The organism is Magnetovibrio blakemorei (genome assembly GCF_001746755.1).
Taxonomy (GTDB): Bacteria; Pseudomonadota; Alphaproteobacteria; order Rhodospirillales; family Magnetovibrionaceae; genus Magnetovibrio; species Magnetovibrio blakemorei.
The window spans coordinates 1-47,654 of record NZ_MCGG01000054.1 but is presented as its reverse complement, the minus strand read 5'-3'; the positions used below and the strand labels follow the sequence as shown (position 1 = coordinate 47,654).

The following is a 47,654-nucleotide window of genomic DNA, read 5'->3' as shown; positions in this document are numbered from 1 at the left end:
GTTTTCTTCCGTTTTCTCCGCAGTTTTGCCATGTTCCAGTGTAAGTGCTAGCCCCTTTGCCCCCAATGTGAGGCCTTCGTCCATGAGGTGTTTGTTGATGGTGACGAACTCTTCTGGTGTGAGGCGCGACAGGTTGAGGCCGAATTTCTTGACGAAGCATGGCCTCTTGCCGGACCAACGCCCGGTGCGCTAAGTTCTTTTTATGGTTGCGACGATCAAATCCATTTTCGCTGTCCTGATGGTTCTGGTTTTTACCGGGGTTCCGTTGACGGACGCACGTGCGGCGGAGTGGCCGACGGGCGATCCGCAGCAAGACGCCGCCATGGCCGCAGGTGAAGCGGCTTATGAAGCGGGCGACTACGTTCGCGCCAAGGCGATTTTTCTGTCCTTGTCCGAAAAGGGTCATGCCAAGGCCGAAAACATGATTGGTCTGATGTATTCCAAGGTTAAGGGTTTCGAGAAGGATCGTGTTCAAGCTTGCGATTGGTACGAGCGCGCGGCGGAGCGCGGGTATGTTTCGGCTCAGTTGAATTTGAGCATTTGTTATTTTCAAGGGAGTGGTCGCCCCCAAAATAATAAATTTGCTCTCAAATGGTCATTGAAAGCGGCAGAACAAGATAACAAAAATGCTCAGGCGAGCCTTGCTGCATATTTTTTGCACAGAGATAGAAAAAAATATTTGTACTGGGCACAAAAAGCCGCCGCCAATGGCAGTGTCAAAGCGAAGGCTTTGATGTGGGCCAATGGCGAGGGCATTCTCGTGCCAGACCTTACCGCAATTGATTTGGTCTGTTTTGTGGTCATGGTTGGCTGGCTTGATAAGCCTGATGATTATTGTGATTAGTTAGTTTTCTTCGGTTTTCTCCTTTACTGCACCTTCACCCACCGTCATCACCAACCCCTGCGCCCCTAGGGTGAGCCCTTCGTCCATGAGGTGTTTGTTGATGGCGACGAACTCTGCTGGTGTGAGGCGCGACAGGTTGAGGCCGAACTTTTTGACAAGGGTTGAGTTGAGGCGATCCAGGACGGGCTTTAAGGCCTTTCGGGTGCCTTTGCCGCCAAAGGCGGACGTCAGGCCAACGGCGTAAGCGCCGATCCTTTGGCCCGTAGGTGATACGCCGGATTTTGCGAGATCGTGGGCGATTTCGCCCATGTTTTTGAGGGAGTCGGCTGCCACAAAGGGGGCCTTTGCAAGTTTTCCCACGCCGGGCACCATTTCCGCTGCCGTGCCCGCCGCATTTGCGACATTGCTCACGCTTGAGCGCACAGCCGTTGCATTTCGGGTGAATTTTGTGCTGTTGGGCGTGAGGTTCTGAATGCGTTCCAAGCGCTTTTGTTCCGTATCCCAATCGATAACGCCGCTCATGATGTCTGCGCCATTGATGATGTTGTTGGCGACCTCCAGCGCGGGCTGTATGGCCGTTTGCAGTTCATAATGGTTTGCCGTGGTCTCGTTGGCCGTTTCGATGGCAGAGCGGTTCATGCCGATTTGATCAACGGGCTGTCCATCGGAGCGGCGCGAAACAAATGGATTTTGTCGGGTCATGTAAAATTGTGTCCGGCTGTTTTTCAGTTCTTCGGGAAGTTGGTCGTAGAGCGTGGGGTTTTTATCCATGATTTCCGTAAGGTCGTCGTAGAGCTTTTTGCGTTCGATCGCCGTGCCGTTGTGATGGATGTCCAATTCCTTGGCAAATCGCGGGTCCGTGGTTTTTTGGGTTTTGTCGATCAGCAAATTGACCCCTTTGCGCAAGACGTCTGTCACGTTGCGCTCTCCCACAGTCTTGCGGGCTTGAATGCGTCGTCCGACGGGCGTGTTGCCGTAAGCATCGTTTGCAGAGCCTGCGGAGGGCATGGAGGAGGCTTCGGCTTTTGTACCGTTCTGAGAGGCGGGCGTAATGGGAGCGATTGCGGGGGTGGCAGGTGCGGGGCTTGGTGCCGTTGCATTGTGAGCCAAGTTCTTGGTCAACGCTTGGATTGTTTCTCCACCCGGATTAATGACGCCATCGATTTTCAGGCCGTTGCTTTTTTGAAAACGTTTGATTCCTTGATCCAGACGCTGGCCCATATAGCCGGTGGGACCATCTGTCTTGCTTAAGTCGAGGGCTTGGTGTGCGCCCAGTAAGGTTTCCACCTTGGCGATGTCCTTCGGGGCATTTTTTCCCTTCAGTCCGACGCTTTGGGAAATTTCGGGACCATCGTCCAAGGCATTGCTCAAGTTCAACGTGGACTTTGAATCGCCGAGCAGCGAGCCGCCGAGATTTTGCATAAAATTTGAAAACATCGCGCAGAATTCCATTTTGGGGTGAGAGGGCGTTGGTTTTTGCACATGAGCACAAAACAGGAACAAAGTCAAGGAAAAGGGGAATAAATACCTTTATTGGGCAAATTGCGAGCGGTCGTATACTGCTCCCGTGCTGTTTATGCGCGGCGATTATGCTAGTCTTAAAGCCCCGGACAGATTGGGGTTCTGCTGAGGACGGCTATGGGCAAGATGCTGAATTTGTTGAACGATGGCGATCAGCGCACCATTGGACGGGTGGCCGATGCGGTGCGTTTGGCCCTCGGCAAGCCTCAGCACATCAATGAATTGGTGGATTTGATGTCGCATGCCAATCCGGCCGTGCGCATGCGGGCGGCGGACGCGTTGGAAAAGGCCACCGTGCAACACGCCCCGTTGTTGGCCCCGCATAAGGACTATTTGATCGACTTGATCGAAGTCGCCCAGCAAAACGAGGTTCGCTGGCACTTGGCGGAGATGGTGACGCGCCTTGATTTGCAAGGGGATGAAATATTTGCCTTGGCGGCAATTTTCACGCGCTGGTTCCAGCGTGCCGACAGCCGCATCGTGCGCACGGCGGCCCTGCAAGGCATGTTTGATTTGGCCCATAAGGACACAAGCCTGATCGATGAGACCTTGAAGATGATGGAACTTGCACTGGCTGGCTCAATTCCCGCCCTCAAAGCGCGGGCGCGCAAACTGAAGGGGCCTTTGGAGCGCCTGAAAGCGGCCTCCGGCGATGCCGAACTGCACTAAACACTGCATTAAACCTTGATTGGTGCGGCCACTCAGATACAAATAGCGCCTCCAGTGCCCCTTTTAGATTCAGACGGAACGCAAAAACACCATGAGCAGCAAAACCGACAGCGCCAAAACCAGCGTTTACAAACCGCGCCCCATTTCGGGCTTTTTGGAATGGCTGCCCGAGGTGCGTTTGGTGGAATTGCGGTGGATGGACGACATTCGCGCTGCATTTGAATCTTACGGCTTTTGTTCCATCGAAACCCCGTCGGTGGAAGAGATTGAGGTGTTGGCCGCCAAAGGGGGCGATGCGGACAAAGAAATTTACGGCCTGCGCCGCCTGGCTGCTGAGCCGGGGGAAGAAGAGGGCGGACGCTTGGCGCTGCACTACGACTTGACCGTGCCGATGGCGCGCTACGTTGCCCAACACTTCGGCGACTTGGTGTTCCCGTTCAAGCGCTACCAGATGCAGCGCTGCTGGCGCGGCGAACGGCCCCAAGAAGGCCGTTTGCGGGAATTTTATCAGTGCGACATCGACGTCATCGACATGGATGAAGTTTCGCTGCACTTTGACGCCGAAATTCCCGAAATGACTCTGGATGTGTTGAGCCGCTTGGGCGTCGGTCCGGTGTGTCTGCACATCAACAACCGCAAAATCTTGCAAGGGTTCTATCAGGGACTGGGCATCGAAGACATCGTGGGCGCGATCCGCATCGCCGACAAGCTCGACAAAATCGGCCACGACGGCGTGATCGAGGGTTTGACGGGAGAGCTGGGTCTGGCGCAATCGGTGGCGAAAAAATGCGTCGAGCTGGCATCCATCCAAACCCTGGACGCGTCCTTCGCCGACGAGGTCCGGGCGTTCGGCATTGAAAATGAACAACTGGAAGCGGGCTTGGAAGAGCTCACCTTCGTTATGCTGGAATTGGCTCACTTGCCAGAGGGTTCGGTCATGGCCGACATGTCCATTGCGCGCGGCTTCGACTATTACACCGGCACGGTTTACGAAGGCAAATTGGTCGATTATCCCGATTTCCCGACGGTGTGCGCGGGCGGGCGTTACGACAATTTGGTGGGATCGTATTCGCGTCAAAAACTGCCAGGTGTGGGCATTTCCATCGGCTTTTCGCGGATTTTTTCCAAGTTGGTTAAAGAGGGTCGCATCGAAATTGGCGCCAAGTGCCCCACCGATGTGATGGTGGCGTGCCTGCCGGGATCGTCGCGCACCGATTTGGCGGTGACGTCGCGCAAGCTCCGTGAACGCGGCTTTAAGGTCGAGATGTATCACGAAGCCAAATCGCTTAAGGCACAAATGAAATACGCATCGCGCAAAGGCATCCCGTATGTGTGGTTCCCGGCCAATGCCGAACAGCCCAATCATGAAATCAAAGACATGATCACGGGTGAGCAGGCCGTCGCAGATATCGAGACCTGGAAACCCTAAAGACGCCGTTCCACTCTTGTGCCAAAGGGGTGTTGCGGGTACAAAGCCTCAACCATTTTCACCGAAAAGGACCGACGCACATGCGCGCCGAGATCGAAACCGTTACTCAAGACCTCAAGCAGTCGCTGGAACTGCTGAGGAGGCATCTTTGACTACGACCAAGCTGTTCTGCGTCTTGAAGAACTGAACGCCCTGGCCGAAGAGCCTGAGCTGTGGAACGACGCCGCCAAGGCCCAAGCTTTGATGAAAGAGCGCACCAAGCTGGACGGGTTGATCAAAGAAATCGACGCTTTGGTATCCGATCTGGTCGACAATCTTGAACTGATTGAAATGGGTGAGGCCGAAGACGATGCGGGCATCGTCACGGAGGCCGAAAACGCCCTTATCGCCGCCCGCGACCGGGCCGCCAAGGCTGAATTGCAGACCTTGTTGTCCGGCGAAGCCGACGCCAACAATTGTTATTTGGAAGTCCACGCGGGCGCGGGCGGTACCGAAGCCCAAGACTGGGCGGAAATGATTACGCGCATGTATGTGCGCTGGGCCGAACAACACGGCTACAAAACCGAATGGCTGGAAGAAAGTGCCGGTGAAGAAGCGGGCATCAAATCGGCCACCATCAAAATTTCCGGCGACAACGCCTATGGGTGGATGAAAACCGAATGCGGCGTGCACCGTTTGGTGCGCATTTCGCCCTACGATTCCAGTGCCCGGCGCCACACCAGCTTTTCCTCCGTCTGGGTCTATCCCGAAATCGACGACGACATTGAAATCGCCTATGACGATAAGGATTTGCGGGTCGATACCTATCGCGCCAGCGGTGCGGGCGGACAGCACATCAACAAGACCGATTCCGCCGTGCGCATCACCCACATTCCGTCCGGCATTGTGGTGCAGTGTCAAAGCGACCGCTCCCAGCACAAGAACCGCGCTGCCGCTTACAAAATGTTGAATGCGCGCTTGTATGAGGCGGAACTGCGGCGTCGGGAAGAAGCGTCTCAGGCGGAACACGACGCCAAAACCGACATCGGCTGGGGCCACCAAATCCGTTCTTACGTGTTGCAGCCCTACCAGATGGTCAAGGATTTGCGCACCGGTGTGGAAACCTCCAGCACCGGAGCCGTGCTCGACGGCGATTTGGATCAGTTCATGGAAGCCGCCCTGGCGCACCGGGTTAAGGGCGGTAGCGCGGACATTCAAGACATCGACTAGGGTCTAACCCCAAGTCAGCGAATGAAGATTTCTTTGTACAGCACCGTGATGGCGATTTCCGGCTTAATGATGCGGTTGATGATGATGAGGATGTCTTCACGCAGGCGCTGTGTGCCTTCTTCGCCGCTCAGTTCATCGGGGGTGGTGGCGCGCAGTTGAGCCTGAATGGAGTCCATGATTTTGACTTCGTTTGCCACAAAGGCCAATTTTGCGCTTTCGCCTTGCAGCTCGACCTGCATGCCTAGGCGGATAAACGGACGCGCCCGCCTTTCGGTGGGCTTTATGTCCACGGTGATGCGGGGAAGTTCGTAATACACGGGCGGTCCGGGCAGCATGACGGTGGTCTCGTGAGCTTTTTCCACGTGCAAAATGCCGGAAAAATAAACCCCTGCGCCGCCACCGATCAAAACCAAAGCCCCTAAACCGATGATGATATATTTCATCTTTCCCGCCAGCTTGCCTTTGGGAGCTTCTGGAGCCACTTCATCCTCTGCAGGGGGCTCAGCAGGGAGGGGGGCGGGTTTGCCTTTAGCCGTGTCGCTCATCGGTTTTGGTCCTTGTGGCCATCATAAAAAGGGCAGGCCCGTTGAAATCAATCGTATGAGTACTAGCGGTGCACGCAGATAGTTTCAAGCCTTCGCTGCGCAGTCGGGTTCATAATAGTCAGCCCGCATCCCCGCCTGGGTGCGCGCCGGGACGTTGAAGGGCGGCTTGATTTGGCCTTTGTAGCGCTCCCTCACCAAGGATTTGAAGGTCGGCGTTGGGGGCAAATGGCGTTGCTCGCAGACATATTCAAACCACCGAACGCCGGCGGCGACGTGGCTGATTTCTTCTTCTCCGATCAATTCAAAGATGTCGGCGGTGGCGTCGTCGCCATTGGCTCGCAATCGTTCAACTGTTGCAGGCGTGGTGTCTAGACCACGCGCCTCCAGCAGCATGGGTGCGAGCGCCATGCGTGCCAAAACATCATCATTGGTGTTCAGTGCGGCTTCCCACAGACCGTCATGGGCGGGGATGTCGCCGTAACTGGCCCCCAACTCGACCAAGCGATTTTGCAGCATCTCGAAATGACGCGCTTCGTCTTCGGCGACCCGAACCCAGTCGTCATAAAAGGCTTTGGGTAAATTCAAGGGGGCAAAGCGCGCCACCGCATCCCACGCCAAGTCGATGGCGTTGAGCTCAATGTGGGCGATGGCATGGATCAAATTGGTGCGCCGCTTGCCGCCCCCGGCGGATCGTTTGGGCATGTCTGAGGGCGGGCACAGGACCGGCTTGACCGGGCGGGCCGGACGATCAGGCGGCGAGGATGTGCCAATCTCAGCGATGTTACCTGCGCGCCACTCATGCGCATACGCATACGTCAGACGCACTTTTTCTGCGGGATCGGCGGTGTTCAAAACGCGGCATGCGGCGTCTGAGAGCGTCACGGGAGTTGTCACAGGGCTTGGACAGCTTCGAGCACTTCGGCGGCATGGCCCTTGACCCGCACCTTGCGCCAAATGTTTGCAATTTTGCCCTTGGCGTCGACGAGAAACGTGGCCCGCTCAATACCCATATATTCGCGGCCATAATTCTTTTTCAACACCCACACGCCATACGCCTCACACAAGACACCGTCTTCGTCCGACAGCAACGGGAATGGAAAACCCTGTTTGGCTTTGAAGGTGTCGTGGCGTTTCACGCTGTCTTTGGACGCACCCAAGACCACCGCGCCGGCCTTGACGAAATCGGCGTGCAAGGCGGCGAAATCGTTGCCTTCGGTGGTGCAGCCGGGGGTGGAGTCCTTGGGGTAAAAATACAGCACTATGGCCTTGCCTTTTAAGTCGGCAAGCTTGAGGCGACCGTCGCCGTCGGTGGGCAGGTCAAATGCGGGCGCTTTATCGCCAATGGAAATGCTCATATCAGTCCTCAAACAAAGTCATCAAATGCGGAGCTTTTTCTTCTCCGGATCGAAGTCGTCCAATTTTTCATAGAATGAATCGGCATAACCGACAAGGCGTGGATCGGGCGTGGTGTTCACGTCGTCGTCCTTGCCGGGGTAAGGCATGGAGGCCAAGAAGTGGCGCATGCAGTTGACGCGCGCGCGCTTTTTGTCATCAGAGCGTACCACGGTCCACGGCGCGTCGGCGGTGTGGGTGTAAAAAAACATGCTTTCTTTGGCTTCGGAATACTCATCCCAGCGGTCCAGAGATTCCACGTCCACCGGGCTCAGCTTCCAATGCTTGAGCGGATCGTTTTGGCGCGATTGAAAGCGAAACAGTTGCTCATCGCGGCTGACCGAAAACCAGAACTTGAACAAGCGAATACCACTGCGCACCAGCATACGTTCAAATTCGGGAACTTGACGCATAAATTCCATGTATTCGGCGGGGGAGCAAAACCCCATCACCCGTTCAACCCCGGCACGGTTGTACCAAGAGCGATCGAAAAACACGATTTCCCCTTTGGTCGGCAACTGTTCCACATAGCGCTGGAAGTACCATTGTCCGCGTTCTTCTTCGGTGGGTTTTTCCAGGGCAACGACGCGCGCACCACGGGGATTTAAGTGTTCCGTAAAGCGTTTGATGGTGCCGCCCTTGCCGGCCGCATCGCGACCTTCAAATATGCACAAAACGCGCTGTCCGGTATCTTTCACCCAGTTTTGAACCTTCAACAATTCGATTTGAAGTTCTTGCTTGCGGGCTTCGTACTGGCCTCTGTTCATACGGGTTTTGTAGGGATAGTTTTCGGGCAGCGGCGATTTCTTTTTCACATCGCGGTCATGTTGCAGCAATGCGTGGCTTTTGTGGATGGACGGACGCGGCAGTTGAACTTTGGTTTTGGCCGTGACAGGGACGGTGGCGTTGGGCTCAAGCGGATCTTGCTTAGCTTCAATCGCTGTGGTCATCGTGGTTGCCTTGGCTTTTGCTTTTGTGGTGGCAGCCGTCATGTGTTCGTCCTCCGTCAGAATGGATCGTGTTGCTTTTGCCGCATTGCGGCTGGGAGTCTACGCCTTCCTTAAATACAACACAATAAAAAGTGTTAAATTGAGTGTGGTTTGAGAGCGTTTATTTTCCATTGCTTTGATTGGCATCGCTCAGATCTGAAGTCACATGGGGGCGCGCGGAGGCGGCCGGGATTTCAACGAGGGCCTCAAAAATCGCCAGGACTTCGTCTGCGGTGGCTTTGATTTGTGTTTGAGCACCTTCAAAGGTATCCGACCCCACCAGGCGACAGATGTGCTGTTGCAGGGAAGGGGCCATGACGTAGTCCGCACGTGCGCGTTGCGCAGCCGTCACCGTTAGGCGCAACAGCCCTTGAATGGATTGCCATAAATCCAGTGTTTGGATCAGGCGGGTTGCGATGGATGGTTCTAAAATGCGGGCCTCTTTTAGGTTGCTCAGGGCCGTGCGGGTGTTGGGAGACAAAATTTCCGGGTGGGCATGGCCGTTTTTGAGCTGCAAATATTGCGATATGAATTCGATATCCACCAAGCCGCCGCGGAAGTTTTTGATTTCCCAGATCATATCGGTGTGGCGTTGTGCATCCATGCGCGTGCGCATGTCCGCGACGTCAACCACCAGCTTGTCGACATTGCGTTCAGAGGTGAGCGTTGCAAAGATGACGGCTTGAACTTTGGTCTGGAGATCTTGGGGACCCGTGAGCGCGCGGGCGCGGGTCAGGGCCATATGCTCCCATGTCCAGGCCTCGGTTTTAAAATATTTTTCGAATGCGATGAGGGATGTCGCAATAGGCCCGGCGTTGCCGCTGGGACGCAGGCGCATATCGACTTCGTATAATGCGCCTTCTGCCGTTTGTGCGGATAAGGCATTGATCAAGCGTTGGCTGAGACGGGCAAAATATTGGCTGACGGCCAGCGGTTTGGGACCGTTGGAGGCCGTCGCCTCGGCATCAAAATCGTAAACCAAGGTGATGTCCATGTCGGACGTTGGCGTTTTTTCCCCGCCGCCCAGTTTTCCGAACGCCACAACGCACAATGCACCGCCGGGAACGACACCGTGCTGGGTGGCAAATTCAGCTTCGACACGCGGCTGTAGCGTCGTCAACAGGGTTTCGGCAATGTCGGTGAGGGCGCGTTGGCTTTCGCGTTCTTTAATCGTGCCTTTCAGAACTTGTACCCCAACTTGGAATTTGCGGTCCTTGGCCCAGCGCCGGGCCAAATCCAAAACCTCTTCCATGCAGGTGCCGTCTTGCAAGACGTGCTCAAGCTCAAGGCGCATCTCTTCGGCATTGGGAGGCTTATCGAAGAAGCCTGGCGTCAGTACACCGTCCAAGATATTGGCCTTGTGCGCCAAGTGTTCCGCCAGCCTTGGCGCCGTGCCCAAAATATCGGCGATCAGTTCCAGCATTTGCGGGTTGGCTTGAAACATCGAAAACAGCTGTACGCCTGCGGGCAACTTGGATAAAAATTCATCAAAGCGCAGCAAGGCGCTGTCGGGATCGGCGGTGGCGGCCATGGTTTTCAAAATGAGCGGCATCAGTTCCGTCAAGATGGCGCGGGATCGGGCCGAGCGGGTTGAACGATGGCGCGCGTGATGCCAGCCGCGCACGGTCACATCGACGGTTTCGGGATTTTTGTAACCCATATTGGCCAGCGTCTTCAGGGTTTCGGGATCAGGTTCGCCTCCGGTGAAGACCAAATTCCCCCCTTCAGATCCGCTGTCGGAAAGCGGCTCACCCTCGGCAAAGAGCTCGGCATAAAGTTTTTCCACCTGCTTTAAGGTGCCCAAAAGCTCTGTGGCGAAGGCTTGAACGCCGTCGTAGCCCAAGAACGTGGCGATGGCGTTGAGACCCTCATCATCTTCGGGCAGGGTGTGGGTCTGGGCATCGTCAACCATTTGCAAACGGTGCTCGACCCGGCGCAGGTAGCGGTAAGCTTGGTCTAAAACCTGGGCGTTGGCGGCGGTCTCAAGACCAGCGTCAACCAAGGCGTTAAGGGCTTGTAGGGTCGGAATTTTACGCAAATTGCGATCGCGTCCGCCCCAAATCAATTGCTGGGTTTGTGCATAAAACTCAATTTCACGAATGCCGCCGCGCCCCAGCTTGACGTTGTGGCCGTGCAGTTTGATGTCGGAGCCACCCTTGTGAGCGTTGATTTGGCGCTTGATGGATTGAATGTCTTGGATCGTGGCGAAATCTAAATTTTTGCGCCAAACAAAGGGTTTTAAGTGGGCCAAGAACGCGGCACCCGCGTCTTTGTCGCCGGCAATGGGCCGCGCCTTGATCATGGCGGCGCGTTCCCAGTTTTGGCCGATGCTTTCATAATACTGTTCTGCGGCGTGCGTGGACAGCGCCAAGGGTGTGGAACCCGGATCGGGGCGTAGTCGCAAATCGGTACGAAACACATAACCGTCGGCGGTACGCTCATCGAGCAAGCTCACCAACCCCCGCGCCAGGCGGACAAAACTGTGTTGCAGGTCCATCGGCGCGTCGGTTTCAATCACGTCGGGGTCAAACAGCAAGATTAAATCGATGTCGGATGAATAATTCAGCTCGCGTCCGCCCAACTTACCCATGCCCAGCACCACCAGGCCAGAACCGCGCTCGGGGTCGTTTAAGTCCTTCAACTTGATTTTGCCGCGTTCGTGCAACGTGCGCAAAAGCACCGCACATGCGCGGGACGTCGCGGCATCGGCAAAATCGGACAGCGTTCCGGTGACGTCGAATACGTCCCATAAACCGGTGATATCGGCCAAAGCGACGGTCAACGCCATGCGCCGCTTTTGCACCCGAAGGTGTTTTTTCAGCGCGGTTTCATCCATATCCAGCCCGTCATTGCGGGTGGCGTCCATAATGGCATCTTTGATCTGATCAGGCCCCCGTTCCAACAGCTCTTTGGTGAACTGTGGATCATTTATCCAGCATGAGCTAAGAAATGGGGCGTTTCCGAAAATGGAGGCGCCGAGCGGAGCGCCAATTGGGTCCATTTTCAAGGTTTCGGCAAATTGAACCAGTTCCGCTTGAAGTTCAGGCGAAGCGTTGCTTTGCTTGTGGGCAGCTTCTATAAATCGCTCCCAGTCCGTCGTCACTTGCAGAGGGTGAGCAGGTGCGGGAAGGTTTTTGGCATCGAACTGAAAAAGCTGCATGTTGTTTTGAATTCTTTAAGTCTGTTGGCATCATGATGGGTCAACAGCATGCCTTGATGAAGGGGGGAAAGTCCACTGGTCAAACGCACAATCAGAGGCTTTGTTCAAGTGATCGGCGGACTCGGTTTGGGTCTGCTGGTGGCTATGCTTTTGGTTGCGTGGCGTCTGACCACCGGCCCGGTGTCGATTGGCTTTCTCACCCCTTATATTAAAAACGCCTTGGCAGAGGTCTATAAAGGTGGCGTGAACGTGTCGATAGACGACACCATTCTCACCTGGGCCGGATGGGAACGCACGCTCGACATTCGCATTGTTAACCTGCACACCACGTTGCCCAGCGGGGAAGATTTGGCGCGGGTTCCGGAAGTTTCCATTTCGCTCAGCGCCAAAGCCTTGGTGCGTGGTGTGGTCGCTCCTCGCTCCATCGAATTTTTTGGCCCCAGCTTTCGTTTGGTGCGCGATCAGGACGGTCATTTGGCGCTGGGGCTTATGGGCGCGCAACTGGGTTCTGATGGAAAAGCACAACAGGCCTCCAACGATTTTGTGGCATCGATGATTTTGCTGATGCTGCAAGACCCCGATCCAAGCCAGGCCATGAGCTATCTCAAGCGCATGTCCATTGTCTCGGGTGATCTCAGTTATGAAGATCAAGCGCTTGGCACGACCTTACAGGCGTCAAATGCCAACGCCCACTTTACCCGGGTTCAAGGCGGTCTTGAGGCCGAATTGGACTTGAATTTGCAGGCGGGCGACAAGGTTGCTGCCGTGTCGATTTTGGGCGGCTATTCGGTCGCGGGCAAGCGCATCGACTTGGGCGTGAGTTTTGAAAAAGTGAACCCGGCCGATTTCGCCAGCTTGTCACCCCGAATGGAAGCCTTAGGCGCGCTCGATATTGATTTGTCTGGAACGACCACCTTAAGTATGGATCAAGGTGGTCGGATTGAAGGCATCGGGTTTGATTTGAGCGGGGCAAAGGGCAGCATTGCGTTGCCGGTTTCCTTGGCGGCGCAACTCGACATTTTGGCGTGGGCCCAGCGGGTCGCGGTGGATGAACTTCATATTCAGGGGCGCTACGAGGGCTCCGATGAGGTGCTCGATATCAACAATCTGGATATGACACTACGGGCCGGAGAAAATCTCTACCTACCCGCCCCCATCAATCACGAATTGCCGCTGAAAATGCTCAAAACGGCGCTGAGCTATGCGGGAGATACGGGAAAGCTCGACGTTAAGGACATGCAAATTGGGTTGCGCAGCCCTTCAATCCCCGATTCTGAAGGGCCCGTTGCCAATCTCACCTTGGCCATAGAGGGCCTCTTGAAGGGTCCGGTTACGGAGCCTGAAAGTGAGGGGGAAAGAGCCGCCGAAGCCCCCCCCTTCGCAGGGCTGTCGTTGGATTTGACCGGATCGGTCCGCAATGTGGCGTTTAACGATCTGGACAGCTATTGGCCCAAAGATTTGGGCATCGATGCGCGCATGTGGGTTATTCCCAATTTGCGTGACGGCGTGGCGGAGCATGCATCGGTCCATGTCGCGCTGCGTTCTGATGTCGGTGTTGGGGGCGGATTGGCGCTGACGGCGCTTGAGGGTGAAATTCAGGCCAGCGGTTTGACCGTTGATTATCTGGCCCCCATGCCGCCGGGGAAGAATGCCCATGGCAGCGCCACGTTCACTGCGGAACGCTTCGACATCAAGATTGATGGTGCAGACGCTTTTAAGGGTTTGAAGGTGCTGGACGGTCAAGTTTCGCTGTTGAAACTGCAAGAAGATTTACCCGAAGCAGATATCCAGCTGAAAGTGAGCGGTCCGGTCCCCGCCGCATTGGCGCTGATCGATCATGAGCCGCTGGGCTTTGCCTCGATCATCGGTCTGAACCCCAAAGGCACCGATGGCACGGTGACGACGAACATCTCTTTAAAATTGCCGTTGAAGGCCGATTTGCTGGCCGAGGAGGTCATCGCCAAAGCCGACGCTCATCTGAGCAAGGCGCGCATTAAAGATTCGCTGTTTCATAAAGATTTGGAAAAGGGCGATCTGCAACTGACGGTGACCAACGATGCACTGGATCTCAAGGGAACGGCGGTCTTGGGCGATGTGCCGGTGCAGATTGGCTGGAGCCACGATTTTCGTGGGGCTGCGTTATTTCGCGATCACTACGAAATTTCCGGGACCATCAAAGAAGTTTTGAACCTCGGTGCATTGGGGATCGAAGTTCCCGATATCTTGGCGCGCTATATGCGTGGTGGGGCGCAAGCCAACGTCAATTACACGGAACTCAGCGATGGACGGCAATCGCTGTCCGCACGGGTTGATTTGGCAAATATCCATTTGGCAGCGCCTGAATTGGGATGGGATAAACCCCAAGGGGTGCCCGGGATTGCGGTTATGGAATTGCGCCTGAAAGGCGATGTTCCGGTGGCCATTCCCAAATTCAGCGTATCGGCGCCCAATATGAACATTGCTGGGTCGGTCCAGTTTTCTAAATCGGGTCAATTGGCGCGCGTTGATATCGACACCATGCGCTCTGGCCACACCGATGTTTCGGGTTCACTGACTCCGCTTAAGCCCCTTGATGCCAACCCCCCACTCGCCAACACACCTTGGGAACTGGTGCTGCGGGGGGAAAGCCTTGATGTGGGTTTGCTGTGGGATGAAATGCTCGGCATTCGGGATGTGTCAGGACAAGAAAACCTTCAAGACGACAATTTGATGCTGGACGTCGCGGTGGACATTCGCAACGTGCTGATCCGCAAAGATCGCATCATGACCGATTTGATCGGGTCCGTTTACAGAGAGAACGGGCAGTGGCGCAAACTCGATGTGGTCGGTGTGGTTGGCGAGGGTGAGCGTCAGGGCAGTATCGAGCTGATGCTGGACACCGACACGGATGGCTTGCGCTATTTATCCATTGCCTCAGATAAGGCCGGTTCTGCGCTTAAGACGCTCGATCTTTATGACAACATTTTGGGTGGTACGTTCGATCTGAAAGCGGCTTATACCGAAGTGGGCAAAGATGCACCGCTGGAAGGTGTGGTGAAGGTTAAAAACTACGCCATGATCGAAGCCCCGGCATTCGCAAAGCTGATCGGCATTATGTCGTTAACCGGCGTGTTGGATGCATTACAAGGCGACGGCTTGAACTTTGATATCTTTGAAGCGCCCTTTAAGCTGGAAAAGGGGGTGTTGCATCTGACCGATGCCCGGGCTTCTGGTCCGACCATTGGGATTACCGCCAGCGGTACCGTGAACATGGATCAAAAGCTTTTGGACATCAAAGGCACGGTGGTGCCAGCGTATATGATCAATGCGCTGTTGGGTAAAATTCCGCTTATTGGGGAACTGTTTACCGGGCCGGAAAAAGGCGGTGGGCTGTTCGCCGCCACCTACACCATGAAGGGCGTGGAAGACAACGTGGAAATTACCGTGAATCCGCTCAGCGCTTTGGCACCCGGCGTCTTGCGCGGAATCTTTACAGATTCCGGCAAGGAAACAGAAACGCCTCAAGGCCCTAAAACGCCAACAATTCCGCCGACACCCAAGTCAGCCCCCAGTGATGCCGTGACGCCAGCACCTATAAAGTAGGTGCTGGCCCTCGGTTTATGCCGCGAAACGTTTTTTCGCCGCTTTCGCCGCTTGTGCTTCTTTAGCGTCATAAGCCTGACCCGACCACAGCATTGTGTAAGCGATTTCTTCGTTTCCGTTTTCGCAGAGCTCCAAAACTTCGGCGAACAAGGGTTGGAATGTATCGCTTTTGTGAGATTGCTCGTGCTCTTCAAAGGAGCGCCAGAAGGTCACGATGAGCGCTTCGCGCCCCTTAAGGGATGATTGAACGGCCTTGCCGGCCGAGCTGCCTTCGTTTGAGACCATGCCCGCATTTAACGTGACAAACCCACCAATGAAACCCGTCTCGGAATGATAGGTTTTGACGTTTTCACAAAGGACGGCCACGCGTTCTTGCAGGTCGTCGACATCATATTCAGGTCTTAACACAACTCGGTTGACCGTTACGACGCCGTCTACGGGAAAGTTAGGGATGAAGCTGGACATTTTTGCACCTTTCTTTCATTAGCAATTTCTAATGTTAAGATAGATGTGGAAATGCTGACTAAATTTGTCAAGTAATAGACTTGTGAAATCGAGGTTTTAATTTGCTCAAAACAGGCTGTTATGGGGCAATGGCGGGGGTGTACCATTAAATACCCAACTGAATATAATGGTTATATCTCCAGCATGCCGTTGAAATTGATTCGGGCCCACTTCGTTTTGGAACGTTCTGCGTGTGCAGCGGCTCCGTTTGCGTTTGCGCGCTGTTTTTTGTGTCAGCTCTTTAAACGGCGCGTAGCAGTACGTGGCGCTTTTTACCCGATGACAGCTTCACAACACCATCCGCATTCAGATCAGCGGTCGTTACCGTTTGGTTTTCGGTGGCAAAAGCCTTGTCATTGATGCGCCCACCGCCGCCTTTGATGAGGCGCCGGGCTTCGCCGTTGGATGTGCACAGACCCGCCGTGACCAAGGCCGTAAAGGCGGGTATGCCGGCTTCCAGTTCGGCTCTGGGTACGTCGATGGAGGGCAAGTCGTCGCCCAACTGACCCTCTTCAAAGGTTTTTTGTGCGGTGGCGTGGGCGGCTTTGGCGGCTTCGATGCCGTGGCACATGCGCGTGGCTTCGTCGGCCAGCACCTTTTTGGCGTCGTTGATGTCTTGGCCTTCAAGACTTTCCAGGCGGGCGATCTCTTCCAAAGGAAGTTCCGTGAACAGACGCAAGAAGCGCCCGACGTCGCCGTCTTCGGTGTTGCGCCAATATTGCCAATAGTCATAGGGCGACAGCTGTTCGGCGTTGAGCCACACGGCTCCTGCAGCGGTTTTGCCCATTTTTGCCCCCGATGAGGTGGTGAGCAGGGGGGTGGTCAGGCCAAAGACTTCTTTGGCGTCAACCCGGCGGGTGAGCTCAACACCGTTGACGATGTTGCCCCATTGATCGGACCCGCCCATCTGCAAGCAGCATCCCTGGCGGCGATTGAGTTCCAAGAAATCATAAGCCTGGAGAATCATATAGTTGAATTCCAAGAACGTGAGCGGCTGTTCGCGTTCCAAACGCAATTTGACCGAATCAAACCCCAGCATCCGGTTGATGGTGAAGTGGGGGCCAAAATCGCGCAGAAATTCAACGTAATTGAGCGTCGTCAGCCAATCGGCGTTGTTGACCATCACCGCGTCGGTGGGACCATCGCCAAAGGTGAGAAATTTGGAAAAAATCTGTTTGATGCCATCCATATTGGCCTGGATATCCGCCGCCGTCAGCATTTTACGGCTTTCGTCCTTACCCGAAGGATCACCCACCAAGGTGGTGCCTCCGCCCATCAAAACGATCGGCTTGTGACCGGTTTTTTGCAACGTGCGCAGCATCATGATGGGCAAAAGAGACCCCACATGAAGGCTTGGCGCGGTGCAATCGAAGCCGATATAGGCGGTGACGATGGAGGTGCTGGATTTTTGATCCAGGGTTTCCAGATCTGTACATTGGTGCAGATAACCGCGCTCAGTAACGGTCTTCAGAAAATCAGATTTTAGATCGGTCATGGCCAAAACGAGTCCTATCGGCGCTTGAATGCTGTATGCTGGATGTCCACTTGGATGTTGGGATTGGACTTAGCACACTGGTCGCAGGCACACAACGTGCAGCGAAACATGGGGAGAGGCCTTCAGGCCTATAGGGACATGAACCAAGGCAAAATATATACCGCTGTTGGCTTGATGAGTGGCACCTCTTTGGATGGCATCGATGCCGCGTTGATCAAGACCAATGGTGAAGATTTCGTAGAATTCGGCCCGTCTTTGACCATTCCGTATGAAGACGCATTTAAAAACAAATTGCGCCGCATTCTCGGCCCGGCCGGACGTGCCGCGCCGGGTGCGGACGATGTTGAGCGGTTCCTCACCATTTTGCACGCGGATGCCGTCAAAATCTTGCTCAGCCGTGCCAATCTTGACGCACAAGACATTGATGTGGTTGGGTTTCATGGTCATACCGTGCATCACGATCCGAAAAACCGCATCACCGTGCAATTGGGACAGGGCAGTTTGCTGGCCGATTGGTTAGGCATTCCGGTGGTCAGCGATTTTCGCTCGCGCGACGTCAATTCCGGTGGGGAAGGTGCACCTTTGGTGCCGATTTTCCACGCCGCATTGCTCAAAAGTGCGCCCGAAATTCAATTGCCTGCAGCCGTGCTCAACATCGGCGGCGTTAGCAACATCACTTGGGTGGGTTCCGGGGGGGGAGCCGGTGAAGACGCTTTGCTCGCCTTTGACACTGGACCGGGCAATGCGCCGTTGAACGACTGGGTGCGCGCTCACACAGACGTTGATATGGATAAAGACGGCGCGTTGGCGGCAAAAGGGCGCGTCCATGAGGATGTCGTGGAAAAAGCATTAAGCCATGCTTATTTTGACCGCAAACCGCCCAAGTCTTTGGATCGTCAAGAGTTTTGCCGCGATTGTGTCGAGGGCTTGAGCCTTGAAGACGGTGCGGCGACGATTACGTCGTTTATCGCCAAGTCGGCCGCCCGGGCTGCAGCGCATTTTCCGGCCCCGGTGCACACCTGGATCGTAACCGGGGGCGGGCGGCTTAACCCGGTTATGATGCAGATGTTGCGGGACACCACCGGCGCGGATGTGCGCTCGGCCGACGGTGTGGGCTGGGATGGGGATGCCATGGAAGCCCAGGCGTTTGCCTATCTTGCGGTGCGCTCTGAGCGGTGGTTGCCCATCACCTTCCCGGCGACCACCGGCGTTGGCGAACCGATGAGCGGCGGCACGCTTAGTCGACCAACCTAACGTGTCCGTGTCACAAACAACAAAAAAAGACGGCCCGCTGAGGCCGTCTTTTTTGTGCAAATTTTGCAAGTGATAGGCTGGTTTAAGGCGCTTTCACCAAAGACTTATCAAGGTAATCGTCAATGATTTTCTTGAGTTGCGGCATGTGATCGACAAAAAAGTGATCGCAGCCTTTGACGATTTCATAATCGATCTTGATGTTCTTTTGGCTTTTCAGTTTTGCGGCCAGCTTATCGACGCTGTCGATGGGGACCACTTCATCGTGATCGCCGTGAACCAAAATGCCGGACGCCGGACACGGGGCCAAGAACGTAAAGTCGTGCTGGCTGGCGGGCGCGGCGATGGAAATGAAGCCATTGATTTCGGGGCGGCGCATCATCAGCTGCATGGAAATCCATGCGCCAAATGAAAACCCGCCAATCCAGCAGCCAGAGGCGTTGGGATTGTGCGCTTGCATCCAATCCAAAGCCGATGCTGCATCGCTCATTTCGCCTTGGCCGTTGTCAAAGGTGCTCTGTGAGCGCCCAACACCGCGAAAATTGAACCGCAAAGTGGAAAAGCCACGTTTCACGAACGCCTGGTACATGGCGTACACGACCTTATTGTTCATGGTCCCCCCGAATTGTGGGTGGGGGTGCAAAACAAGCGCGATGGGCGCGCCGGGCTTTTTGGAGTGATGGTAACGCCCTTCGAGGCGTCCCTCGGGACCGTTGAAGATAACTTCAGGCATGGATTTTGATTAACCGTCTAAATTTCAACAGGTTGCATGAAACATTCTCAATTGCACCGCACAAAAAATATTTTTTGTTCAGGGTGCCGGAATACTTGACCACTGTAGTCGGGTATCTTATATTATAGAAGTGTAATGCAGCATGGATGGTGAAGTGTTTTGTTATGGCGTTACGCAGTTATTAAAGTCGCAGACGGCGGCGCATAGGATGAACCCGTTGCCACTGCCTGCGAACCATTTAGCACAAACATATTGGATGAGCCATGTTTTTCAAGAGGCTTAAGGAAGATATCGATTCGTTTATTGCCCGAGATCCCGCAGCGCGGTCGCGCTTGGAGGTTATTTTACTGTATCCGGGCTTTCATGCGATCCAGGTTTATCGGGTGTCGAACTGGCTGTGGAAGCACGATTTTCACTTTGTGGCGCGCTTGTTGTCGCAAGCGGCCCGGTTTTTCACCGGCATTGAAATTCATCCCGGTGCGATCATTGGGCGGCGCTTCTTTATCGATCACGGCGACGGCGTGGTGATTGGTGAGACCAGCGAAATCGGCGATGACGTGACGCTGTATCAGATTGTGACGTTGGGTGGTATTTCCCCCAGTGTGGACAGTCACAAACAGGTTAATCAAAAACGCCACCCTACTTTGGAAGATGGCGTGATTGTCGGATCCGGGGCGCAGATTTTGGGACCCATTACGGTGGGCAAGGATGCCCGCATCGGGGCCAATGCCGTGGTGACGCGCGATGTGCCGCCCGGCGTGACGGCGGTGGGTATTCCGGCCCGTGTGGTGATGCCGCGCGACAAAGAGCATGCAAAGGATTTCGTGGCCTATGGCACGCCGTCCGATGGGTGCCCCGATCCGGTTCTGCACACCATCGATAACCTGCGGGCACAGGTGGCGAGTTTGATGGAGCGCATCGATGTGTTGGAACGCGGACAGGTGCTTCCTGACCGTCAGACGCAAGATGGTCCAGAGCTGTTGACGAAAAAGAAGAAGTAATAATTTCCCGGTGGGGCGTTTATAGCCCGACCAATTTGAAGGAGACACTGACGTGAAACTCAGCACCAAAGGACGTTATGCCGTTATGGCCATGGCTGATCTGGGCAAGACCGCTTCGGGCAAGCCGGTGGCGTTGGCCGATGTGGCCGATCGTCAGGAAATTTCCCTGTCGTATCTTGAACAGCTGTTTGGCAAATTGCGCCGTGCAGGTTTGGTCAAAAGTGTGCGCGGTCCGGGCGGCGGTTACTTGTTGTCGCGCAAGACCAGTGAAATTCGCATTTCCGATGTAATCACGGCGGTGGATGAGCCGATTTCGGCGACCCGCTGTAGCGCATCGGGCGGCTGTCATACGGATAAAGCACGCTGTTTGACCCATGATTTGTGGCAAGCGCTGAGCTACCAAATTCATCTCTATCTCAGCTCTGTGACCTTGGCTGATGTTTGCGCGCGCCGGGTTTTGGGTCCGCAGCCGGAATTGTTTCATGACATGGTGGCGCAAATTCCATCCGATATCATCGCGGCGGAATGAGCACAGGCACACCACCGGCTGACTTCACAAACACTGACTTGAAAAGGCATCTGACGCCATGAACCAAACGGTTTACATGGATCATAACGCGACCTCGCCCACCCGCCCCGAAGCGGTGGAGGCAGCGGCACGTGCGATGCAGGTCGGCGGCAATCCGTCGTCGGTGCACGGTCAGGGCCGCAAGGCCCGGCGTATCGTTGAAGAGGCCCGCGAACAGGTGCGCCGCGCTGTGAATGCCCCCGCCAGCGCCCAGATCGTGTTTACCTCTTGTGGCACCGAAGCCAATAGCCTCGCGTTAAGGGGCTCGGGACGTCCAAACGTTATGGTTGGGGCCACCGAACATGCATCGGTTTTGCGTGCTGCCGACGCCATCGAGCGCATTCCGGTTGATGTGAACGGGCTGATTGATCCGTTCCAATTTGATGAAATGCTGGCCGGTGGCGGGGATGACAAGGTCATTTCCGTGATGTTGGCCAACAATGAAACCGGCGTGTTGCAGCAAGTCGAAGGCATTGCCCGGATCGCGCACCGCTACCATGCCCTTGTGCATACCGACGCGGTTCAGGCGTTGGGCAAAATCGATGTTGATTTTGCCGCGCTGGGCGTTGATCTGATGAGCTTGTCGGCGCACAAAATCGGCGGCCCGCAGGGCGCTGGTGCGCTGATCGCCACCAAGGATGTTAAATTGACAGCGGTGAACCCCGGCGGCGGGCAGGAAAACGGCGTGCGTGGCGGTACCGAAAATTTATCCGGCATTGCCGGGTTTGGCGTGGCGGCTGAACTGGCCAAAGCGGAACTTCCCGATATGGCGCGGATCAAAGCGCTGCGGGATCGTTTGGAAGCCGGAGTCCTGGAGCTTTCAAATGAGGCCAATGTGATTGCCTTGTTGACGGACCGCTTGCCCAACACCAGTTTCATCACCATGTCTGGTGTGGATGCCGAAACCCAAGTGATGGCTTTTGATCTGGATGGCCTCTGTGTCAGCGCCGGGTCGGCCTGTGGGTCGGGGAAAACCAAATCCAGTGGCGTGCTGGGCGCCATGGGCATCCCAACCGAAGTCGCCAAAACGGCGGTTCGGGTGAGCTTGGGCCATGCCACCACAGATGACGATATCGAACGCTTTTTGTCCGCTTGGGCGGCGCTCTATCAGCGCAAGAGCAGGGCGCGCTCTGCCGCTTAAAGTAAATGTTGAACCAATGAACAAAGAACAAGGTTGAAAAAAATGACGGCCAAGACTTGGACCCAAAACAACCCTCTCTACCTGGATTATCAGGCGACCACGCCAACCGATCCGCGTGTGGTTGAGGCGATGAACCCCTATTGGACCGAAAAGTTCGGCAACCCGCATTCGCGCAACCACCATTATGGTTGGGAAGCGGAAGATGCGGTCGAGATTGCCCGCGGCCATGTGGCGGACTTGATTGGGGCCTCGACGAAGGAAATCATTTTCACCTCAGGTGCTACGGAATCCAACAACTTGGCCATCAAAGGCGTGGCGAAGTTTTATGGCGACAAGCGCAACCACATCATCACCTGCGTGACCGAACACAAGTGCGTGTTGGAATCCTGTCGGGCGTTGCAGCAAGACGGCTTTGACGTCACCTATTTGCACGTCCAAGAAAACGGCTTGATCGATCTGGACGTTTTGAAGGCCGCGATGACGGATAAAACCGTGTTGGTTTCCATCATGGCGGTGAACAATGAAATCGGCGTGATCCAGCCCTTGAAGGAAATCGGCCAACTGTGCCGCGCCAACAAAACCTTCTTCCACACTGACGCCGCGCAAGCCGTCGGGAAAATCCCCTTGGATGTGGATGACATGAACATCGATCTGCTGTCGATTTCCGGGCACAAAGTTTATGGCCCCATGGGCATCGGCGCGCTGTATGTGCGGCGCAAGCCCCGTGTGCGGTTGGTGCCGTTGATCCACGGCGGCGGTCAAGAACGCGCCATGCGTTCGGGCACCTTGCCGACCCCCTTGGTGGTGGGTTTGGGCAAAGCGTGCGAATTGGCGAGCAAAGAAATGGCGGCGGAAGCTGAACGTCTGCACGGTTTCCAAAACCGCTTGTTTGAGGGTTTGAAAGAACGCATACCGGAAATTTTCTTGAACGGCGATCTTGTGCACCGCATTCCCGGCAATTTGAATATATCGTTTGCTTACGTCGAAGGTGAAGGCCTGATGATGGGCATTAAGGACTTGGCGGTCTCCAGCGGTTCCGCGTGCACGTCTGCGTCGTTGGAACCCAGCTATGTGCTGCGCGCGCTGGGTGTCGAAGAAGAACTGGCTCACACGTCCTTGCGTTTGGGCCTGGGCCGCTTCACCACCGAAGAAGACATCGACTATGCGATTGAACGCATTGCCAAAGAAGTGAACCGTCTGCGCGAACTGAGCCCGCTTTGGGACATGGCGCAAGCCGGTATCGATATTAAGTCCATCAAATGGGCTGAACACTGAGATCATACATTGCCCCCAACGTGAACAGTCCCCATCTAAGAAGGGACCTAAAGGAGATAAAACATGGCCTATAGTAAAGAACTGATCGACCATTATGAGAACCCGCGTAACGTCGGTTCAATGGAAGACGGCGCAAGTGACATCGGCACCGGATTGGTGGGCGCGCCCGCGTGCGGCGACGTGATGAAACTGCAAATCAAGGTGAGCGCGGACGGCATCATCGAAGACGCAAAGTTCAAGACCTTTGGGTGCGGTTCCGCCATTGCTTCGAGCTCGCTGGTGACCGAATGGGTCAAAGGCAAGACCATTGACGAAGCCGCGACCATCAAAAACACCGACATTGCCGAAGAACTGGCTCTGCCGCCGGTGAAGATTCATTGCTCGGTCCTGGCTGAGGATGCTATCAAAGCGGCTATCCAAGATTACAAAAGCAAAGCCGCTACGGCCAACAAGGGTCAAGACGCCGCTGAATAAGCTTTTTGACGTGAACAGAGAGAACGCCCGATGAATTTGCCCGCACCGATCAACATGACCCCTGCGGCCATTGACCAAGTCAAGGCCCTGCTCGCAAGCCGTGGTAAGCCGTCTGCCGGCATCCGCATCGGCGTGCGCACAAAAGGCTGCTCGGGTTTGTCTTACACGCTTGAATTTGCAGACGAAGTTGGCGAGTTTGATGAGGAATTGGAGGTCGATGGGGTGAAGGTTCTGATTGACCCCAAGGCCACCATGTTCATCATCGGCACCGAAATGGACTATGTGACGGACAAGCTTGAAAGTGGCTTTGTCTTCACCAACCCCAATGAGAAGGGCCGCTGTGGGTGCGGTGAGTCTTTTCACGTTTAAGGGGCTGCGTCATTTTATCCCGTGGCCGCCCTTCGGGGCGGTTGCGTTTTGTGGCCCTATAATAAGTTTAGAAATATGACCGACGGTAAATGCTCGACGTGAACACACAATCGCCCGAAACCCATCTCAAGCCGTGCTGGTCCTGCAAAGGCCCATCCCCTGCAACGGCATTGTTTTGCCACACCTGCAAAGCAGTGCAGGCTCCGGCATCCGTGGACCATTTCGCGCGTTTGGGAATGGAGCCGACATTTGATGTGGATGTTGCGGCCTTAGATCGTTTGTATTTTGACCTCCAACGGCAACTTCACCCTGACCGCTTTGCCACCAAGGCGCCGAAGGAAAAAGCGCTTAGCCAACGCCAAGCCACGGCCTTGAACGACGCCTATGAAGTGCTCAAAAACCCGCTGATGCGTGCGGACTATCTGGTCCATTTGCTTGGAATTGACGTATTGCCCGAAGGCTGCAACTTGGTCCATGACCAATCCATCTTGATGGAGGCCATGGAAATGCGGGAAAAGTTGATGATGGCCGATACCCAAGATGCGCTGAACGCCATCCAACGCGAAACCAAAACGGAGATTGACGATGTTTTGTCGGCCCTGTCTTTGGCGTTTGCGGGCCACGACATTCAAGGCGCGTGTCGATTGACCACACGTCTTAAGTATCTCGACAAAATGATGGGTGAGGTGCGCCACAGTCGCGCTCGCCTGATGTCTTAAACAAAAAGACTTGTCCCCAATTCAGGAATATTTTTTTATGGCGCAACTTCTGCAAATTCACGAACCCGGTGAATCACCGGTCCCCCATCAGGACGACGCTGAGATGGCCGTGGGCATCGATTTGGGCACCACCAATTCGGTGGTGGCCGTCAGCTCCGAAGGTCAAGTCGAAGTTCTCAAAGATGACGACGGTCAAGCGTTGGTGCCGTCCATTGTGGCCTATGCACCGGACGGTTCGGCCATCGTCGGCGAATTGGCCAAGCGCTTGCTGCTCAGCCGTCCCGACAGTGTGGTGAGTTCCATCAAGCGCTTGATGGGTCGCGGTGCGGAAGACGTCAAATCCTTGGGCGGTCAAATGCCGTTTGATATTGAGCCTCATCATGAAGGCGAAAGCCAGTTGGTGCGCTTGAACATCGGCGGCCATGCGCTGACGCCGATTGAAATTTCCGCCGATATTTTGCGCGCCCTTAAAGACCGCGCCGAAGCCCACTTGGGGGCCAAGGTGGAAAAAGCCGTGATCACCGTGCCGGCGTATTTCGACGATGCCCAGCGCACCGCCACCAAGGACGCTGCGCGTCTGGCAGGTCTCAACGTCTTGCGCTTGGTCAATGAACCTACGGCGGCGGCGCTGGCTTACGGTTTGGACAAAAGCGCGGAAGGTTTGTACGCGGTGTTTGACCTGGGTGGCGGAACCTTCGATGTGTCGCTGTTGCGCATGGAAAAGGGCGTCTTTCAGGTGCTGGCCACGGGCGGCGATGCGGCACTGGGCGGGGACGATTTTGACCACGCCATCGCCAATCACTTTCTTGAGCAGCGCAAGGCAGGGTTAGGCGAAACGAATCTGAGTGCAGGCGAAGTGAAAGTCGCCTTGATGACCGCACGCATGGCGAAGGAATGCCTGACCACGGAAGACAGTGGTGAATGGATGTTGACGGCGGGGGACAAGCAGACCAAGCATGCCTTGGACCGGGCAACGTTTAATGACCTTATTCGCGCCGACGTCAAACGCACGGTTAAAATCTGTCACGAAGTTTTAACCGAAGCGGGCTTTGATCCCATGGACATCAAGGGCGTTGTTTTGGTGGGCGGGTCTACCCGCGTGCCGTTGGTGCGCGAAACCGTGTCTCAATATTTCGGCTCTGAACCGCTGGCCGACATCGACCCCGACCAGGTGGTGGCCGTAGGGGCCGCGTTGCAGGCCGAGGCCTTGACAGTGGGCTCGGACACCTTGTTACTGGATGTCACGCCGTTGTCTTTGGGGCTGGAAACCATGGGCGGTTTGGTGGAAAAGGTCATTCCCCGCAACACCCCCATTCCGGTGGCGAAGGCGCAAGAATTCACCACGTTTAAAGACGGTCAAACCGCCATGGCCATTCATGTGGTCCAGGGCGAACGCGAAATGGTCGATCAAAACAGGTCCCTGGCGCGCTTTAACTTAACCGGCATTCCGCCCATGGCGGCGGGGGCGGCGCATATTCGCGTGACCTTCCAGGTGGACGCGGACGGACTGTTGACCGTTTCGGCGGGCGAAGACACCTCGGGCATCGAAGCCAAGGTCGAAGTCAAACCATCCTATGGTCTCAGCGAAGAAGAAATGTCGACCATGCTCTATGACAGCATGGCCAATGCCAAAGGCGACATGGAACTGCGCTTGCTGACCGAAGCGCGCGTAGAAGCCGAACGCGCCATGTTGGCGGTGCGCGCAGCCCTTCAGGCCGATTGCAAGCTGCTGACGGTGGGGGAACGCGAAACCATTGGCGAACAAATGGACAAACTCATCGACGCCATCAAAGGCACGGATCGCGACGCGATTAACGCGGCGGCCGAAGATTTGGATAAAGCCACCCGCGTGTTTGCCGAAAAACGCATGGACAAAGGCATCCGCGATGCCTTGACCGGGGTTGCCATCGACAAGTTGCAATCGAGTGTCAGCGACGGAGAAAACGCTTAGCCCTTGTCCCGCATGCCAAGGCGATGTAAACCAGAGACCAAAGAAGACACTGCTTTCGAGGAGAAGACAAAATATGCCGAAAATGACTTTCATTGATGCGGACGGCAACCGCAAAGAAGTGGATGCGCCGGTTGGCCTCTCCGTCTTGGAAATCGCCCACAAAAACGACCTGGACCTGGAAGGCGCTTGCGAAGGCTCGCTGGCGTGCTCAACCTGTCATGTGGTTGTTGACGATAAGTGGTTCAGCAAGCTTGACGATGCGACCGAAGAAGAAGAAGACATGCTCGACTTGGCATTTGGCCTCACCCACACCTCGCGTTTGGGCTGTCAGATCAAAATGACCGAAGAGCTCGACGGCTTGGAAGTGACCTTGCCGACGGGCACCCGCAACATGCTCTTAGACTGATTGAAGGTTTTTTTATGCGGTGGACCGACGTTCACGATATCGCCATAGAATTGGAAGACGCCCACCCGGACGCCGATATCTTGCACGTGCGTTTTACGGACTTGTGGAAATGGGTGCAAGCCCTGCCGGGCTTTGACGACGATCCCCAAAAATCGAGTGAAAAAATCCTCGAAGCCATTCAAATGGCATGGCTGGACGAGCGTGATTAAGGCTTTGGCGTCCTCTTTGCCGTAACGCGATATACCTGAGTTTTCATTTTCGCCGAACGCTCTAAAAGGCCTGCATATGTCCAACATTTCTCTGATCAATTTGGCCGTTCTGGGGTGGTTTTTGGTGGTGTGGAACGGCTATACGTTTTACGCCGATCACTTCAAACGCAACAGCCGATCCCTGCTCACCGTTATGCGCAAGCATCGCCAAGGTTGGATGCAGCAGATGTTGCACCGAGATGTGCGCATCGTCGACACCACCATCATGAGCGCTTTGATGCGCAGCGTGGGGCTGTTTTCATCCACCACGTTGCTGATTTTGGCGGGCTTGTTGGCCATCTTGGGCTCCTTGGACAAGGTGCAGGCCTTGGTTCGCGATATTCCCTATGTTGTCATCGCCACCCACGCGGAGTGGGAGCTGAAAATTCTCGTGCTCATCGTGATTTTCGTTTACGCATTTTTCAAATTCGCCTGGTCTTTGCGCCAGTTTAATTATTCCATCACCCTGATTGGTGCCGCTCCGCCGCCGAGCCAGGCCGAGAGTTCAGACGCCCAAGCCTTTGCCGTTGGGGCCGCGGAAGTTATCGCCCTGGCGGTGTCGAACTTTAACCGGGGTATGCGCGCATATTATTTTGCTTTGGCGGCGCTGAGCTGGTTTTTGCATCCCCTGTTGTTTTCGGTTTCAACCCTGTGGGTGGTGGCGGTGGTGTATCGGCGTGAATTTCGCTCCCACACGCTGGGTTTTCTTGACGGTATTCCGGGCACGGGAACACAGACATGAAACTCGACCTGCCGACCAGCGCCTTTGCCAAGCCGCCCGCTGAGACCCGCGTGGTGGTCGCCATGTCCGGCGGGGTGGATTCTTCCGTAACGGCGGCGTTGCTGAAAGAAGCCGGCTACGACGTGGTCGGCATCACCTTGCAGCTTTACGATCATGGCGTCGCCATCGACAAGCCCGGCACGTGCTGCGCGGGTCGCGACATTCACGATGCGCGGCGGGTGGCCGATCACATTGGCATCCCCCATTACGTGCTCGATTTTGAACAGCGTTTCCGCGAACAGGTGATGGAGGCTTTTGCCGACACCTATCTGGCGGGTGAAACGCCCATTCCCTGCGTGCTGTGCAATGACACCATCAAGTTCAAGGACTTGCTGGAGCGGGCCAAAGATTTGGGCGCGGACGCTTTGGTGACGGGTCACTATGTGCGTCGCATTGATGGGCCGGATGGGGCCGAGTTGCTGCGCGGCCAAGACGCGTCTCGCGATCAAAGCTATTTTCTCTTTTCCACACCGAAAGCGGCGCTGGAAAAGCTGTGGTTTCCGTTGGGCACTTGTACCAAAGACGAAGCCCGCGCCGAGGCCGTGCGCCTCGGCCTCGACATCGCGGCAAAGCCCGACAGCCAAGACATCTGCTTTGTGCCTCAAGGCAAGTATCTGGATGTGGTGGAAAAGCTCCGCCCCGGTGCGGCGGATCCGGGCGACATTGTCGATATGGACGGCAAGGTTTTAGGGCGACATGACGGCGTCATCAAATTCACCGTGGGCCAACGCCGCGGCCTGGGCCTTTCTGTGCCTGAATCTGTTTACGTCATCAAGCTCGATGCCACCACCAAACAGGTGGTTGTGGGGGCAAAATCAGACTTGCTCGCCCAAGCGCTCACGATTCGGGACATCAACTGGCTGGGCACGGGTGAAACCATCCCTAAGGATGGTTTCACGTGCACGGCCAAGCTGCGGTCCACCAGTCCTCTGGTCGCCATCCACGTAACGCCGCTGGACGACAACCGCGCCCAAGTCCACTTGCAAGAGCCCTTCGCGGGCATCGCTCCCGGACAGGCTTGCGTGTTTTATGATGGTGAACGGTTGCTGGGCGGTGGTTGGATCGAAAAGCCGTAAGCGTTATACGCGGTCGCGTCGTTCTCGTTTTACGAACAACACCCGCAGCACGATGACTCTTTGTCTGTATTGACCTCTTGGGATTGCTCCGAAGCCGCGGCGGTGGCTGCTTCTGATGTGCTGTTTGCCGTTACAGGTGCTGTTTCACGGGCTTGTTCGTTTTGATCCGTGTTTTTTATTTCGCCGCTCATTTTGTAAATACTCCTTTGAAAAACAACAATTTTCCGTTTTTGTAAACTTCGGATCGAGGACGTTTACATATAAATTTTGCCGTGTATTTGACCGCAGGCAATTGGGGTGGCCTGTCAGGGCCGGTTAAATGGTTAAAAGTGTATTTTTGACTCACGGGTGCAATATGGAAAGAGTACATATAGTTGAAGTTATCTCTTTGGTGTATCGGGTGAAAAATGACGACTTACGAGGAAGTTTCTCGAATCATTCTGACTCAAGCCGAGAAGCAAATATTGCATCTCAAAAATCAGATTGAAGAGGATGCTAAGACGTTCTCGAAAATGGCGGAAAATGAGCTCGCGCTCGAAAAACAGATCATTTCGCTGAATTCACAAATCGAACAACTCGATGAATTGCTTGAAGATTCAAATGAGAAGCTGTCCAGTACGGAAGACAAAATCAGCAAGGTTCGTGACGCCATCACGGATCTGAAACTGGTGTCTGTTGCGGCTTTAAAACAGGTGGGCACCAATTCAAGCAAGGCTCAATTTGCCGTGACGTTGTGTGAACTTGCCATCAAAACAAAACTGACCAATGAAGTTCAGTTTCTGGAAGAAGCCAAACTTCAAATCGAAGAGTTGCGAAAGCGGCTAAAGCCTTAATCCGCGTAGCGGTCCATACATCTCAGAATCAAAAAAGGGGCCAGCCTGATAACCAGCCCCTTCCTTTGATATGCCCTGCTCTACTCGTCGCGCTTCTGATTAACAACACGCGCCAGGGTTTTCTCCCAATCAGCACGGTGCTCGATCCGCTCATATCCGCCACCGTCAGACTTGCGGAGTTCCAAGCGCGTCTTTTGGCTGAGTGTGGGCCAGTTCTCATACATAACATACAGCGCGTTGCCATATTCCAGGTTCTCGAAGGCAACAAGATCGTCTTCAAACATAGCGCCAAAGTAGCGATTAAAACCGCTTGTGCCACGGATGATTTGACGCGGCTTAAGTTTCTCCAAAGCCCCGTAACGATCACTAATCGTCTTCACCAAAATGGGATTCTTCACCTTGCCCAGAATCTTTGTTAAATTGTCTTCACGGGTATCAGGAGGCAAAATCTCCCACTCGACGACAATGGCAGACTTAAAGTCCTCCAACGACGCCGCGCTTCCGAAGATGTCGGACACACCCGTGTTTTCCTGGATAAGGTTGAGGTTGAACAGAAGATCGCCCTCAAGGTTTGGATCAGACAGATCAAAAGTTTCTTCAACTGTAAAGGCCACCACGGTTGCACCATCAAGCTCTTCGATGGTCTCAATCTTAATGGTGTTATCGCGTGGTGCAATGTGATCACGCTGGTATACATCTCGGACAATGTCCACAGTATGTGTGCCATAAGTTGCGGCATCGCCAAAGTTCGGCGTATCAAAGCTGAATGTCTTTGTGGTCATAGGAAGGTCTTTGCGAACGATCTCCTTGCCATTCACATTGACCTTTGATGTATGCCCCACATTTTCCTGTGGCATAATCCGTTCTGGATATTTCAGTTTGTCGTCTTCGACAGTAAAACTGAGGTGATCATAGATACCCTTGTTGACATCTTCGTGCTTCACTTTCTTTACTGCTGCGACAATAACGGCGTCAGCGCCAAGGGTTTCCACTTTCCGTTTAATGGTTGGTGGAATCTTACGAAAGCCTTTCTTCCAAGGCATTTTAATCGGCATCATTTGTATATGATCCAGTTCATCTAGAATTAATTTCGACTCCACCGACGCAATCGCCATCGGAAGAGTTTTTTGGAAATCAAGCTAGACGCTGGAAAAACTTCAGAGTAAGAATCGTATTGTCTAGATACGGGATGCTTTCCAGCGTCCTAACTTGATTGGCTCGGCCCTTTGGGTCGGGCCTTTCTTGCTTTAAGTGCTTTGGGTGCAGTGCCTCCTAATCTTGTTGAGATTCAAAATGATAATAATGCCTGAAGTTATAACGCTCAATGAATCTTCTACACTAAAGGCACAATAAATTGTGCATTAGACTCGGTCACACCCCAAATGTTGTGTCGCCTCAATGAGTTAAATGGCTTATTTCACGTTGAAGGTAAATTCAACACCCGCATTTAATGCATTTCGCCTAAATTGGTAATAAATATAATAATAACATACACATAAGCACGTGAACAAACCAGAAACACTATGCACGTATAACTATTTCGGAGGTGAAATAACCCGGTGAGACTCGCTTATTTCCAGTCAGTAGGTCACAGTAGATAATTTAAATGCGGAATTATTTGGCAAGCAGCTCCCCAAAAAAACTGCGTCATCAATATTACTTCTTCTCATAACTTTAAATTTTATGCATTTTGCCCTCACCGCACACACCGCACCAAGTTGTTGATCCGCACTTCGTCTTCTTGACCGCCGAGGCTGGACCAGTTTTTGGCGTTGCCGCTTTTGGGGTCGCTGCGTTGGGCGCCGGCGCCGTGGGTGTCGATGCCGGACTTGGAGACGCATTTGCCAAAGCACACATAAGACGCCATGGTGATGTTATCGCCGTGGGTGGTGCTGGACCAGAACCAGCCTTTTTTGTCGCTTTGGTGTAAAAAGCGTTGGTCCAAAGCGGGATCATTTTTCGAATAATCGACGATGCTTTGCAGTTCCTTCACGTTGGGCAAGCGCCAATCGCTACGGCCCGCCAGGGTTAAGCTTTCACAGTATTTCAGAGCAGCAGGCCAGTCACGGCTTTGGCCGTCGTCAGATTTTTGCCACGTCAGGCCTAATGCGGTGTCGGTGACCGTGGCGTCGCCGTTGTCGACAAAGACGTTGTCGCCCCACTCGGGCCCGCTTACGCATCGATAAAAAAGCGTGTTACGCCCCTCGGTCGGGGCTTGTTTGAGGTGGCCGTCGAGGAAGTTGTAGAAAAACGCGGCTTCGACGCCGGGGCGACCGTAATGCACGCCGGTGTAAATCGTCGATGACCATGTTTGGCCCATCATGCCCGTAAAGTGGGAAGAGGCAAAGCGGTCGCCTTGCAAAATTTCGGCACCTGGTTCTTTCAGGTCAAAGACATCGTCAATGAAAAAGCGTCTGGATTGAGAACCGCGGAAATCTGACAGGGAAAACAATTCCTTGATGTTGGGCAGACGCCAATCGGTGCGTCCGCCCAGGGTCAGGTTGGCGCACGCGTTTGCGGCATCCCCAAAGCCCAGCCGTTTGGCGTTGTGGGCCTTTTGCCACAGCAAGCCCGTCACGCTGTCTTGAACGGTGCCGTCGCCGTTGTCCGTGTAACTGGTTTCCGGCCCCACATAGTTGGCGTCTTGGCCGTACAGCGCGTCGCCTTCGCGGGGGCAGGTGATCTGAGAACGAGTATCGAAGCAACTGCCTTGCTGGGTATCGGGAACTTTGCTGGTGACGGTCTTGGCACCTGGGTTGCGCGCAACGATGTCCGCGCCGCGTCGACCGCCTTGCGTGCCACCACCTTGTGGGCGTCCGCCCATCTGGGGTCCGCCTTGAGGCCGGCCACCCTGCGATATGCCCCCTTGCGATATGCCACCTTGCGACATACCCCCTTGTGACATACCGGGAGGTCCCCCTTGCGGCATGCACAGCAATTGCGTTTGCATGGGTGGCGAACCGCAGGTACCCGTCATGGGACCGCGCGGGGTGGTGAAGGAACATGCATCATTTTGAGACTTGCCGAGGCATGCTTGGCTGGCTTCGGGGGGAGGCTGCATTCGGCCTTGCATCCCTCCACCTTGTATCCCACCGGGCATCTGCGCCCAAGTGGGTTGCGTAAAAGTGAGGGCAAGAACCGTGTAAACGGGCAGGCGCAGGTTGATCACGTTTATACTCCCTCTTTGAATAAGAGCATTATGGCATCCATGTCCTCGTGATCAAGAGTGAATGAACAGGTCCTCGTCGACTTCGTTTATCCAGTTGTCAACGTCCACTGTGTCTGTGTGTTCCAAAGATTGTTCGGCCTCTGATGCTTCTTGTTGGCGTTTCCACATGGCGGCGTAAAGGCCCGCTTGGGCCATTAAAATGGCGTGGGTTCCGCGTTCTTTGATGCGGCCATTGTCGAGCACCAAGATTTCATCGGAATCGACGACGGTGGACAAGCGATGCGCGATGACCAAGCTGGTGCGCCCGGTCGCAACGTCTTTGAGAGATGCCTGGATTTCTTTTTCCGTGTGGGTATCGAGCGCCGAGGTCGCTTCATCGAACAACAACACGGCGGGGGCTTTTAAGATGGTGCGCGCAATGGCGACGCGTTGTTTTTCGCCACCCGATAACTTCAGCCCGCGTTCCCCCACGACGGTGTCATAGCCATCGGGCAGACCTAAGACAAAGTCATGGATCTTGGCCAGCCGGGCCGCCTGTTCGATTTCAGACGGACTGGCGCCAGGGCGGCCATAGGCGATGTTGTAATAGATTGAATCGTTAAACAGCACCGTGTCTTGGGGCACGATGCCAATGGCTGCGCGCAAACTGTTTTGCGACACGCTTTGAATGTTTTGCCCATCAATGGAAATGGAGCCGCCACTGATGTCGTAAAAGCGAAACAGCAAGCGTGACAGAGTGGATTTGCCCGCCCCCGATGCGCCGACGATGGCGACTGATTTTCCCGGTGGTACAGTGAAGCTGACGTTTTGCAGCACCGGACGACGCGGATCATACGCAAACGTCACGTCTTCAAAACGCACTTCGCCGCCGCCGACGTTGAGATCCGGGGCGCTCGGTACATCTTCGATTTCGGCATTGGCGCTGAGCAGACTGAACATGTCTTCCATGTCGGTGAGCGCGTATTTGATTTCGCGGTACGCGGAGCCGAGAAAATTCAGCGGCAGATACAGCTGTAACAGATAGGTGTTCACCAACACAAAATCACCCACCGTTAAGGTGCCTTCACGCACCCCAAACGATGCCATCAACATGACGATGGTAACTCCAATGGCAATGATGGCCCCTTGTCCGGTGTTGAGCATGGCCAGCGACGTTTTGGATTTGATGGCGGCCTTTTCATAGCCCGCCAAGGCGACGTCAAAGCGCCGGGCTTCCAACTCTTCGTTGCCGAAATATTTGACGGTCTCATAGTTCAACAAGCTGTCGATGGCTTTGGTGTGGGCATTGGAATCGTTGTCATTCATTTGTCGACGAAAGCGGGTGCGCCAATTGGTCAGCGCCACCGTCCACACCACATAGGCGGCGATGGTGCCCAAGGTGGCCAACGCAAATGCGGGGCTGAGAAAGGTCCACAACAACACGCCCACCAAGGCGATTTCGACCATGGTGGGGATGATGTTGAACAGCATCATGCGCAGCAAAAACTCAATGCCCGAGGTGCCGCGTTCTATGGAGCGGCTGAGACCTCCGGTTTGGCGTTCCAGATGAAAGCGCAGCGACAGCTTGTGCAGGTGCTTGAAGGTTTCCAGCGCGACCTCACGGATGGCGTGGTGGGTCACATTGGCAAAAATGGCCGCCTGTAACTCTTTAAACGTCAGCGAAAAAATGCGCGCCGCCCCATAAGCCAGCATCAATCCAACCGGGATCGAGGCCAACCCAACGAGCATGGTGGGGGAGCTGAGCGCATCGACCGCGTACTTGAGTATAACCGGCACCACCACTGTCGCTCCCTTGGCCGCCAGCAACAGCGCCATGGAGAGCACCACCCGTACCCGCAAATCGAACCTGTTCGCGGGCCACAGATAAGGGGCGAGGGCGCGAATGGTTTGCCAGTCCGTGCTGGGACCAGTGCGTTTTGTGCGAGGTGTTGGGTGTGCCATGCCGCGCATGATTCAAAACTTGCCCCTAAGTGTTTGCAGATCAATACCGACAATAATAAGCATGACCGCGCCTAGATGCTATGGCGGAGCAACAAAAAAGTAAAATCAAGAGCTTGAAAGAGACTCTAGGCCGCGTTGGGTTGAGGGCTTGAAGTGGCCAAAACATGTGAATCGGCCAACATTAAAATGGCCTCAATGGCCAAGAGCGCTTGATGGAGGTTTTTGGATTGGCGATCTTTAGGCTGCGCTAACTCTGCCGCGACGGCAGCCTTGGCGATGTTTGCTTGGGATAAGATCAGATTTATGCGGTCTTGTTCGGTCACAACATATCCTTCCCACCACTGCAGTTTTTACACGAATCGATAAGTCCAATACACGAATCGATAAGTCCAAAAGGTGTGGGGGTTATAGCTTCCATGCATATACATGACCATAAGTCAGACGGATTAGATCAATTCTAAATATAAACATTGGGCAATAAAATGCTCCCCCAACGGCACGTTGAGAGAGCATTTATTGTGAGACGTCAGAAAATCAGCCGGTGCGTTGAATCAAGTGGTAGCCGAAATCTGTTTCAACCACGTCGCTGATCTGGTCAACGTCCATGGCAAAGGTGGTTTCTTCAAACTCGCGAACCATCTGGCCTTTACCAAACGTTCCCAGCGATCCACCGTCTGCGCCAGATGGACAATCGGAATGTTCTTTGGCGAGATCGGCAAATGAGGCACCGCCATCAAGTTCGGCTTTGAGGGCCTCAATCTGTTGTTTCGCTTCGTCCTTGGAACGCGACGCGGAAGACCGCATGGAACCAGCGTACATTAAAAGGATGTGGGATGCGGAAACGGTTTTGGACATGAGGGATGCTCCTTCGTTATTCAATAGAGGATCTTGAGTGATAAATTTGCGCACAGGTATACACTGCCTCATACCGTTTGGCGAACATCAATCAACCCCAAGCCGCAAGCTGAATGATGCAATGCATTTGCTTGAAGTCTAAGAATGCGTTGATTATACATACTATTAGTTGTATAATCCGTCTGCATTAACATAAGAGCACAAAACAAGTTGCTTTGTCAGTGCAACAGGCCTGTTTCATGAACGCTAACTCCTGATTTTACGCGCGATTTCATTGTAAATCACAAAAAGAACTTGCCGTTAATACGATCAAAGAAGTATCGAGAGCGATTCTAAAATATGGGCTGTCATGTGGGGGGATGGTTTTGTGTCGGCGCGTTTTCGCAATGCCTATGGTTTGATCTCGGGGTTTGCAGTGATTCTCATCGGAATGGTGGGACTCGTTGGGCTATTTTACTTTCACATCAGCACAATGACGGAAAGTGATCGCCTCAATACCGATTTGCTGGAAAAGAATTTTGCCGCCTATCAAATGCGCGATGCGGCCGAAAAGCGCATGATCAATTTGTTTAGCGTCACAGCCCTTGAAGATTATTTTGATCGTGACGAGTTGCGTCAAGACATGGCGGGTTATGCGGGCAACTTTATCATGGCCCAGCGCCGCATTGATCAAGACCGCCTCAGCCCCGGTGAGCGCGTGGCCTTTGAACGCCTTCTCAAAGCGGTTCAGAAAACCCAACCCAGTTCGGACCGCGCCATGGACTTGGCTGTGGAAGAACAGTGGAGTGAAGGTGTACAAGCCCTTGTCCGCGAGTCGTTGCGCAACTTTGTCGAGGTGAATAACGCGCTCAATATTTTTGTCGCAGAAGTTGAGGCCGAAACGAACGCACAGCAACTTATGTTGAAGAACATTCGGGCACACGAAATGAAACTCATTTCGGGATTGGGTTTGTTTTTGATCGTTTTATCCATACTCATCGGCGTATACGTGGTGCGCCGCGAAGTCGCCCACACCAAAACCCTTGAACAAAGGGTCCACGAACGCACCGCCCAACTGGGTGAACGCGACACCCATTACCGAACCATTATCGAGACCGCAGCCGACGGCATCATCTCGACGGATAAAACGGGTCGCATTGAAAGCTTCAATCCGGCTTCGGAGCGGATATTCGGGTTTTCGGCGGATGAAATATTGGGCCAAGGCGTTGAAAAGTTGATGCCGGGATTTCACGCCCAGCATCACCGAAAATATATGGATGATTATATGCGGGGTGGAAAACCGGGCATCATTGGCGTGGGCCGGGAACTGGTCGGATTGCGCAAAGATGGAAGTGAATTTCCCATGTGGTTAGCGATCAGCCGGATGCGGTTGGGTGATGAGGTCAAGTTTGTGGGCATCGTCAGCGACATTTCAGCGCAAAAAACCGCTGAACATGAAATTCACCAACTGGCTGAAGACACCGCATTGGTGGCGTCGATTTTGCGCCTGTCTTTGACGTCGGACGATTTGGATCATATTTTACAAGTTGCCCTCGATTCGATTTTGGATCGACATGAGCTGGGACTGCACAGCAAGGGCAGCATTTTTCTCACCGATGAAAAGCTCGGTCACTTGCAAATGCGGGCACAATCTAACCTTGGCTCCGACTTGGCTGTGGCCTGTAAACAAATCGATATCGGATATTGCTTGTGCGGCAAAGTGGCGCAAAGCAAAATGGAAATCGAGAAATCGTGCATCGATGAAGACCACGACCATCCTCCGTTAAGCAACGATGAGCATGGCCATTTTTGTGTGCCCATCAATTATGCCAATGACAACCTTGGTGTGGTGAATTTGTATACGCCCCACGGTCACATCGTTACGGAACATGAACGCCGGTTGGTGTGGTCGGTTGCCGATACGCTGGCGGGGGTTATTCACCGTCACTATAAAGAAGAGGAATTGCGCCGGGAAAAAGAGCGTGCAGAGCTGGCCAACAGAACGAAGACCGAGTTTCTCGCCAACATGTCGCACGAACTGCGCACCCCGCTGAACGCCATTATCGGCTATTCGGAAATGATGGAACTTGAAAAGCTCGGTCCGATTGGCTCGGAACGCTATAAGGAATATCTGGGGCACATTTCAGGCTCTGGGCATCACCTTTATGGCTTGATCAATGATTTGCTGGATGTGTCGCGCATTGAAACGAATGAATTCCCCTTGAAGGAAGAGACGTTTGAGGCGGAGGCGCTGATCCGGGAGTCCTTGTCCCAGGTCCAGTCACGGGCCGCCGAGGCCGGCAACAAAATCTCGTTTGTGGGCATGGGTCCGCTGCCGACGCTGATCGCTGACAAACGACGCCTCAAGCAGGTGCTTTTAAATGTGTTGCATAACGCCGTAAAGTTCACCGACAGGGGGGGGCGTATCGAGGTCCGCACAGAAGGGGAAAGCGGAAGCAATTTCCGTATTCTTGTGATCGACAACGGCATCGGCATTGCAGAACGCGATATTGAAACCGTGTTTGAGATGTTTGGCCAAGTCGATGGTTCATTGGCCCGCAAGTATGATGGTGCGGGACTGGGGTTGCCGCTGAGCCAGAAATTGATGAAAAAACACGGCGGTTCTTTGCAAATTGAAAGCCAGGCCGGACAGGGCACAACGGTCATCGTGATATTGCCGGCAGAGCGTGTCGTTTGGTCTTAACGGCCTGATAATGGGAACTGTTCAAAAGGCGCATATGAGGTTAGGCTTCGGGCAGGTGCCTGAAAGGTGAATGTATGCCGAACGTTTTGCCGCAACAAAGACTGTTGCTTGAATTGATTGTCCAGTCTGGAGACATCGCGGTCCCGTCCGATAATGATGGAACCGTGTTGTTTCGCACGCTTCAAGAATGCGAAGGCAAAGGATGGCTCAAGTTAAAGCCGTTCGGTCAGGGCTTCAATATGGCCAGCGTTACGGACCAGGGCCGCACCGCCAGTAAACATCCTTCCGCTTAACGCATTGCATCCCCTACTTCTTCAGTTGCTACTGATAGTATATATGGGGTATATAAAGAGTTGAGGCGCCGCACTCTTCCTGGGGGGAAACGTGCACATTTTCAGACATACGGCCGCAGCCTTAGTCATAGGCTTTTGCGCTATCCTTGCCTGCATGCTGGGTAGTATCTATATCGGTTTTGAACATTTAGATCAGACTCGTGCTTCATGGCAGCGCGATGCGTTGTTTCGTGAAAAAGTTCGATCCGCATTTTTGATGCGCGAAGCCATTCGCGAGCGTTCATTCCACCTGACCTTTGCGACCACAATGGACGATTTTTTCGCACGTGATGAGCAGCGCGGCCTATATAATGCTAAGGCCGTTGATTTCTTGATGGCGCGCGACAAGCTGATCGAACTGCATATGACGCCGCCGGAAACGCACGCGATGGAAGCGTTGATTAACAAAATCATTGAATCCCGCCCTGCCATTGATAGTGCCATGAATCTGGTTGTTGAAAAAGGCAATGTCGAAGAGGCTTTAGCCCCCATGCGCGTGGCACTGGACGGCCAATCTGGCGTCATTGATCAAATCAACTCTTTTATCGCCGTGGTGGAAGAAGAGTCGCTCCATGAAGCCCAGGCGGCAACTCGGGCGATTTCCACAACGCAACGCAATATGTTGGTTCTCAGTGGTTGCGCGGTGGCCCTGGCGGCGCTAATTGGCATCATGGTGTTGGTCCGTGAAATACGCCAAACTCAGCGGCTGCGCCGACACCGCGACGAATTGGCATCGCTGTCGACGACGGATGCCTTAACGGATCTGGCCAATCGTCGCCGTTTTGATGAGTTTCTGGGGACGGAGTGGTTGCGGGCGATGCGCACCGAAATGCCGTTGTCTCTGATCCTTATGGATATCGATCATTTCAAGCTCTACAACGACGAATATGGTCATGCCGCAGGGGACATCTGTCTGCAGAACGTATCTTTGGGCATGAGCAAAGTGATCGGGCGCGTAACCGATTTGCTGGCGCGATATGGCGGTGAGGAATTTGCCTGTATTTTACCCGACACACCACCGGGTGCAGCTCACGATATTGCCGAAAAACTCAGGGCCAAAGTGGAGGCGTTGAACCTCAAACATGAAAAATCCTCAGCAGCAGATCACGTGACCATCAGCATTGGTGTGGCAACCATCGTCCCGTCACCGGACAGTGCTCTGCCGCAGCTGTTTGCGATGGCTGACGCCAACCTCTACAGAGCCAAGGAAGAGGGCCGAAACCGCGTAGTGGCGGGCTAAATTCGTCTCTAAACTTCGTCATTCTCTTTGATGCTGGCCCCGCCATAGGGGTAGTGCACATGGCCGTAGCGGATGGCCAAAACGGCCAGAGATATGATGAAAATCCCCCCGGTAACCGCGATCAATTGCAGGTTGTCCATGCTTTTGACATCCAAAACGATGAACCGCGCCAACGCGACCATGGCGATGTAAAGCGGCATGCGCACGGGCAAACTACCCGCCTGGAGGTAGCTGTTCACCATCGCCAGAACTTCCAGATAGATGAATAAAAGCAACAGATCCGCCAAACGGACCTGTAAAATTTGAACCATCAACATGACTTCCTGGCCGATGGCGATGACGGTGGCGACGGCAATCAACAACAGTCCAGCTTTTTCCACAAAACTGAGGGCCCGGCCGCCAATTTTTTCAATCCCGCGGGTCATAGATGTTTACTCCCACTCAGTAATGTAAACTGTATAATTAATTGATAATAAATAATAAAAAATTATATATGTAACTTTTGCGTAACTTTACGCCGTTGCTTTGATGCTTTGATTATGATGGCTTTTCAATGGTAATAGCAGGTTACAGATTTACACCTTACATAATATGCAAGTGCATGGGTATTGGTTTTAGATGTTGAATGAAGTGAAATAATTCAACTAAAGATTGACTTATTGATAAACTGTGCTACCATATTATAATGGAAATCTGTCTTGAATTTCAGGTGCAGAGGGTTGGATATAAAAGCGCATTTGCGCCTTCATACCCAATATTGATTAAGACGCTTTTTTGAGCGTTTTGCGTGCCTTCACAGCATCCTCAATCACTTTGTCCAATTCACCCGCATTTACAGCGTCAATAACCTGCTTGATAACGGCGGGCAGTTCTTTATCGTTGCCTACGACAATGTCTGTCATGCCCTTTGCAAGCTCGATACGCTTGTTAGAAACACGAACTGCAATGCGCACTGCTCCAGTGCTATCACGCCAATACCAGTGCCTAATTGGGCGTTTTACGGGCTTTCTCACGTTAACGCCGTTTTCTTCAACGGTTTGCATCTTTGTAACAAAATATGCTTCGCCAGCAACCATCGCTTTGGCAGATGCGAGTTGATGGGTAAGATTGGACAGCAAACTTGATTTTGCTTTGTCAAATGGGCTTTGTTGATTGGGTGCTTCTTCAGCAGCAATGTTCAAGTTCTTTAAAAATGGCATTTTTATCTCCTGTAAATGCATTGTCATTGCAATTACGGTAATGCCACCGTTCTAAAATACGAGCACAGATTTGAACTGAATTTATCTTACACTGTGATAGATAATGATGAATTTATAAGCTTTGAAATGGGGAAAGGCTATGGCTAAGACGGTTTCTAGCGGTAAACGCCATTTCAAATACAAGCACCCACTATTTCGCAAACGAGAAACTGAGCAGGGAATTTGGTGGGAAGACAGCCACTATTATATTTGGTTTGAATGTCTGCTGCGGAACGAAGGTTACAAGAAGTTTTGCGAAACAGGCAAAGACAAGAAGTACGCAAAGACATTTGAAGGCTTTGGAAATGTTTTTGATTTCACAGGAAACTTTAAAGGTTGGTGGAATGAAAACAGCAGAGGGCTATATTTGTTTGCTGAACCACATGCTGTGAACGCATCAATTTTAGATGTAACAGACACAATATTGGATAACGATGAGATTATATATCTGCAGTTACCCGCATATAAGCCAGAAGCATACTTGTTCAAAAAAATGCGTGAGTTAATTAGGCTTGCACAAAAACAAAGAAAAATTGATGCGAGTAATACGGCAGGGCAAAGCCGTTATCCATTCTGTCAATCACCCCATTCAACATATACATACAAAAACTATCTCAAAGTTTGGGATTTGCGACAACGAGGATTGAAAAATTCAGAAATACACGATGCCGTATATGGTGGATTGAATTTCAACAGATATGCAAAACAATGGATTAGAAAAAAAGGCTATTACAGCGATAAGGGCGGTGGACAAATCGTAGGAGCTATCACTGAACAAGAAGTGATTGATAGTTGTAAATTGGATATAAGGCGGCAAATTCAAAAGTATCAATCTGCAGTGGTAAAGCGTGCTTTTGATGGTGCTGAAAACCTAATAAATAATGCTGGAATTGGACTGTTTCCAAAAACGTCAAAATAAATTTCATTTTTTGTCTAACAATCTCATTTGGATATTTGGGTAAGGACGTTAGACGAAAATCGTCCTGTTATAATAAGGTATTGGTTAAGGAAACCAATGAACGGCAATCATGCCAAACTTATTATAAAGGATTTTTTCTATGTCAAACATCGTATCAAAAGAAGTCACCGCCACTGCCATCAAAGCCCTTCAAAACAGCTTTCGCAGCAACTGGGTTAACAGCGTTGAGCTGATTTACACCTTTGCTAAAACTTACAGCAACACTTCTTTAGAACAGGCGCTTACCAAACGTGGCTTTACGATTACCAAAAAAGCCAACGCATTTACCTGTTCCGCTAAACTTGCTGTTATGGAAGAAGATGCTAACGGCAAATGTGTAGTGTCTGAGGCTCAAGCATCACGCTACAGCAAAGTTTGCATGTATCTAAATAAGCACAAGGTTGAAGTTGGTGACGTTGACAATTTTTTGAAAGACAAGTCATTAAACAGCATCATCTGTGCCAGCAAAAATCCCGTCAACGAAAAGGAACTGAAGGAGTTATTGTTTGCGGGACTTTTTGAAATTCAGAAAGAGTTTCAAAAAGTTGTTGTTAAAAAGAAAGACATCAACATTAAAAATTTGGGTGCCGAGCCAGGTGCAAACTTGATGGTTGTTATTACTGACGACGACGGCAATATCACAGCGATGACGGTTGCTTCCAACAGCCCAAAATATGAAGCAATTGCCAACGATATTCTTCGCAGCAAAGCTCCAAAGGCTGATGGCACAAACAGTGCTGAAGACGCAATTGAAGCAGCAACCATTGAAGCAAAAGCAGCCTAGTAAAGTGAAGGGGGCAACTTCAGCCCCCTTTCTTACACTGTGTAACAAAGGAGAATAAAATGAAATTCGAAACAAAATACGCACCCAAAACATTGAGCGAAGTTGTCTATCCATCCACACGCATTGAAAAGGTAATCAAGTCAATGGTTCCAAAAATGGATAAAAATTTGATTTTGTATGGCAATGCAGGGACTGGAAAAACAACATGTGCAAAATTAATCCCTATTGAAGCATTGCGAGTAATTCAAAATGATGTAAATGCGACTGATGCTGAAACTTTGAATTATACGGGAGATGAACTTAATGCTCAGGGTATGAACAATTTATCAAATGCAGTATCTCTCGTATGTTTAAGCAACTTGGGAAAGCATGTCGTTTTGATTGATGAGGCTGACAGAATGACAGCCACAGCAATGGACAATTTGAAAATTGTGATGGAGAAAGCAGGTGACAGAGCAACTTGGATTATGTGTACGAACAGATTTGATAAAATCTCTAGCCCAGTTCAGTCCCGTTGTATTGAATTAAAATTTACTCACTTCAATACGGCTGGAATGATAAAGCGAGCGACACAAATTTTTGCCAACGAGAATATTAAAGTTAAAAGTGATACTGTTCAACAGTTGGTAAAATCGGCAAAAGGCGATTTGCGAAAACTCAACCAATTCTTACAAGAGGTAGTTGAGGGATAACCACCAACATATTTGAATTCAATTTAAAAAATGCCCCTGCCAGTTTTGTGGGGGCTTTTTTTGTTTAAAATTTGGATTTAATATGAATACGTCATGTTCGTGTAAACTTGAGCACGCAATCTTTCACACATGTTGATGTTCTCCTGTATCAAATATTTCAAGCCGTCATTGTCAGTTGTATCCATTCGCTTTTGATATACCTGTTTCCTTTTGCTCAAGTTACCAAACAGTTTCAATAGCGCATCAGCACTTGGCTCTTTGCCTGTGGATTTCAAATACGCAAAATATGTCTCGCATTTCCCCAGCCAGTCCCTGCTAAATTGTCTTTGCGATAAATTCATCTGCTGAAGTGCCAATTCATCGTACACCTGCTGTAAAACTTCATTCATTCAATCACCTCCAATATTTCATGTTATTTAGCAGCCTAAACGGAATTGATAAGATTTCTGCGATGTTCATATTAATTGCGATTGAAGGTGATTTGATGAATTGCGGTGAGTAATTTGGAATTAATTTTTTGTGCTTTGAATTCAATTTGATTGATGACACGCTTCGCTATGTCATCGGCTATTTCAGTTTCTTCATTCGCTGTCGCTCATTCATAAACTTCATAGCCGTTTGCGGATGAATTGATTGAATGATTAATTCGTGTATCATTTGGCAGAACTATCAAACGCTTCGCCAAGCAGGAAAGACATTTGATAGTTCCTGTAGCATCATCCTACAGAGCAGCTTGGTTAGCATATTCAATTCGTCGTGTAATTTTGGGAGCAGGTTTTGCTATCATCTCCCGCAGCATCAACCACGCTGCTACACCGTCACGCACCAACACCAAAAGCGAATTGAACAACTTTTTATGGTGTGGCGAAAGGAAACTGAACCGTTTAACCCCTGTTCAGTCGTTTGTATCTTTCTCACTGGGTTTGTCTTGTTTTGCGAACTGAAGCTTTAGGCTACATCTCTTATAATATCAAAGGCAACGCATCCTGGATTTCTCACCTACAAGCGCACACTCAGCCCTGCGTCCATCCGTGTCGTTACACAGCCCTAGCAGGGTTAGTTTGATAAGTTGGCGAACACAGCCCCACCAATTAAAACGTTCGTTTTCAAAATACGATACGAGTGCTGGTTTCGAATAGCGCCAACCCGCTTTATCTGTGTTTCTTTGTATATGTTTATTTATCTAAACGAAATCATACCCACAAAAAACATTACTATTTGCGATTTTTGCGATGCTTCATCAATCGCTCGTGCTGTCGCTGTTTTAGGGCTTGGTAAATTTCCTGTGCTGCTTTTTGCTGGGCATAATTGCCACCATACAAAATTTGATTGATACAGCGCTTTGCATCTGCGTTTTTGATATTTTGAAACAGAGCAGGCTTTTGGTTGAGTTGGGCTTTAACATCATTGATGATTTTCGAAATATAATTTTGCTCTGCTTCGTAATCCAACATCTCAACGTCACGTATCAGCTCATCATCCCCATCAGTGTTAAACAGCCAAGCATTTTCTGGCGTTTTATGTGTGGGCTGATGCTCATCTGCTGCAATGTCAGCATTGTATGCTGCAACGAGCTGCGAAATACGCATGTCGTTTAGCGCAAGTCTGTCTTCTCGCAATTTTGAAAGATGGATATCTGTAAGTCTCATATTCGTATTTAGCATTCTAATTCGATTAACAAATCTATATTTGTTCACCAAGTGGGCTTACCATATTGAGAACCAAGAGTTCTTATTTTCAAGTCTTCAATCGTCCTCCAAACAAGATGAATTTATAATGCTGATAGCAGATAAATTAAGGAGATGGACGATGGCGCAGGCAATGGTTTTGACGGACGCAGATATTAAAAGGGTTCTCAGCATTATTGCAGTTGGCAATCACGCTCAGCGTAATCGCATTGCTTTCTTGCTCAGTGTTCAGGCTGGCATGCGTGTTGGTGAAATTGCTGCGTTGAGGGTTGCTGATGTTGTGAACGTGAATGGCACTGTTCTGCGGGAAATTCGTTTGACGGCATCGCAGACGAAAGGGAACAAGGGCAGGGTGGTTTTTTTGAGCGACAAGCTTCAGCGAGAAATATCTACATATATAATGTCGCTACCACGCTGCGCTGATGATTTCCCGTTGATTTACTCCCAGCGCAATTATCGCCATTTTTCCAACGTATCGTTGAGCATGTTGTTCAAATCTTTGTTCGCACAGGCTGGGTTGCGAAATAGCAGCCATGCTGGCAGACGCACATTTGCGACGAAATTAAATGCTAAGGGTGTTGGTATGCGGACAATTCAGAAATTGATGGGGCATTCAAATATTCAAACCACCGCTTTGTATTGCGACGTGACGGATGAGCAGATGCGAAATGCTGTTGGGCTTGTTTAATGTGGGGTGCATCACGCTTATAATTGTTCGTAGTTAACTAAAACAAATTAGTGCCAAACTACCAATCTTGCCATTCCTGCAAAGAGGCACATTAACTTTGAACCATTGTGTGTCACTTCTTTTTTTCCAGTGCAACGTACCTTTTGTAATGGTAATTTCTTTTTTAAATATCACTAGTTTTAGTGTTTCCCTAAAATCAGTGTATTGCCCGCCAAATTCTTCTTTTGAAAAATATGTCCCTGTTAAATCTCGTCCATAAATGTTTGTGAGAGTTGAGCCAAAATATGTAAATTTAAGTTTTTTTATTTCCATTTCAATTATAGAAAAATTTGTCCAGAATTCCCTATAACTGTCACCTTGTAATGTCGTATAATCAATGACACCGTCTTGTATGTCCTTGTTCACTAAATCATAAAATTTCTTAATTTTTTTGTTTGGCATATCCCCCCCCCACAGTTTAATCAGCTATCATAAGCGTTATTTACAAAAAGCCGTATTGCTGCGCATTGAGACTAATCTCATTCAAAAATGATGACGGACAAGCAGTGCGTTTCGTGATTTTTTAAGAGCGGAACGTTAACCCTATGCCAATTGCGAAAGTCCTTATCAAGCCAATCCAATGAACCGCTCGTGTATTGTATTGTTTTGTCTTCTATCACCCTCAAATTTATTTTTCTTAAAGTCTCATACGCAGCGCCAAATTCTTCAACCGTCGCTATTTGCCCTGTTAATTCTTTGCCATATCCATCCACCAAACTTGTGCCAAAATAAACAAACCTAATATGTCCGCCTTCAACAAGCTGCGTGATATAGAACGATTTCCAAAAAGGCATATAGCGTGGCTCTTGTAGTGTCCTAAAATCTAGCACTCCATCAACTGCGTCTGTTTCAAATAACTTCACAAATGCCGCAATCGTTGCGTCATTCTTCGCCTGTTCGCAGTTTTCAATAACCATTTTCGTCACCGTTTTTTTTTAAAAGCGTTTCCAAGTCGTGCCTCAAAAAACCAGTTCAACAACTTAACCAACAAAAAAGCCGCTCAGCATCGTGTGCCAAGCAGCTTCTTTATCGTAGCTAATCGCCTCAGTTATAAAGCGAAATGGTTATACGTGTTAGTGCGAATAGCATATATAAAACGGATAACATTATGTTCCATAAAGCTTTTCAGCACCTAAAAGCTGTCAGCGCCCAATAATTTTAAACCTATAAGAAATGCTGTAT

47 protein-coding genes are annotated in these 47,654 nt (G+C 52.2%); 26 read left to right on the top strand and 21 right to left on the bottom strand.

Translation table 11 applies throughout. From position 1 onward, the window contains the following. The first annotated feature begins 322 nt into the window (after nt 1-322). A complete protein-coding gene (locus BEN30_RS13935; RefSeq protein WP_170827068.1) occupies nt 323-844 on the top strand; it encodes a tetratricopeptide repeat protein in 522 nt (173 codons plus the stop codon). Here BEN30_RS13935 and BEN30_RS13930 read toward each other — a convergent pair whose 3' ends face one another. After that, on the bottom strand, nt 845-2,281 hold the full coding sequence (locus BEN30_RS13930; protein ID WP_170827067.1) for a peptidoglycan-binding protein: 1,437 nt from the start codon (nt 2,279-2,281) through the stop codon (nt 845-847). Nucleotides 2,282-2,482: 201 nt separating this feature from the next. Here BEN30_RS13930 and BEN30_RS13925 point away from each other — a divergent pair, with 201 nt between their 5' ends. The 3 genes from BEN30_RS13925 to prfB all read left to right on the top strand — a co-directional run bounded on the left by BEN30_RS13925 (nt 2,483) and on the right by prfB (nt 5,672). After that, entirely contained in the window at nt 2,483-3,034 is a 552-nt protein-coding gene (locus BEN30_RS13925) for a HEAT repeat domain-containing protein (protein ID WP_069958939.1), read from the top strand. Nucleotides 3,035-3,125: 91 nt separating this feature from the next. Further along, nucleotides 3,126-4,463 (top strand): histidine--tRNA ligase, encoded by a 1,338-nt coding sequence (hisS, locus tag BEN30_RS13920; protein WP_069958938.1) that lies wholly within the window; start codon nt 3,126-3,128, stop codon nt 4,461-4,463. A gap of 80 nt (nt 4,464-4,543) precedes the next feature. Next, nucleotides 4,544-5,672, top strand: a protein-coding gene (gene prfB / locus BEN30_RS13915) for a peptide chain release factor 2 (RefSeq protein WP_139135042.1) whose coding sequence is annotated in 2 segments (ribosomal slippage) — nt 4,544-4,612 and nt 4,614-5,672 — 1,128 coding nt in all. Because the reading frame shifts where the segments join, the coding sequence is not laid out codon by codon here. A gap of 14 nt (nt 5,673-5,686) precedes the next feature. On the opposite strand, the gene BEN30_RS13910 is transcribed toward prfB, so the two are convergent. From BEN30_RS13910 to BEN30_RS13890, 5 genes are all read right to left on the bottom strand, one after another. Next, nucleotides 5,687-6,217 (bottom strand): flagellar basal body-associated FliL family protein, encoded by a 531-nt coding sequence (locus BEN30_RS13910; RefSeq protein ID WP_069958936.1) that lies wholly within the window; start codon nt 6,215-6,217, stop codon nt 5,687-5,689. A gap of 84 nt (nt 6,218-6,301) precedes the next feature. Then, nucleotides 6,302-7,099, bottom strand: a complete 798-nt coding sequence (locus BEN30_RS13905; RefSeq protein ID WP_245649059.1) for a ferritin-like domain-containing protein — start codon at nt 7,097-7,099, stop codon at nt 6,302-6,304. Nucleotides 7,100-7,107: 8 nt separating this feature from the next. Further along, complete coding sequence (locus tag BEN30_RS13900) at nt 7,108-7,572, bottom strand: peroxiredoxin (protein ID WP_069958934.1); 465 nt, start codon at nt 7,570-7,572, stop codon at nt 7,108-7,110. A gap of 21 nt (nt 7,573-7,593) precedes the next feature. After that, complete coding sequence (ppk2, locus tag BEN30_RS13895) at nt 7,594-8,601, bottom strand: polyphosphate kinase 2 (RefSeq protein ID WP_245649058.1); 1,008 nt, start codon at nt 8,599-8,601, stop codon at nt 7,594-7,596. Between the two features lie 118 nt (nt 8,602-8,719). Next, entirely contained in the window at nt 8,720-11,758 is a 3,039-nt protein-coding gene (locus tag BEN30_RS13890; RefSeq protein ID WP_069958933.1) for a bifunctional [glutamine synthetase] adenylyltransferase/[glutamine synthetase]-adenylyl-L-tyrosine phosphorylase, read from the bottom strand. A 108-nt stretch (nt 11,759-11,866) separates the two neighbouring features. On the opposite strand from BEN30_RS13890, the gene BEN30_RS13885 reads away from it, so the two are divergent. Continuing rightward, nucleotides 11,867-15,340 carry a YhdP family protein gene (locus BEN30_RS13885; RefSeq protein ID WP_069958932.1) on the top strand — a complete coding sequence of 1,158 codons (3,474 nt, stop codon included), beginning with the start codon at nt 11,867-11,869 and terminating at the stop codon, nt 15,338-15,340. Nucleotides 15,341-15,355: 15 nt separating this feature from the next. On the opposite strand, the gene BEN30_RS13880 is transcribed toward BEN30_RS13885, so the two are convergent. After that, on the bottom strand, nt 15,356-15,805 hold the full coding sequence (locus BEN30_RS13880; protein WP_069958931.1) for a ligand-binding protein SH3: 450 nt from the start codon (nt 15,803-15,805) through the stop codon (nt 15,356-15,358). Between the two features lie 280 nt (nt 15,806-16,085). Then, nucleotides 16,086-17,339: a tyrosine--tRNA ligase gene (tyrS, locus tag BEN30_RS13875; protein WP_069958930.1), complete on the bottom strand. Its 1,254-nt coding sequence runs from the start codon at nt 17,337-17,339 to the stop codon at nt 16,086-16,088. A 138-nt stretch (nt 17,340-17,477) separates the two neighbouring features. On the opposite strand from tyrS, the gene BEN30_RS13870 reads away from it, so the two are divergent. Then, nucleotides 17,478-18,593, top strand: a complete 1,116-nt coding sequence (locus BEN30_RS13870; protein ID WP_069958929.1) for an anhydro-N-acetylmuramic acid kinase — start codon at nt 17,478-17,480, stop codon at nt 18,591-18,593. Between the two features lie 82 nt (nt 18,594-18,675). On the opposite strand, the gene BEN30_RS13865 is transcribed toward BEN30_RS13870, so the two are convergent. Next, complete coding sequence (locus tag BEN30_RS13865; protein ID WP_069958928.1) at nt 18,676-19,323, bottom strand: alpha/beta hydrolase; 648 nt, start codon at nt 19,321-19,323, stop codon at nt 18,676-18,678. A 263-nt stretch (nt 19,324-19,586) separates the two neighbouring features. Here BEN30_RS13865 and epsC point away from each other — a divergent pair, with 263 nt between their 5' ends. The 12 genes from epsC to mnmA all read left to right on the top strand — a co-directional run bounded on the left by epsC (nt 19,587) and on the right by mnmA (nt 29,332). Beyond that, nucleotides 19,587-20,324, top strand: a complete 738-nt coding sequence (epsC, locus tag BEN30_RS13860) for a serine O-acetyltransferase EpsC (protein WP_069958927.1) — start codon at nt 19,587-19,589, stop codon at nt 20,322-20,324. Between the two features lie 52 nt (nt 20,325-20,376). Continuing rightward, complete coding sequence (locus BEN30_RS13855; protein WP_069958926.1) at nt 20,377-20,853, top strand: Rrf2 family transcriptional regulator; 477 nt, start codon at nt 20,377-20,379, stop codon at nt 20,851-20,853. Between the two features lie 58 nt (nt 20,854-20,911). Continuing rightward, nucleotides 20,912-22,033, top strand: coding sequence for a cysteine desulfurase family protein (locus tag BEN30_RS13850; RefSeq protein ID WP_069958925.1), 1,122 nt, complete (start codon nt 20,912-20,914; stop codon nt 22,031-22,033). A gap of 42 nt (nt 22,034-22,075) precedes the next feature. Then, complete coding sequence (locus BEN30_RS13845; RefSeq protein ID WP_069958924.1) at nt 22,076-23,308, top strand: IscS subfamily cysteine desulfurase; 1,233 nt, start codon at nt 22,076-22,078, stop codon at nt 23,306-23,308. A gap of 63 nt (nt 23,309-23,371) precedes the next feature. Continuing rightward, nucleotides 23,372-23,782: a Fe-S cluster assembly scaffold IscU gene (gene iscU, locus BEN30_RS13840; RefSeq protein WP_069958923.1), complete on the top strand. Its 411-nt coding sequence runs from the start codon at nt 23,372-23,374 to the stop codon at nt 23,780-23,782. A gap of 30 nt (nt 23,783-23,812) precedes the next feature. Beyond that, nucleotides 23,813-24,151, top strand: a complete 339-nt coding sequence (locus tag BEN30_RS13835; RefSeq protein ID WP_069958922.1) for a HesB/IscA family protein — start codon at nt 23,813-23,815, stop codon at nt 24,149-24,151. A gap of 89 nt (nt 24,152-24,240) precedes the next feature. Beyond that, nucleotides 24,241-24,870 carry a Fe-S protein assembly co-chaperone HscB gene (hscB, locus tag BEN30_RS13830; RefSeq protein ID WP_069958921.1) on the top strand — a complete coding sequence of 210 codons (630 nt, stop codon included), beginning with the start codon at nt 24,241-24,243 and terminating at the stop codon, nt 24,868-24,870. A 37-nt stretch (nt 24,871-24,907) separates the two neighbouring features. Continuing rightward, on the top strand, nt 24,908-26,821 hold the full coding sequence (gene hscA / locus BEN30_RS13825; RefSeq protein WP_069958920.1) for a Fe-S protein assembly chaperone HscA: 1,914 nt from the start codon (nt 24,908-24,910) through the stop codon (nt 26,819-26,821). A 73-nt stretch (nt 26,822-26,894) separates the two neighbouring features. Then, nucleotides 26,895-27,227, top strand: a complete 333-nt coding sequence (locus BEN30_RS13820; RefSeq protein WP_069958919.1) for a ferredoxin family 2Fe-2S iron-sulfur cluster binding protein — start codon at nt 26,895-26,897, stop codon at nt 27,225-27,227. A 14-nt stretch (nt 27,228-27,241) separates the two neighbouring features. Next, nucleotides 27,242-27,436 carry a Fe-S cluster assembly protein IscX gene (gene iscX / locus BEN30_RS13815; RefSeq protein WP_069958918.1) on the top strand — a complete coding sequence of 65 codons (195 nt, stop codon included), beginning with the start codon at nt 27,242-27,244 and terminating at the stop codon, nt 27,434-27,436. Between the two features lie 76 nt (nt 27,437-27,512). Continuing rightward, nucleotides 27,513-28,217, top strand: a complete 705-nt coding sequence (locus tag BEN30_RS13810; RefSeq protein ID WP_084005576.1) for a DUF599 domain-containing protein — start codon at nt 27,513-27,515, stop codon at nt 28,215-28,217. Beyond that, complete coding sequence (mnmA, locus tag BEN30_RS13805) at nt 28,214-29,332, top strand: tRNA 2-thiouridine(34) synthase MnmA (protein WP_069958916.1); 1,119 nt, start codon at nt 28,214-28,216, stop codon at nt 29,330-29,332. Before BEN30_RS13810 ends, mnmA begins: the two co-directional genes overlap by 4 nt. Nucleotides 29,333-29,361: 29 nt before the next feature. Here the strand turns inward: mnmA and BEN30_RS18700 are convergent, their stop codons facing one another. Then, the gene (locus tag BEN30_RS18700) at nt 29,362-29,523 is read right to left on the bottom strand and encodes a hypothetical protein (RefSeq protein ID WP_170827066.1); all 162 of its coding nucleotides are present in this window, start codon (nt 29,521-29,523) and stop codon (nt 29,362-29,364) included. 216 nt (nt 29,524-29,739) lie between these two features. Between BEN30_RS18700 and BEN30_RS13800 the strand changes: the two genes are divergently transcribed. Next, the gene (locus BEN30_RS13800; RefSeq protein WP_069958915.1) at nt 29,740-30,165 is read left to right on the top strand and encodes a hypothetical protein; all 426 of its coding nucleotides are present in this window, start codon (nt 29,740-29,742) and stop codon (nt 30,163-30,165) included. Between the two features lie 80 nt (nt 30,166-30,245). Here BEN30_RS13800 and BEN30_RS13795 read toward each other — a convergent pair whose 3' ends face one another. The 5 genes from BEN30_RS13795 to BEN30_RS13775 all read right to left on the bottom strand — a co-directional run bounded on the left by BEN30_RS13795 (nt 30,246) and on the right by BEN30_RS13775 (nt 36,130). After that, the gene (locus tag BEN30_RS13795; protein WP_069958914.1) at nt 30,246-31,280 is read right to left on the bottom strand and encodes a hypothetical protein; all 1,035 of its coding nucleotides are present in this window, start codon (nt 31,278-31,280) and stop codon (nt 30,246-30,248) included. Nucleotides 31,281-31,861: 581 nt separating this feature from the next. Continuing rightward, nucleotides 31,862-32,989, bottom strand: coding sequence for an Lcl C-terminal domain-containing protein (locus tag BEN30_RS18860; RefSeq protein WP_211563421.1), 1,128 nt, complete (start codon nt 32,987-32,989; stop codon nt 31,862-31,864). A 396-nt stretch (nt 32,990-33,385) separates the two neighbouring features. Next, nucleotides 33,386-35,284, bottom strand: a complete 1,899-nt coding sequence (locus tag BEN30_RS13785) for an ABCB family ABC transporter ATP-binding protein/permease (protein WP_069958912.1) — start codon at nt 35,282-35,284, stop codon at nt 33,386-33,388. A gap of 116 nt (nt 35,285-35,400) precedes the next feature. After that, entirely contained in the window at nt 35,401-35,598 is a 198-nt protein-coding gene (locus BEN30_RS13780; RefSeq protein WP_069958911.1) for a hypothetical protein, read from the bottom strand. Nucleotides 35,599-35,809: 211 nt separating this feature from the next. Next, on the bottom strand, nt 35,810-36,130 hold the full coding sequence (locus tag BEN30_RS13775) for a peptidylprolyl isomerase (protein ID WP_069958910.1): 321 nt from the start codon (nt 36,128-36,130) through the stop codon (nt 35,810-35,812). Nucleotides 36,131-36,479: 349 nt separating this feature from the next. Here BEN30_RS13775 and BEN30_RS13770 point away from each other — a divergent pair, with 349 nt between their 5' ends. The 3 genes from BEN30_RS13770 to BEN30_RS13760 all read left to right on the top strand — a co-directional run bounded on the left by BEN30_RS13770 (nt 36,480) and on the right by BEN30_RS13760 (nt 40,385). Continuing rightward, a complete protein-coding gene (locus BEN30_RS13770; protein ID WP_069958909.1) occupies nt 36,480-38,813 on the top strand; it encodes a PAS domain S-box protein in 2,334 nt (777 codons plus the stop codon). Between the two features lie 74 nt (nt 38,814-38,887). Beyond that, entirely contained in the window at nt 38,888-39,106 is a 219-nt protein-coding gene (locus tag BEN30_RS13765; protein ID WP_069958908.1) for a hypothetical protein, read from the top strand. A gap of 154 nt (nt 39,107-39,260) precedes the next feature. Beyond that, nucleotides 39,261-40,385 (top strand): GGDEF domain-containing protein, encoded by a 1,125-nt coding sequence (locus BEN30_RS13760; protein ID WP_069958907.1) that lies wholly within the window; start codon nt 39,261-39,263, stop codon nt 40,383-40,385. 8 nt (nt 40,386-40,393) lie between these two features. On the opposite strand, the gene BEN30_RS13755 is transcribed toward BEN30_RS13760, so the two are convergent. Together BEN30_RS13755 and BEN30_RS13750 are read right to left on the bottom strand one after the other, a co-directional pair. After that, complete coding sequence (locus BEN30_RS13755; RefSeq protein ID WP_069958906.1) at nt 40,394-40,810, bottom strand: phosphate-starvation-inducible protein PsiE; 417 nt, start codon at nt 40,808-40,810, stop codon at nt 40,394-40,396. A gap of 336 nt (nt 40,811-41,146) precedes the next feature. Beyond that, a complete protein-coding gene (locus tag BEN30_RS13750; protein WP_139135040.1) occupies nt 41,147-41,584 on the bottom strand; it encodes a hypothetical protein in 438 nt (145 codons plus the stop codon). Between the two features lie 139 nt (nt 41,585-41,723). Here BEN30_RS13750 and BEN30_RS13745 point away from each other — a divergent pair, with 139 nt between their 5' ends. The 3 genes from BEN30_RS13745 (at nt 41,724) to BEN30_RS13735 (ending at nt 44,057) form a co-directional block, all read left to right on the top strand. Further along, nucleotides 41,724-42,542 (top strand): hypothetical protein, encoded by an 819-nt coding sequence (locus BEN30_RS13745; protein WP_069958904.1) that lies wholly within the window; start codon nt 41,724-41,726, stop codon nt 42,540-42,542. A 139-nt stretch (nt 42,543-42,681) separates the two neighbouring features. After that, complete coding sequence (locus tag BEN30_RS13740; RefSeq protein ID WP_069958903.1) at nt 42,682-43,365, top strand: hypothetical protein; 684 nt, start codon at nt 42,682-42,684, stop codon at nt 43,363-43,365. A gap of 59 nt (nt 43,366-43,424) precedes the next feature. Beyond that, nucleotides 43,425-44,057, top strand: a complete 633-nt coding sequence (locus BEN30_RS13735) for an AAA family ATPase (protein ID WP_069958902.1) — start codon at nt 43,425-43,427, stop codon at nt 44,055-44,057. A gap of 77 nt (nt 44,058-44,134) precedes the next feature. Here the strand turns inward: BEN30_RS13735 and BEN30_RS13730 are convergent, their stop codons facing one another. Both BEN30_RS13730 and BEN30_RS18425 read right to left on the bottom strand, forming a co-directional pair. Continuing rightward, a complete protein-coding gene (locus tag BEN30_RS13730) occupies nt 44,135-44,446 on the bottom strand; it encodes a DUF6626 family protein (protein ID WP_069958901.1) in 312 nt (103 codons plus the stop codon). A gap of 825 nt (nt 44,447-45,271) precedes the next feature. Beyond that, nucleotides 45,272-45,706 (bottom strand): hypothetical protein, encoded by a 435-nt coding sequence (locus tag BEN30_RS18425; RefSeq protein WP_170827065.1) that lies wholly within the window; start codon nt 45,704-45,706, stop codon nt 45,272-45,274. 160 nt (nt 45,707-45,866) lie between these two features. On the opposite strand from BEN30_RS18425, the gene BEN30_RS13720 reads away from it, so the two are divergent. Beyond that, the gene (locus tag BEN30_RS13720) at nt 45,867-46,433 is read left to right on the top strand and encodes a tyrosine-type recombinase/integrase (RefSeq protein ID WP_069958942.1); all 567 of its coding nucleotides are present in this window, start codon (nt 45,867-45,869) and stop codon (nt 46,431-46,433) included. A gap of 33 nt (nt 46,434-46,466) precedes the next feature. Here BEN30_RS13720 and BEN30_RS13715 read toward each other — a convergent pair whose 3' ends face one another. Together BEN30_RS13715 and BEN30_RS13710 are read right to left on the bottom strand one after the other, a co-directional pair. Next, a complete protein-coding gene (locus tag BEN30_RS13715; RefSeq protein ID WP_069958899.1) occupies nt 46,467-46,874 on the bottom strand; it encodes a PAS domain-containing protein in 408 nt (135 codons plus the stop codon). Nucleotides 46,875-46,951: 77 nt separating this feature from the next. Beyond that, the gene (locus BEN30_RS13710; protein WP_069958898.1) at nt 46,952-47,389 is read right to left on the bottom strand and encodes a hypothetical protein; all 438 of its coding nucleotides are present in this window, start codon (nt 47,387-47,389) and stop codon (nt 46,952-46,954) included. Nucleotides 47,390-47,654 lie beyond the last annotated feature (265 nt).

Excerpts from the sequence above, each read along its gene's own strand:
- BEN30_RS13935 (WP_170827068.1), top strand. The coding sequence starts at position 323 with ATGGCCGCAGGTGAAGCGGCTTATGAAGCGGGCGACTACGTTCGCGCC.
- BEN30_RS13930 (WP_170827067.1), bottom strand. The coding sequence starts at position 2,281 with ATGTTTTCAAATTTTATGCAAAATCTCGGCGGCTCGCTGCTCGGCGAT.
- BEN30_RS13925 (WP_069958939.1), top strand. The coding sequence starts at position 2,483 with ATGGGCAAGATGCTGAATTTGTTGAACGATGGCGATCAGCGCACCATT.
- hisS (WP_069958938.1), top strand. The coding sequence starts at position 3,126 with ATGAGCAGCAAAACCGACAGCGCCAAAACCAGCGTTTACAAACCGCGC.
- BEN30_RS13910 (WP_069958936.1), bottom strand. The coding sequence starts at position 6,217 with ATGAGCGACACGGCTAAAGGCAAACCCGCCCCCCTCCCTGCTGAGCCC.
- BEN30_RS13900 (WP_069958934.1), bottom strand. The coding sequence starts at position 7,572 with ATGAGCATTTCCATTGGCGATAAAGCGCCCGCATTTGACCTGCCCACC.
- ppk2 (WP_245649058.1), bottom strand. The coding sequence starts at position 8,601 with ATGACGGCTGCCACCACAAAAGCAAAAGCCAAGGCAACCACGATGACC.
- BEN30_RS13890 (WP_069958933.1), bottom strand. The coding sequence starts at position 11,758 with ATGCAGCTTTTTCAGTTCGATGCCAAAAACCTTCCCGCACCTGCTCAC.
- BEN30_RS13880 (WP_069958931.1), bottom strand. The coding sequence starts at position 15,805 with ATGTCCAGCTTCATCCCTAACTTTCCCGTAGACGGCGTCGTAACGGTC.
- tyrS (WP_069958930.1), bottom strand. The coding sequence starts at position 17,339 with ATGACCGATCTAAAATCTGATTTTCTGAAGACCGTTACTGAGCGCGGT.
- BEN30_RS13870 (WP_069958929.1), top strand. The coding sequence starts at position 17,478 with ATGAACCAAGGCAAAATATATACCGCTGTTGGCTTGATGAGTGGCACC.
- BEN30_RS13865 (WP_069958928.1), bottom strand. The coding sequence starts at position 19,323 with ATGCCTGAAGTTATCTTCAACGGTCCCGAGGGACGCCTCGAAGGGCGT.
- epsC (WP_069958927.1), top strand. The coding sequence starts at position 19,587 with ATGTTTTTCAAGAGGCTTAAGGAAGATATCGATTCGTTTATTGCCCGA.
- BEN30_RS13850 (WP_069958925.1), top strand. The coding sequence starts at position 20,912 with ATGAACCAAACGGTTTACATGGATCATAACGCGACCTCGCCCACCCGC.
- BEN30_RS13845 (WP_069958924.1), top strand. The coding sequence starts at position 22,076 with ATGACGGCCAAGACTTGGACCCAAAACAACCCTCTCTACCTGGATTAT.
- iscU (WP_069958923.1), top strand. The coding sequence starts at position 23,372 with ATGGCCTATAGTAAAGAACTGATCGACCATTATGAGAACCCGCGTAAC.
- BEN30_RS13835 (WP_069958922.1), top strand. The coding sequence starts at position 23,813 with ATGAATTTGCCCGCACCGATCAACATGACCCCTGCGGCCATTGACCAA.
- hscB (WP_069958921.1), top strand. The coding sequence starts at position 24,241 with ATGCTCGACGTGAACACACAATCGCCCGAAACCCATCTCAAGCCGTGC.
- hscA (WP_069958920.1), top strand. The coding sequence starts at position 24,908 with ATGGCGCAACTTCTGCAAATTCACGAACCCGGTGAATCACCGGTCCCC.
- BEN30_RS13820 (WP_069958919.1), top strand. The coding sequence starts at position 26,895 with ATGCCGAAAATGACTTTCATTGATGCGGACGGCAACCGCAAAGAAGTG.
- iscX (WP_069958918.1), top strand. The coding sequence starts at position 27,242 with ATGCGGTGGACCGACGTTCACGATATCGCCATAGAATTGGAAGACGCC.
- BEN30_RS13810 (WP_084005576.1), top strand. The coding sequence starts at position 27,513 with ATGTCCAACATTTCTCTGATCAATTTGGCCGTTCTGGGGTGGTTTTTG.
- mnmA (WP_069958916.1), top strand. The coding sequence starts at position 28,214 with ATGAAACTCGACCTGCCGACCAGCGCCTTTGCCAAGCCGCCCGCTGAG.
- BEN30_RS18700 (WP_170827066.1), bottom strand. The coding sequence starts at position 29,523 with ATGAGCGGCGAAATAAAAAACACGGATCAAAACGAACAAGCCCGTGAA.
- BEN30_RS13800 (WP_069958915.1), top strand. The coding sequence starts at position 29,740 with ATGACGACTTACGAGGAAGTTTCTCGAATCATTCTGACTCAAGCCGAG.
- BEN30_RS13795 (WP_069958914.1), bottom strand. The coding sequence starts at position 31,280 with ATGGCGATTGCGTCGGTGGAGTCGAAATTAATTCTAGATGAACTGGAT.
- BEN30_RS18860 (WP_211563421.1), bottom strand. The coding sequence starts at position 32,989 with ATGGGCGGACGCCCACAAGGTGGTGGCACGCAAGGCGGTCGACGCGGC.
- BEN30_RS13785 (WP_069958912.1), bottom strand. The coding sequence starts at position 35,284 with ATGCGCGGCATGGCACACCCAACACCTCGCACAAAACGCACTGGTCCC.
- BEN30_RS13775 (WP_069958910.1), bottom strand. The coding sequence starts at position 36,130 with ATGTCCAAAACCGTTTCCGCATCCCACATCCTTTTAATGTACGCTGGT.
- BEN30_RS13770 (WP_069958909.1), top strand. The coding sequence starts at position 36,480 with ATGTGGGGGGATGGTTTTGTGTCGGCGCGTTTTCGCAATGCCTATGGT.
- BEN30_RS13765 (WP_069958908.1), top strand. The coding sequence starts at position 38,888 with ATGCCGAACGTTTTGCCGCAACAAAGACTGTTGCTTGAATTGATTGTC.
- BEN30_RS13760 (WP_069958907.1), top strand. The coding sequence starts at position 39,261 with ATGCTGGGTAGTATCTATATCGGTTTTGAACATTTAGATCAGACTCGT.
- BEN30_RS13755 (WP_069958906.1), bottom strand. The coding sequence starts at position 40,810 with ATGACCCGCGGGATTGAAAAAATTGGCGGCCGGGCCCTCAGTTTTGTG.
- BEN30_RS13750 (WP_139135040.1), bottom strand. The coding sequence starts at position 41,584 with ATGCCATTTTTAAAGAACTTGAACATTGCTGCTGAAGAAGCACCCAAT.
- BEN30_RS13745 (WP_069958904.1), top strand. The coding sequence starts at position 41,724 with ATGGCTAAGACGGTTTCTAGCGGTAAACGCCATTTCAAATACAAGCAC.
- BEN30_RS13740 (WP_069958903.1), top strand. The coding sequence starts at position 42,682 with ATGTCAAACATCGTATCAAAAGAAGTCACCGCCACTGCCATCAAAGCC.
- BEN30_RS13735 (WP_069958902.1), top strand. The coding sequence starts at position 43,425 with ATGAAATTCGAAACAAAATACGCACCCAAAACATTGAGCGAAGTTGTC.
- BEN30_RS13730 (WP_069958901.1), bottom strand. The coding sequence starts at position 44,446 with ATGAATGAAGTTTTACAGCAGGTGTACGATGAATTGGCACTTCAGCAG.
- BEN30_RS18425 (WP_170827065.1), bottom strand. The coding sequence starts at position 45,706 with ATGAGACTTACAGATATCCATCTTTCAAAATTGCGAGAAGACAGACTT.
- BEN30_RS13720 (WP_069958942.1), top strand. The coding sequence starts at position 45,867 with ATGGCGCAGGCAATGGTTTTGACGGACGCAGATATTAAAAGGGTTCTC.
- BEN30_RS13715 (WP_069958899.1), bottom strand. The coding sequence starts at position 46,874 with ATGCCAAACAAAAAAATTAAGAAATTTTATGATTTAGTGAACAAGGAC.
- BEN30_RS13710 (WP_069958898.1), bottom strand. The coding sequence starts at position 47,389 with ATGGTTATTGAAAACTGCGAACAGGCGAAGAATGACGCAACGATTGCG.